At 59.6% G+C, this 56,203-nt stretch carries 55 protein-coding genes and 1 tRNA gene (2 of these 56 only partly in view); 40 read left to right on the top strand and 16 right to left on the bottom strand.

The features are described 5' to 3' along the window. The 8 genes from miaA to G547_RS0107685 all read left to right on the top strand — a co-directional run. A protein-coding gene (gene miaA / locus G547_RS0107720; protein WP_027329359.1) for a tRNA (adenosine(37)-N6)-dimethylallyltransferase MiaA crosses the window boundary here: on the top strand, positions 1–278 show its end. 715 nt of this gene lie to the left of the window's left edge; the window shows 278 of its 993 coding nt (coding positions 716–993); its start codon lies off the left edge, out of view; it ends in the stop codon at positions 276–278. A 111-nt stretch (positions 279–389) separates the two neighbouring features. Next, complete coding sequence (gene hfq, locus G547_RS0107715; protein ID WP_027329358.1) at positions 390–650, top strand: RNA chaperone Hfq; 261 nt, start codon at positions 390–392, stop codon at positions 648–650. A gap of 21 nt (positions 651–671) precedes the next feature. Then, positions 672–1,988 carry a ribosome rescue GTPase HflX gene (hflX, locus tag G547_RS0107710; protein ID WP_027329357.1) on the top strand — a complete coding sequence of 439 codons (1,317 nt, stop codon included), beginning with the start codon at positions 672–674 and terminating at the stop codon, positions 1,986–1,988. A gap of 112 nt (positions 1,989–2,100) precedes the next feature. Further along, positions 2,101–3,270, top strand: coding sequence for an FtsH protease activity modulator HflK (gene hflK, locus G547_RS0107705; RefSeq protein WP_027329356.1), 1,170 nt, complete (start codon positions 2,101–2,103; stop codon positions 3,268–3,270). After that, positions 3,270–4,148, top strand: a complete 879-nt coding sequence (gene hflC / locus G547_RS0107700; RefSeq protein ID WP_036187651.1) for a protease modulator HflC — start codon at positions 3,270–3,272, stop codon at positions 4,146–4,148. Before hflK (G547_RS0107705) ends, hflC (G547_RS0107700) begins: the two co-directional genes overlap by 1 nt. Positions 4,149–4,252: 104 nt before the next feature. Further along, a complete protein-coding gene (locus tag G547_RS0107695) occupies positions 4,253–4,438 on the top strand; it encodes a DUF2065 domain-containing protein (protein ID WP_027329354.1) in 186 nt (61 codons plus the stop codon). A 41-nt stretch (positions 4,439–4,479) separates the two neighbouring features. Next, the gene (locus tag G547_RS0107690; RefSeq protein WP_027329353.1) at positions 4,480–5,658 is read left to right on the top strand and encodes an ATP phosphoribosyltransferase regulatory subunit; all 1,179 of its coding nucleotides are present in this window, start codon (positions 4,480–4,482) and stop codon (positions 5,656–5,658) included. Positions 5,659–5,707: 49 nt separating this feature from the next. Further along, a complete protein-coding gene (locus tag G547_RS0107685) occupies positions 5,708–7,003 on the top strand; it encodes an adenylosuccinate synthase (RefSeq protein ID WP_027329352.1) in 1,296 nt (431 codons plus the stop codon). A 197-nt stretch (positions 7,004–7,200) separates the two neighbouring features. On the opposite strand, the gene smpB is transcribed toward G547_RS0107685, so the two are convergent. Continuing rightward, positions 7,201–7,683 (bottom strand): SsrA-binding protein SmpB, encoded by a 483-nt coding sequence (gene smpB / locus G547_RS0107680; RefSeq protein ID WP_027329351.1) that lies wholly within the window; start codon positions 7,681–7,683, stop codon positions 7,201–7,203. Between the two features lie 205 nt (positions 7,684–7,888). Between smpB and G547_RS0107675 the strand changes: the two genes are divergently transcribed. Genes G547_RS0107675 through G547_RS0107665 form a run of 3 tightly spaced genes read left to right on the top strand, consistent with a single transcriptional unit; the run spans position 7,889 to position 10,034 of the window. After that, positions 7,889–9,247 (top strand): sodium-dependent transporter, encoded by a 1,359-nt coding sequence (locus G547_RS0107675; protein WP_211224525.1) that lies wholly within the window; start codon positions 7,889–7,891, stop codon positions 9,245–9,247. A 19-nt stretch (positions 9,248–9,266) separates the two neighbouring features. After that, positions 9,267–9,701 (top strand): type II toxin-antitoxin system RatA family toxin, encoded by a 435-nt coding sequence (locus tag G547_RS0107670; RefSeq protein ID WP_027329349.1) that lies wholly within the window; start codon positions 9,267–9,269, stop codon positions 9,699–9,701. A gap of 9 nt (positions 9,702–9,710) precedes the next feature. Further along, entirely contained in the window at positions 9,711–10,034 is a 324-nt protein-coding gene (locus G547_RS0107665; RefSeq protein WP_027329348.1) for an RnfH family protein, read from the top strand. Positions 10,035–10,065: 31 nt separating this feature from the next. On the opposite strand, the gene G547_RS20585 is transcribed toward G547_RS0107665, so the two are convergent. Beyond that, entirely contained in the window at positions 10,066–10,521 is a 456-nt protein-coding gene (locus G547_RS20585) for an outer membrane protein assembly factor BamE (RefSeq protein ID WP_051235032.1), read from the bottom strand. Positions 10,522–10,598: 77 nt separating this feature from the next. Between G547_RS20585 and fur the strand changes: the two genes are divergently transcribed. Further along, positions 10,599–11,012 (top strand): ferric iron uptake transcriptional regulator, encoded by a 414-nt coding sequence (gene fur / locus G547_RS0107655; RefSeq protein ID WP_027329347.1) that lies wholly within the window; start codon positions 10,599–10,601, stop codon positions 11,010–11,012. A 50-nt stretch (positions 11,013–11,062) separates the two neighbouring features. Here the strand turns inward: fur and recN are convergent, their stop codons facing one another. Further along, on the bottom strand, positions 11,063–12,739 hold the full coding sequence (gene recN, locus G547_RS0107650; protein WP_027329346.1) for a DNA repair protein RecN: 1,677 nt from the start codon (positions 12,737–12,739) through the stop codon (positions 11,063–11,065). Positions 12,740–12,932: 193 nt separating this feature from the next. On the opposite strand from recN, the gene grpE reads away from it, so the two are divergent. The 6 genes from grpE to G547_RS20580 all read left to right on the top strand — a co-directional run bounded on the left by grpE (position 12,933) and on the right by G547_RS20580 (position 21,118). Beyond that, positions 12,933–13,520: a nucleotide exchange factor GrpE gene (grpE, locus tag G547_RS0107645; protein WP_027329345.1), complete on the top strand. Its 588-nt coding sequence runs from the start codon at positions 12,933–12,935 to the stop codon at positions 13,518–13,520. Positions 13,521–13,707: 187 nt separating this feature from the next. Next, the gene (gene dnaK / locus G547_RS0107640; RefSeq protein ID WP_027329344.1) at positions 13,708–15,639 is read left to right on the top strand and encodes a molecular chaperone DnaK; all 1,932 of its coding nucleotides are present in this window, start codon (positions 13,708–13,710) and stop codon (positions 15,637–15,639) included. Positions 15,640–15,745: 106 nt separating this feature from the next. Further along, positions 15,746–16,879 (top strand): molecular chaperone DnaJ, encoded by a 1,134-nt coding sequence (dnaJ, locus tag G547_RS0107635; RefSeq protein ID WP_027329343.1) that lies wholly within the window; start codon positions 15,746–15,748, stop codon positions 16,877–16,879. Between the two features lie 348 nt (positions 16,880–17,227). Next, positions 17,228–18,289: a sugar phosphate isomerase/epimerase family protein gene (locus G547_RS0107630; protein ID WP_027329342.1), complete on the top strand. Its 1,062-nt coding sequence runs from the start codon at positions 17,228–17,230 to the stop codon at positions 18,287–18,289. Beyond that, complete coding sequence (locus G547_RS0107625; RefSeq protein WP_036187646.1) at positions 18,289–19,440, top strand: Gfo/Idh/MocA family protein; 1,152 nt, start codon at positions 18,289–18,291, stop codon at positions 19,438–19,440. Before G547_RS0107630 ends, G547_RS0107625 begins: the two co-directional genes overlap by 1 nt. A gap of 100 nt (positions 19,441–19,540) precedes the next feature. Further along, the gene (locus G547_RS20580; RefSeq protein ID WP_051235030.1) at positions 19,541–21,118 is read left to right on the top strand and encodes an MFS transporter; all 1,578 of its coding nucleotides are present in this window, start codon (positions 19,541–19,543) and stop codon (positions 21,116–21,118) included. A gap of 108 nt (positions 21,119–21,226) precedes the next feature. Here the strand turns inward: G547_RS20580 and G547_RS20575 are convergent, their stop codons facing one another. The 5 genes from G547_RS20575 to G547_RS0107595 all read right to left on the bottom strand — a co-directional run bounded on the left by G547_RS20575 (position 21,227) and on the right by G547_RS0107595 (position 27,141). Beyond that, complete coding sequence (locus G547_RS20575; RefSeq protein ID WP_036187644.1) at positions 21,227–22,246, bottom strand: cupin-like domain-containing protein; 1,020 nt, start codon at positions 22,244–22,246, stop codon at positions 21,227–21,229. A 134-nt stretch (positions 22,247–22,380) separates the two neighbouring features. Then, positions 22,381–23,643: a cellulase family glycosylhydrolase gene (locus G547_RS0107610; protein ID WP_036187642.1), complete on the bottom strand. Its 1,263-nt coding sequence runs from the start codon at positions 23,641–23,643 to the stop codon at positions 22,381–22,383. A gap of 414 nt (positions 23,644–24,057) precedes the next feature. After that, on the bottom strand, positions 24,058–25,929 hold the full coding sequence (gene dxs, locus G547_RS0107605; RefSeq protein WP_027329339.1) for a 1-deoxy-D-xylulose-5-phosphate synthase: 1,872 nt from the start codon (positions 25,927–25,929) through the stop codon (positions 24,058–24,060). Positions 25,930–25,993: 64 nt separating this feature from the next. Beyond that, positions 25,994–26,884, bottom strand: coding sequence for a (2E,6E)-farnesyl diphosphate synthase (gene ispA, locus G547_RS0107600; RefSeq protein WP_027329338.1), 891 nt, complete (start codon positions 26,882–26,884; stop codon positions 25,994–25,996). Further along, positions 26,884–27,141 (bottom strand): exodeoxyribonuclease VII small subunit, encoded by a 258-nt coding sequence (locus G547_RS0107595; protein WP_027329337.1) that lies wholly within the window; start codon positions 27,139–27,141, stop codon positions 26,884–26,886. The genes ispA and G547_RS0107595 overlap by 1 nt, the downstream gene beginning before the upstream one ends. 185 nt (positions 27,142–27,326) lie before the next feature. On the opposite strand from G547_RS0107595, the gene pomA reads away from it, so the two are divergent. The 3 genes from pomA to G547_RS0107580 all read left to right on the top strand — a co-directional run bounded on the left by pomA (position 27,327) and on the right by G547_RS0107580 (position 30,182). Next, positions 27,327–28,094: a flagellar motor protein PomA gene (pomA, locus tag G547_RS0107590; RefSeq protein ID WP_027329336.1), complete on the top strand. Its 768-nt coding sequence runs from the start codon at positions 27,327–27,329 to the stop codon at positions 28,092–28,094. A gap of 10 nt (positions 28,095–28,104) precedes the next feature. After that, positions 28,105–29,088, top strand: a complete 984-nt coding sequence (locus G547_RS0107585; protein WP_027329335.1) for a MotB family protein — start codon at positions 28,105–28,107, stop codon at positions 29,086–29,088. Between the two features lie 515 nt (positions 29,089–29,603). Beyond that, complete coding sequence (locus tag G547_RS0107580; RefSeq protein ID WP_036187640.1) at positions 29,604–30,182, top strand: HNH endonuclease; 579 nt, start codon at positions 29,604–29,606, stop codon at positions 30,180–30,182. Between the two features lie 31 nt (positions 30,183–30,213). On the opposite strand, the gene G547_RS0107575 is transcribed toward G547_RS0107580, so the two are convergent. The 3 genes from G547_RS0107575 to cysE form a co-directional block, all read right to left on the bottom strand. After that, positions 30,214–30,570, bottom strand: coding sequence for a hypothetical protein (locus G547_RS0107575; protein ID WP_027329333.1), 357 nt, complete (start codon positions 30,568–30,570; stop codon positions 30,214–30,216). A 290-nt stretch (positions 30,571–30,860) separates the two neighbouring features. Further along, the gene (locus tag G547_RS0107570; RefSeq protein ID WP_027329332.1) at positions 30,861–31,385 is read right to left on the bottom strand and encodes a DUF411 domain-containing protein; all 525 of its coding nucleotides are present in this window, start codon (positions 31,383–31,385) and stop codon (positions 30,861–30,863) included. Between the two features lie 2 nt (positions 31,386–31,387). After that, a complete protein-coding gene (gene cysE, locus G547_RS0107565; protein ID WP_027329331.1) occupies positions 31,388–32,188 on the bottom strand; it encodes a serine O-acetyltransferase in 801 nt (266 codons plus the stop codon). A gap of 112 nt (positions 32,189–32,300) precedes the next feature. On the opposite strand from cysE, the gene G547_RS20570 reads away from it, so the two are divergent. Next, the gene (locus tag G547_RS20570; RefSeq protein WP_051235028.1) at positions 32,301–33,191 is read left to right on the top strand and encodes a cation diffusion facilitator family transporter; all 891 of its coding nucleotides are present in this window, start codon (positions 32,301–32,303) and stop codon (positions 33,189–33,191) included. 4 nt (positions 33,192–33,195) lie between these two features. Here the strand turns inward: G547_RS20570 and G547_RS0107555 are convergent, their stop codons facing one another. Both G547_RS0107555 and G547_RS0107550 read right to left on the bottom strand, forming a co-directional pair. Next, entirely contained in the window at positions 33,196–33,936 is a 741-nt protein-coding gene (locus G547_RS0107555) for a DUF599 domain-containing protein (RefSeq protein WP_027329330.1), read from the bottom strand. A 63-nt stretch (positions 33,937–33,999) separates the two neighbouring features. Further along, the gene (locus tag G547_RS0107550) at positions 34,000–35,427 is read right to left on the bottom strand and encodes a phospholipase D-like domain-containing protein (protein WP_036187637.1); all 1,428 of its coding nucleotides are present in this window, start codon (positions 35,425–35,427) and stop codon (positions 34,000–34,002) included. Positions 35,428–35,571: 144 nt separating this feature from the next. On the opposite strand from G547_RS0107550, the gene G547_RS22600 reads away from it, so the two are divergent. The 3 genes from G547_RS22600 (at position 35,572) to hflC (G547_RS0107535) (ending at position 38,335) form a co-directional block, all read left to right on the top strand. Next, positions 35,572–36,291 carry a glycerophosphodiester phosphodiesterase gene (locus tag G547_RS22600; protein WP_051235026.1) on the top strand — a complete coding sequence of 240 codons (720 nt, stop codon included), beginning with the start codon at positions 35,572–35,574 and terminating at the stop codon, positions 36,289–36,291. 95 nt (positions 36,292–36,386) lie between these two features. Further along, on the top strand, positions 36,387–37,400 hold the full coding sequence (gene hflK / locus G547_RS0107540) for an FtsH protease activity modulator HflK (protein ID WP_027329328.1): 1,014 nt from the start codon (positions 36,387–36,389) through the stop codon (positions 37,398–37,400). After that, positions 37,397–38,335, top strand: a complete 939-nt coding sequence (gene hflC, locus G547_RS0107535; protein ID WP_027329327.1) for a protease modulator HflC — start codon at positions 37,397–37,399, stop codon at positions 38,333–38,335. Before hflK (G547_RS0107540) ends, hflC (G547_RS0107535) begins: the two co-directional genes overlap by 4 nt. On the opposite strand, the gene G547_RS0107530 is transcribed toward hflC (G547_RS0107535), so the two are convergent. Beyond that, the gene (locus G547_RS0107530) at positions 38,336–39,328 is read right to left on the bottom strand and encodes a serine/threonine protein kinase (RefSeq protein ID WP_027329326.1); all 993 of its coding nucleotides are present in this window, start codon (positions 39,326–39,328) and stop codon (positions 38,336–38,338) included. A 30-nt stretch (positions 39,329–39,358) separates the two neighbouring features. Next, complete coding sequence (locus tag G547_RS0107525) at positions 39,359–40,108, bottom strand: ComF family protein (RefSeq protein WP_245573418.1); 750 nt, start codon at positions 40,106–40,108, stop codon at positions 39,359–39,361. Between the two features lie 176 nt (positions 40,109–40,284). Here G547_RS0107525 and bioB point away from each other — a divergent pair, with 176 nt between their 5' ends. The 7 genes from bioB (at position 40,285) to G547_RS0107490 (ending at position 46,673) form a co-directional block, all read left to right on the top strand. After that, entirely contained in the window at positions 40,285–41,346 is a 1,062-nt protein-coding gene (gene bioB / locus G547_RS0107520) for a biotin synthase BioB (protein ID WP_027329324.1), read from the top strand. Between the two features lie 4 nt (positions 41,347–41,350). Further along, positions 41,351–42,553 (top strand): 8-amino-7-oxononanoate synthase, encoded by a 1,203-nt coding sequence (bioF, locus tag G547_RS0107515; protein WP_036187634.1) that lies wholly within the window; start codon positions 41,351–41,353, stop codon positions 42,551–42,553. After that, positions 42,550–44,190, top strand: a complete 1,641-nt coding sequence (gene bioC, locus G547_RS23010; RefSeq protein ID WP_245573417.1) for a malonyl-ACP O-methyltransferase BioC — start codon at positions 42,550–42,552, stop codon at positions 44,188–44,190. Before bioF ends, bioC begins: the two co-directional genes overlap by 4 nt. Positions 44,191–44,203: 13 nt before the next feature. Beyond that, entirely contained in the window at positions 44,204–44,890 is a 687-nt protein-coding gene (gene bioD / locus G547_RS0107505) for a dethiobiotin synthase (protein ID WP_027329321.1), read from the top strand. A 178-nt stretch (positions 44,891–45,068) separates the two neighbouring features. Next, positions 45,069–45,314 (top strand): hypothetical protein, encoded by a 246-nt coding sequence (locus G547_RS0107500; RefSeq protein ID WP_027329320.1) that lies wholly within the window; start codon positions 45,069–45,071, stop codon positions 45,312–45,314. Positions 45,315–45,340: 26 nt separating this feature from the next. After that, complete coding sequence (locus G547_RS22590) at positions 45,341–46,375, top strand: putative metalloprotease CJM1_0395 family protein (RefSeq protein ID WP_051235024.1); 1,035 nt, start codon at positions 45,341–45,343, stop codon at positions 46,373–46,375. A gap of 115 nt (positions 46,376–46,490) precedes the next feature. After that, complete coding sequence (locus G547_RS0107490) at positions 46,491–46,673, top strand: DUF3094 family protein (protein WP_245573415.1); 183 nt, start codon at positions 46,491–46,493, stop codon at positions 46,671–46,673. A 61-nt stretch (positions 46,674–46,734) separates the two neighbouring features. Here the strand turns inward: G547_RS0107490 and G547_RS0107485 are convergent, their stop codons facing one another. After that, positions 46,735–47,142, bottom strand: a complete 408-nt coding sequence (locus G547_RS0107485) for a DUF4399 domain-containing protein (RefSeq protein WP_027329318.1) — start codon at positions 47,140–47,142, stop codon at positions 46,735–46,737. A gap of 214 nt (positions 47,143–47,356) precedes the next feature. Between G547_RS0107485 and G547_RS0107480 the strand changes: the two genes are divergently transcribed. The 8 genes from G547_RS0107480 to pnp all read left to right on the top strand — a co-directional run. Continuing rightward, positions 47,357–47,433, top strand: a tRNA-Met gene (locus G547_RS0107480). Between the two features lie 223 nt (positions 47,434–47,656). Continuing rightward, complete coding sequence (gene rimP / locus G547_RS0107475; RefSeq protein WP_027329317.1) at positions 47,657–48,118, top strand: ribosome maturation factor RimP; 462 nt, start codon at positions 47,657–47,659, stop codon at positions 48,116–48,118. Positions 48,119–48,185: 67 nt separating this feature from the next. Next, complete coding sequence (gene nusA / locus G547_RS0107470) at positions 48,186–49,664, top strand: transcription termination factor NusA (protein ID WP_027329316.1); 1,479 nt, start codon at positions 48,186–48,188, stop codon at positions 49,662–49,664. Positions 49,665–49,724: 60 nt separating this feature from the next. Next, positions 49,725–52,442: a translation initiation factor IF-2 gene (gene infB / locus G547_RS0107465; protein WP_027329315.1), complete on the top strand. Its 2,718-nt coding sequence runs from the start codon at positions 49,725–49,727 to the stop codon at positions 52,440–52,442. 96 nt (positions 52,443–52,538) lie between these two features. Beyond that, on the top strand, positions 52,539–52,955 hold the full coding sequence (rbfA, locus tag G547_RS0107460; RefSeq protein ID WP_027329314.1) for a 30S ribosome-binding factor RbfA: 417 nt from the start codon (positions 52,539–52,541) through the stop codon (positions 52,953–52,955). After that, positions 52,955–53,911: a tRNA pseudouridine(55) synthase TruB gene (truB, locus tag G547_RS0107455; RefSeq protein ID WP_027329313.1), complete on the top strand. Its 957-nt coding sequence runs from the start codon at positions 52,955–52,957 to the stop codon at positions 53,909–53,911. Before rbfA ends, truB begins: the two co-directional genes overlap by 1 nt. 157 nt (positions 53,912–54,068) lie before the next feature. Next, positions 54,069–54,338, top strand: a complete 270-nt coding sequence (gene rpsO, locus G547_RS0107450; RefSeq protein WP_027329312.1) for a 30S ribosomal protein S15 — start codon at positions 54,069–54,071, stop codon at positions 54,336–54,338. A gap of 251 nt (positions 54,339–54,589) precedes the next feature. After that, positions 54,590–56,203, top strand: partial view of a polyribonucleotide nucleotidyltransferase gene (pnp, locus tag G547_RS0107445; protein ID WP_027329311.1) — the 5' portion only. 516 nt of this gene lie beyond the right edge of the window; only the first 1,614 of its 2,130 coding nucleotides appear in the window; its start codon is at positions 54,590–54,592; its stop codon lies beyond the right edge, outside the window.

Here is a 56,203-nt window from a genome sequence, read left to right as displayed (position 1 = left end):
ATCTTCACCCGGCGCTTCCCGCGATACGGGCGGTGGGCTACCGGCAGGTTTGGGCCTATCTGGACGGGCTGGAAGGTAAAGGCCCCGCCATGAGTGAGGAAGAGCTGAGGGAGAAGGGAATTATCGCGACACGACAGCTGGCCAAGCGGCAGATCACCTGGCTGCGGGGCTGGCCCTTGCTCAGGTGGGTTCACACGCAAAGCGAATCAGGGGAAAACTTGAACTTGCAAGAAATTGTAAAGAATACCTTGAATTATATAGGTACTGAGACCATATAATAGCAGTGTGAGAATCCTAGTCAGTTTTTCATGTTCTTGTGGCCGCCCCCTTTGCCGAAACACGGGAAAGACTTAGGCGGGTAAATTTCTATCTCGATAAGGAGAATAACCATGTCAAAAGGGCATAGTTTACAAGACCCTTACCTGAACGTCCTGCGTAAAGAGCGGGTGCCTGTGTCCATTTATCTGGTCAACGGCATCAAGCTACAGGGTCAGGTTGAATCTTTTGATCAGTTTGTGGTTTTGTTGAAGAACACCGTCAGCCAGATGGTGTACAAGCATGCTATTTCCACGGTCGTACCGTCTCGTGCTGTTCGTGTGCCTCTGCTGAACCCAGCGGAAGGTGAGGGCGAGGAAACGCCGGCCGAGTAATTCTGCCGCTGAGGTAACTACTTGTTTTTTGATCGTCCCGATTCCGGTGAGCTGGCGGTGCTGGTTCACCTGGAACTCTCCCACGGCCAAGCGCCGGAAGATCCCCGAGAATTTGAAGAACTCGTCCTGTCGGCAGGCGGCGACCCCATTGCCCTTATTGGTGGGCAGCGGGCCGCACCCCATGCCAAGTACTTTGTCGGCACCGGCAAGCTCGAAGAGCTGCAGGCGGTGGTCAAGGAACACGAGGCGCAGCTGGTCATCTTCAACCACACTCTTTCCCCGAGCCAGGAGCGCAACCTTGAGCGTGCCCTTGAGTGCCGGGTGCTCGATCGCACCGGCCTGATTCTGGATATATTCGCTCAGCGTGCCCGCACCTTTGAGGGTAAGTTGCAGGTCGAGTTGGCCCAGCTTCGGCATATGTCGACCCGCCTCGTGCGGGGCTGGACGCACCTGGAGCGCCAGAAGGGTGGTATCGGCCTTCGTGGCCCGGGTGAAACCCAATTGGAAACAGACCGCCGCCTGTTGCGCGGTCGTATTACCGCCATTGAGAAACGGCTGTCCAAAGTCCGCACTCAGCGCGATCAGGGCCGGCGGTCCCGTCAACGGGCGGATATCCCCACGGTCTCCCTGGTGGGTTACACCAACGCCGGCAAGTCCACGCTTTTCAACCGGATCACCGACGCCGACGTCTACGTGGAAAACCAGCTGTTTGCCACCCTGGACCCGACCATGAGGCGGCTCGAAGTGCCCGATGTAGGGGCATTGATCCTCGCCGATACGGTGGGGTTCATCAGTCATCTTCCCCACAAATTGGTTCAGGCCTTCCGGGCGACCCTGGAGGAGGCGAGCAACTCCAGCCTGTTGCTACATGTCATTGACGCCGCCGCCGAGGAGCGTATTCACAATATTGACCAGGTGGACGAAGTGTTGGGTGAGATTGGCGCCTCTGAGCTACCCCAGTTGCGGGTATTCAACAAGATTGATCTTCTCGGGATGGAACCCCGTATCGAACGGGACGACCATGGTAAGCCCGTGGCAGTCTGGCTCTCCGCCCAGACCGGAGAGGGCATTGAGCTGCTCATGGAGGCCATTTCAGGTGCTCTCGGGCGGGAAATGGTGGCCGGGCGCCTTCGCCTGAAGCCCGAACAGGGGCGTTTGCGTGCCCGCCTTTATCAGCAACAGGCGGTGGCGGAAGAGGCTAACCGCGATGATGGCACCACCGAGTTACAGGTGCGTATGCCCAAGGCCGACCTGATGCGGATTTTGAGCGCCGAGGATCTGACCTACGACCAGCTCGATTGGATCGATAGCGGGCGCTCTGGTCGAATTGCCTGTTAGAGCGGGCACGGCTTTTGATAGAATCCCTCAACTAGCGGCCGGATTGGGCTGCGACGATTTCTGATGCCGGGCTCTCGGCCCGGCTTTTCACTTTTATTGACGGAGACAGAATATGGCCTGGAATGAACCGGGAGGCGGGGGCAAGGACCCCTGGGGCGGCGGCAGTGGCGGTCCGCCCGACTTGGATGAGGCCTGGAAAAAATTCCGGGATCGCCTGAACGGTCTCTTCGGCGGCTCCGGCAGCGGTGGCGACAATAACGGTGGTGGTGGCTTTGGCAGTGCTCTCCCGCTGATCGGTATCGTATTGGTGGTGGCGGCGGCTATTTACTTTGTGCTGGGCTTCTATGTCGTGGACGCCAAAGAACGGGCTGTTGTGCTACGGCTGGGTGCCTTTCAGGGTATTAAGGATGCCGGCCTCCAGTGGGATCCGCCGTTGTTGTCCGACGTTTTCTTGGTCAATGTTACCGAAGAGCGGCAGTACGCCACACAGGGCCTTATGTTGACTGAAGACGAAAGCATCGTCGAGCTGCCGATTACAGTGCAGTACAACGTCGGCGATGTCCGTGATTTCGTGCTTAACGTCAAGAACCCTGAAGTGAGCTTGAGGCACGCGGCTGACAGCGCTCTGCGTCATGTGGTGGGGTCGAGTGAACTTCAGCAGGTTTTGTCCGGTGGGCGAGCTGAGATTGCACGGCAAGTAAAGGATCGACTGCAAAATTATCTGGATAGCTACATGGCGGGGATTGTCGTGCGCGATGTCAACATTCAGGAGGGGCGCCCCCCCGAAGAGGTTCGGGACGCGTTTGATGATGTGATTAAAGCCAAGGAGGATCAGGAACGGCTCAAGAGCGAAGCCCAGGCTTATGCCAATGGCGTTATCCCGCAGGCGCGAGGTGAGGCTCAGCGGATGATGGAAGAGGCTCAGGGTTATCGCGATCAGGTTATCGCGCGGGCTCAGGGTCAGTCGCGTCGCTTCGAGCTGCTGCTGGAAGAGTATGAACAGGCCCCGAAAGTGACTCGTGAGCGCCTGTATATTGAAGCTGTGGAAGAAGTGTTGACCGAGTCGAGTAAAGTCATGGTGGATGTCGAAGGCGGCAATAACATGATGTATTTGCCCCTGGATCGTCTGATGAAACAGTCTTCCGGTGGCAGCGGCTCGCGGAGTGGGGCCACGAGTGTTCAAATGCCCGCCCCATCGCCCGAGGAGCTGAGGCAGTCTGCTGAGCGTCTACGCGACACGTCCAGGGGCAATTCTGGCGCGCCAATGAGGGAGACTCGCTGATGTCATCAAATAAAGTTCTGGTCTGGATTATCGCGGCGAGTGTCGCCGCTCTGGTAGTTTTCAACACTTTTTACATCGTTAAAGAATATGAGCGGGCGGTGGTATTGCGGTTTGGGGCGCTGGTAGAGACCGATGTGCCTCCCGGCCTGCATGTAAAAATTCCCTTCGCTGATAAAGTGCGCACCTTTGACGGCCGAACCCTGACGACCGACGCCCGGCCGGAAAGCTTCTACACGGTCGAAAACAAGCGGTTGATCGTAGACTCCTACGCGAAGTGGCGAATCCAGGATGTCGCCAAGTACTACAAAGCGACCGGTGGTCAGGAAATCGTGGCGGACAATCGGCTCTCTACCCGAATTGCGGATGGACTGCGCAACCAGGTGGGTCGTCGTACCCTGCACGAAGTGGTTTCCGGGGAACGTGACGCCTTGATGAGTGAAATCACCTCTGATCTCAATAGCGCCGTGCAGGAGTCGCTGGGGGTCGAAGTGATTGATGTTCGCGTTAAGCGTATTGATCTGCCGGACGATGTCAGTGAGTCGGTGTTTGACCGCATGGCCGCCGAGCGGGAAGAAGAGGCTCGTGAGTACCGGGCTACCGGGCGTGAGCAGGCCGAAGTCATTCGAGCCAGTGCGGATCGGGAGGTCACGGTGATTCTTGCCAACGCCTACCGCGATGCCGAGAAGGTCCGAGGTGAGGGGGATGCCAAAGCGACCAATATTTATGCCCAGGTCTTCAGTCGCAACCCTGAGTTCTATACGTTTCTGCGCAGTCTGGAAGCGTACCGGAGCGCCTTCGGGCAGCAGGATGACCTGTTGGTGGTGGACCCGAGCAGCGATTTCTTTCGTTACTTGAAAAACTCCGAGGGCCGAAAATAACCAGAGAGCGGGCACCATTTGCCCGTAAAAAGTGCTAAAATCCTGCCGCCGGGCGCGACTAGCGCCCGGTTTTTTGTGTCCGGATTGGTTAATGAGAGGCCGCCATGTGGGACGATCTCGCGCGCGCCTTCTGCCTGATGCTGGTCATCGAAGGCATTATTCCGTTTTTATACCCTCAGCGCTGGCGCCAACTGGTGGCGAGCCTGGCGCTGGTGAATGACCGCCGGCTGCGGATGATGGGGCTGGTGAGTATGCTGATTGGCGCGGGCCTGTTGCTCGTCCTGCGCTGACTGGCCCAATGCGCTGAATCCAACAACTGTTCGAGTCTGTTATGACCTATGCTGACCGCTGGCTTCTGCCCGACGGTGTTGAGGAAATTCTGCCCGCCGAGGCGGAAGCCGTAGAACGAATGCGTCGTCGCCTTGTGGATCTGTACCAGACCTGGGGCTACGACCTGGTCATTCCGCCCCTGCTGGAATTTACCGATTCCCTGCTCATCGGTCTGGGGCGCGACGTCGACCTGTTGACCTTCAAAGTCACCGACCAGCTCACCGGTCGTACCCTGGGCATCCGGGCCGACATCACGCCCCAGACCGCCCGAATGGACGCCCACAGTCTGGATCGGCAGGGAGCCAACCGGCTCTGCTATGCTGGCCACGTGGTGCACGCCCGCCCCAAAAACCCCCTCGCGACCCGCACACCGATTCAGGCCGGGGTGGAATTTTATGGCGAGCCCGGCAGCCGCGCGGATACCGAAGTGGTGTCGCTGCTGCTCGAATCGCTCAAGCTGGCCGGGTTGTGCAAGCAGCATATCGACCTGGGTCATGTGGGTATCTACCGGGCTCTGGCCGAAGCCGCCGAGCTGAGTCAGGAGCAGGAAGACAGTTTCTTCGACTTGTTGCAACGCAAGGCGGTAACGGAAATTCGCGCCTGGGTCCGGGTCAACCTCAAAGATTCACCGCTGGCGCCGGTCTTCCTCGAGCTGCCCTCACTGGCGGGGGATCGATCCGTGCTTACGCGGGCCCGGGAGTGTTTCGCTCACTGTCCCGCCGATGTGCGTGAGGCCATTGATCAGCTTGAGCAGGTGGCTGCGGTGATCGAGGCACGCTACCCCGACGCCGAACTCTATTTTGATCTGGGCGAGCTGCGCGGCTATCACTATCTGACAGGTCTGGTGTTTGCCGCTTTCGCGCCGGGTTACGGCAACCCCATCGCCAGCGGCGGTCGTTACGATCATATCGGCGAGGTATTTGGTCGCTCTCGTCCTGCGACGGGCTTCGCCGTGGATATTACCGCGTTGAACAAGTTGGGTCTGATCAAAGCCACACCCGCTTCGGCGGTCTGGGCCTCTGAGAGCGGCTCTGCCGATCAGTGGCAGGCTATTCAGGCCCTGCGAGCCAGTGGGGAGAGGGTAGTCTGCGGCGCGCAGTCCGAGCCGCCTCAGGAGGCGGGCTGCGACCGCCAACTGGTTCTGAAGGATGGACAGTATCGGGTCATTCCTCTGGCCTGAACCGGCCGGGGAGCACATTTCATCAAGTTACAAAACGAGTTGCACAAACATGGGTAAGAACGTCGTAATTCTGGGCACCCAGTGGGGTGACGAGGGCAAGGGTAAAATCGTCGACCTGCTGACCGACCAGGTGTCGCTGGTGGCCCGCTTCCAGGGTGGCCACAATGCGGGCCACACTCTGGTGATCGACGGTAAGAAAACGGTCTTGCACCTGATTCCCTCCGGTGTTTTGCGCGCCGGTGTCACCTGCCTGATCGGCAACGGGGTGGTGCTCTCCCCCGAGGCCCTGTTCAAAGAGATCGCCGAGCTGGAAGCCAAGGATGTTCCGGTACGCGAGCGCCTGCGCCTGTCCCCGGCCTGCCCGTTGATCCTCCCGTACCATATCGCGCTGGATCAGGCCCGGGAAACGGCCCGTGGCAACGCCAAAATCGGCACCACCGGCCGCGGTATCGGACCGGCCTACGAAGACAAAGTAGCCCGCCGCGGATTGCGCCTGGGCGACCTGCTGCATATGGACCGCTTTGCGATCAAGCTCAAAGAGGTGATGGAGTATCACAACTTCATGCTGAAGCAGTATTACGGCGTCGATGCGGTGGATTACCAGCAGGTGCTCGATACCTGCAAAGCCTGGGCGGAAGAGCTGCGCCCGATGATTGCCGATGTGACCGCGCTGCTGCACGATGCTCGTGAGCGCGGTGAAGGCATTCTGTTCGAGGGGGCTCAGGGCTCGCTGCTGGATATTGATCACGGCACCTACCCGTTTGTGACTTCCTCCAACACCACTGCTGGCGGCACGGCCACCGGTTCCGGTTTCGGCCCCATGTATCTCGATTACGTGCTGGGTATTACCAAGGCTTACACCACCCGCGTGGGCTCAGGTCCATTCCCGACCGAGTTGGACTGCAATGTCGGCCAATACTTGGGGGAGAAGGGTCATGAGTTCGGCGCGACCACCGGCCGTAAGCGTCGCTGCGGCTGGTTTGATGCGGTGGCGCTGCACCATGTGAACCGCATCAACAGTGTCACGGGTCTGTGTCTGACCAAGCTGGACGTGCTCGACGGACTGGAGACGGTCAACATCTGTGTGGATTATCAGGATGAAGATGGCCGTTCAGTTGGTATTCCGTTCGATGCGGAAGGTTGGGATGCCATCAAACCGGTGTATGAAACGTTGCCGGGCTGGAAAGAGTCCACAGTCGGTGCCAAATCTCTGGATGAGCTGCCGGAAAACGCCCGCGCCTATATCCGCCGCCTGGAAGAGATCCTGAAAACCCCGGTCGACATCATCTCCACCGGTCCGGATCGCATCGAAACCATCGTCCTGCGGCATCCGTTTTCGGCTTAATTGCTTGGGGGGTTGCCACTGAAGGGGGGATTTACCTCGGAGGACTCGGTGTCAGGCAGCTTCTTTCGGAACCCTCACTTCAGGGATGAAGTGAGGGAGCTCCAGGGATGGATTTATCGCGTTTCCGAAAGAAGCTGCCTGATATCGAGGCCGGACTCTCTGGAGGGGGCACTTCATGGAGAGCGCGTTGAGAAAGCCTACTTATTCTGCTCCTTCATGATCGCCCGCTTCTGGCGATTCCAATCGCGCGCCTTCTCCGTCTCGCGCTTATCATGCTCCTGCTTACCCTTACCCAGCGCGACCTTGCACTTTACCAAGTGCTTCTTCCAATACAGCGTCGTTGCCACCACCGTATAACCCTTCTGCTCCGCCGCCTGCTGGAACTTCGCAATCTCCTTACGCTTCATCAACAGCTTGCGCGTGCGCGTCGGATCCGTCACATAATGCGTGGACACCGTCGGCAGCGGGGTAATGTGCGCTCCCAGCAACCAAGCCTCGCCATTTTTAAACAGCACATACGAATCCGTCAGCTGCACCTTGCCCTGGCGCAGGCTCTTTACCTCCCAACCTTGCAGCGAAAGACCCGCCTCCAGATCATCCTGCAGGGCGAAATCAAACTTCGCCTTCTTGTTCTGAGCGATCGTATTGCTGTTGGATTTGTTGCCCTTCTTCTTGCTCATGAAAATGATCAACCTTGCTCGGCGCGTGAGTGTGCGGCAGGCATTATAAAGGCTCGAAGGGCTTCCTGTCTGCCCGGGTGAGAGGAGGAACCCTGCACAATCAGTGCAATTGCCGTTACAATGCCGCTTTTGTGCCTGCTATTTGTGCTCCTTGGCAACCTTCAGGGAGCAGGGCATGCAAACGCCGGAAACGCGGAGTCTTGCCGTGGAACGCATAAAACAACACGCCATCTGGGGGCACAAAGGGACCTTTGTGCTGGCCGCCACCGGTTCGGCGGTGGGGCTCGGCAACATCTGGAAGTTTCCCTACATCACCGGCGAAAACGGTGGGGGCGCTTTTGTGCTCATGTATCTGGTCTTTATCGCCCTGATCGGCGTGCCGGTGATGATTGCGGAAGTGCTTATCGGGCGCCACGGTCGCGCCAACCCGGTGGGCGCCGTCAGCAAGATGGCACGCCAGAGCCGGGTCTCTCCGCTCTGGAGCGCCATCGGTTGGAGTGGCGTGATTGCCGCCTTTCTGATTCTGTCGTTCTACAGCGTCGTGGCGGGCTGGGCGCTCGACTATATGAGTACCGCTATACAGGGCGGTTTCACCGGTTGGAATGGAGACTCCGCCAGCACCGCCTTCGATGAGCTGCTGGCCGACCCATTGCGGTTGATGTTGTGGCAGACCCTTTTTATCGGCATGACCGTTCTGGTGGTGGTGTTTGGTGTGACGAAAGGCCTGGAGACCGCTGTCCGGGTATTGATGCCGCTTCTGTTTCTGCTGCTGCTAATGCTCTTGGTCTATGCCGCTGTCGCCGGCGATTTTATGCGCGGCCTGCAGTTCATGTTCAGCTTCAATCCGGCGGACCTTTCCTGGAAGGCCGCCTCCGTGGCATTGGGGCACGCCTTCTTTACGTTGAGCCTCGCCATGGGGGCAATCATGGCGTATGGCTCCTATATGCCCGGTAAAACCTCGATTGGCAAAATGGTCCTGACCGTCGCGGCGCTGGATACGTTGGTGGCACTGGTGGCTGGCTTGGCCATGTTTCCTATCGTGTTTGCCACCCCCGGTATTTCGCCCGGGGAGGGACCAGGGCTGATGTTTATCAGTCTGCCAGTGGCGTTTGGCAATATGCCCGCCGGCGTCCTGTTCGGGGCGGCCTTTTTCATCCTGGTGACACTGGCGGCCTGGAGTTCGACGATTTCCCTGTTGGAGCCCTGTGTCGCCTATGTGACCGAGCGTTTCGGCGTGGGGCGGGTTAAGGCCAATATGGTGATTGCCGCCCTCGCCTGGCTGCTGGGGATTGGCTCGGTCCTATCGTTTAACCGTTGGGCCGAGTTCAGTGGCCTGTTCGGCATGAATATTTTTGATTTCCTGGATTTCTTTACGCAGCGGGTGATGTTGCCGCTCGGCGGGTTGCTGATGGCCCTGTTCGTGGGCTGGGTCGCCAAGCGCGAGCTGCTTCGTCACGAGCTGCGCCAGGAAAGTGACGGCCAGTTCAGGCTGTGGTTGGCGCTGTTGAAATATGTGTGTCCACCGGCGCTGCTGGTGATCCTCCTGGCCGGCATCCTGGCTTAAACCTACGGGGAGAGTGTTCTTGACTCATCGTGTAAAACGAAGCGCTCTGGTTCAATACAGCGCGCAACAAATGTTTGATCTGGTGAACGATATTGAGGCCTATCCTCAGTACATGAGCGACTGTGTCAGCGCCGAGGTCCTGCGCCGTGGCGAGGGCTGGCTGGAAGCCAAGCTTGAGTTGCAGAAGGCCGGCATCCGCCAGAGCTTTGTCACCCGCAATGAATTGCGCCCCCCCGGCGAAATGACATTGAGCCTGGTGGACGGCCCGTTTTCCCGGCTGGAGGGCAAATGGAGTTTTGACTCCATCGCAGACGGCTGTAGAGTGACGCTCGAGCTTGAGTTCGCCATGCAGAACCGCTTGTTAAGCATGGCGGCAGGGAAATTTTTTGAAGCGGCGGCGAGCCAACAGGTAGATGCCCTGTGCGATCGTGCTCGCCAGGTTTACGGTACGTGAGGGTGACAGATGTCAGACGGTGATTTGATAACGGTGGAAGTGGCCTTCGCGTTGCCGGACAAGCAGAGGATCATCGAAGTGCTGGTGGAGCCGGGCACCACGGCGTTTCAGGCGGCCGAGCGTTCCGGAATCATCAAGGTCTTTCCAGAAATTGATCTGGAATCGGCCAAGATGGGGATTTTTGGGCAGACGCTCGGGACCAAAGGTCTGAAACCACCGAAGGAGCACGAGCTGCAGCCTGGGGACCGGGTGGAGATCTATCGCCCGCTGATCGCCGATCCGAAAGAAGCGAGGCGCAAGCGGGCTCAGAAGAAAAAGGAAGACGACAGCTAAGGCGGCCCGGTTTTTGGCCGCCTGGCGGCGGCTAGCGGTCCGTGTTGCTGGGAAGCGGGGTCTCTTCGTTGCCCTCGACCGGTGTGTTGCTCGGTATGGGCAGGGGGTCCCCTTCGATGTTGGTGGGGACCAGGGGCGCTTCCTCTTCTTCCGTTTTCTGGGGCAGGCTGTCCTCGTAGCGGGTCATGACGTCGTCTTCAAAATAGACCGTCAAGTGACGCTCGCGCAGGGTGTTATCGCCGCGGCGCAGGGTGTAGTGGTAGTCCCAGCGGTCCTGATTGAACTCATCTTCCAGCAATGGGGTGCCGAGAACAAAGCGGACCTGGCGTTTGGTCATGCCGGTTTCGAGTTGTTCGAGCATCTCCTCGGTGATGATATGCCCCTGCTGTACATAGATTTTATGGACACCGGGGAACTGGAAATAGGAGCAACCCGTCAGGCTGGCAAATAAAACGGCGACCAGTGAGAGTTTGCTGGCTATTTTCATACTAGGGCTTCCACTTGGCAAAATGAACGGGGATAATACCCGATTGACATGAACACTGAGAAGGGTTTGGGGGTTAAATGGCCGAAGAGAACCAGGAACTGCGCAAAGTGGGGCTGAAAGTCACACTGCCTCGCGTCAAGATCTTGCAAATGCTGGAATCGTCTGACAACCACCATATGAGCGCCGAGGACGTTTACAAGGCGCTGATGGAGGCGGGTGACGATGTCGGCTTGGCCACGGTGTATCGGGTTCTGACGCAATTTGAAAGTGCCGGTCTGGTGGAGCGCCACAACTTTGATGGCGGTCACTCGGTGTTTGAGATCGCTCGTGGGGATCACCACGACCACATGGTCTGTGTAGACTCAGGTGAAGTGGTCGAGTTCCACAACGAGGAAATTGAGCGCCTGCAGCGGCAGATCGCCGAAGAACACGGTTATGAGCTCATGGATCATAACCTCGTTCTTTACGTGAAACCGAAAAAGAACCTTTAAAGCCGCTTCTGGTCGGAGAAGGCGCTTCTGCGCCTTCTCCGCGTCCTGCCTCAGGCGTCGCCTGCCGCCACCATCTCGCGGGCATGCGCCAGGGATTGTTCCGTTACCGTCATCCCGCCCAGCATCCGGGCAATTTCCTCGATTTTCGCTTCCCCGTCGAGCGCCACCAGGGTGGACTGGGCCGATTTCTTGCTGGCGGTCTTGGACACCTGCAGATGCTGGTGCCCCTTGCTGGCTACCTGTGCCAGGTGAGTGACGCAGAGGACCTGGCCTCCCTGGCCCAGTTGGCGGAGCAACCGACCGACCACATCGCCGGTGGCGCCACCGATGCCGACATCCACTTCGTCGAACACCAGAGTAGGCGTGGCTGATGTGCGGGCGGTGACCACCTGAATCGCCAGACTGACCCGGGAAAGTTCGCCCCCGGAGGCCACCTTGTTCAGTGAGCGCGCCGTCTGGCCCGGGTTGGTACTGATAATAAATTCGATCTCTTCCAGGCCGTGAGGCCCCGGTTTGCCTTCCGATGACTTCAGGCTGACTTCCAGGCGGGCGTTGGGCATGGCCAGGTCAGTCAGCTGTTGGTTGACGGCCTTGGCCAGCTTGGTGCTGGCGCTCTGGCGCGCCTTCGACAGTGTCGTGGCCACTTTCCGGTATGCGGCTTCGGCGGCTTGCGCCTGGCGCTCCAACTCCTCCAGGTGCTCATCCCCACCCTGAAGCTGACCCAGTTCCCGACTCAGCTCCTCAAACAGGCTGGTCAATTGTTCCGGCCCGATTCGATGCTTGCGCGCTACCTCGTAAATGGCGCTCAGACGCTCCTCTACCTCCCGCAGGCGCTCGGGGTCCAGATTGAACTGATCAATGTGGCGGTCCACCTCACGCTGGGCCTCGTCCACCTGAATCTGGGCGCTGTTGAGCAACTGCTCCGCCTCCTGCAGTGCACCGGATTTTTCCGGCATATCGCGCAGCAGGTGCAGCGCCCGGTGGAGCATTACGCTCAGGCCCTGATCGTCATCGGCACAGAGCGCGGCCAGTTCATGGCTTGAGCGCAAAATCTCCTCGGCGTTGGCCAGGCTGCGCTGCTCGGCTTCCAGCTCGTCCAGTTCGCCCTCGGCGAGGTTCAGTTGTTCCAGTTCTTCCACCTGGTAGCTCAGTAGTTGGAAGCGGGCGCTCATCTCCTCGGCGTTGTCGCGCAGTTGCTCAAAAGCGCTGCGCCGCTCCTGCCAGAGGCGGAAGGCCTGGCGGACCTGGGCCGCCAGTTCGCTCTGACCGGCATACTCGTCCAGCAACTGGCGATGGGTGTCCTTGCGCAACAGAGACTGGTGCTCGTGCTGGCTGTGAATGTCGATCAACATCTCGCCCAATTGCCGCAACTGCTGCAATGTGACCGGCCGGCCATTGATAAACGCTTTGGAGCGCCCCTCGGCGGTGACGACTCGGCGCAGCAGGCAGTCGCCGGGCATCTCTTCATCCAGAAGCTCGTGCTCTTCCAGCCACTGGCGGGCATTGTCGATGTGACGGATGTCGAAGCTGGCGTGAATATCGGCCCGTTTGGCGCCGGCCCGGACCCGTTGGCCGTCCGCCCGGTCACCCAGGGTCTGGGCCAGAGCGTCCAGCACAATGGACTTGCCCGCGCCGGTTTCGCCGGTGATCGCGGTCATGCCCGGCTTTATGTCCAGGTCGAGTTGGTCGACCAGCGTGAAATTGCGGATGCTGAGGTGCGTGAGCATAAAGACCCTCACAAAGCGAGAGAATAGTCTGTGTTTTTATACAGTAAAAACGCGGGTTCGGCTAGGGTCTGGGCTGGAAATTTTGCGAGGTCGCCAATGCGGCCCTTGAATCCCCTGTCGACAGCCCCATATAGGAGCCACATTCTTATTCTGCAGCCTCGGGCTGCCACAGTAAACGACAACGGAGATCAGCGTGGCTAACGAAGACAAGCGCGAAGCACAAGAGCCGGTTGGGGATGCTGCCGAGGCGCAGGCAGCCGATACCGAGGTGCCTGAAGGCCAAGAGCAGGCCGGCGGTGAAGAGACAGTTGAAAGCCTCAAGGCGACGATTGAGTCCTTGAACGCCGCGATGGACGCGGCCAAGGAGCAGGTCCTTCGTTCCCAGGCGGAGGCCCAGAACGCCCGTATCCGAGCCGAAAAAGATGTGGAAAAAGCCCACAAGTTCGGCCAGGAAAAACTCCTTCAGGACCTGCTGCCGGTGGTGGACAACCTGGAGCGGGCTCTGGCGTCAATGGACCGTGACAACGCGGACTTCAAGTCCGTGATTGAAGGGATTGAGTTGACCCACAAATCGTTTGTGGACGCTCTGGCCAAGTACAACGTGGAATCGGTCGATCCGGCGGGCGAGCCGTTTGATCCGGAGCTCCACCAGGCCATGACCATGGTGCCCAACCCTGATGTGGAGCCCAATACCGTGATTGAGGTGTTCCAGAAAGGCTACACCCTGAACGGCCGTCTCGTGCGGCCCGCGATGGTGGTCGTCTCAAAAGGGGCGGAGTAAGGCTTCAATGGTGTGGCGCGCCCTTGAAAACGCCGCAGACGCACCAATAAAGACAGTAACTCAGATTGCAAATTGCAAAGCCGGTTCCGGAGAGCGGACCAGAGTTCGGAGAGGGACCGGTAAAACACACGACAGGCGATGGCCTTCAGGGCTCGCCAACGGAAAGAACACTTAGGAGACGTTTCATATGAGTAAGATTATTGGTATTGACCTGGGGACCACCAACTCCTGTGTATCCATCATGGAGGGCGGTAAGTCCAAGGTCATCGAAAATTCCGAAGGCGATCGCACCACCCCGTCGATTGTGGCCTTTACCAACGACGGTGAGATCCTGGTCGGCCAGAGCGCCAAACGCCAGGCGGTCACCAACCCGCACAACACCCTGTATGCGGTGAAGCGTCTGATCGGCCGTAAGTTCAAAGACGATGTCGTGCAGAAAGACATCAAAATGGTGCCCTACAAAATTGTCGAGGCAGACAACGGGGATGCCTGGGTCGAAGTAAAAGGCGAGAAAAAGGCACCGCCCCAGATTTCCGCCGAAGTTCTGAAGAAAATGAAGAAAACCGCCGAAGACTATCTCGGCGAAGAGGTCAAGGAAGCGGTCATTACCGTTCCGGCCTACTTTAACGACTCCCAGCGCCAGGCCACCAAAGACGCGGGCAAAATTGCCGGTCTTGATGTGAAACGCATCATCAACGAGCCGACCGCCGCTGCTCTGGCTTATGGTATGGACCAGAAGAAAGGTGACCGCACCATCGCCGTGTACGACCTCGGTGGCGGTACCTTCGATATTTCCATCATTGAGATTGCCGATGTCGATGGCGAGCACCAGTTCGAAGTGCTTTCCACCAACGGTGATACGTTCCTCGGCGGTGAGGACTTTGACCTGCGCCTGATTGATTATCTGGCGGCCGAGTTCAAGAAAGAGCAGGGCATCGATCTGCACAACGATCCGCTGGCCTTGCAACGCCTGAAAGAAGCGGCCGAAAAAGCCAAGATCGAACTGTCTTCCAGTCAGCAGACCGAGGTCAACCTGCCGTACATTACGGCCGATAACACCGGGCCCAAGCACTTGGTGGTCAAGCTGACTCGCGCCAAACTTGAGTCTCTGGTGGAAGAGCTGGTCAACCGCTCTCTGGAGCCGGTCAAAACCGCCATTGCCGACGCCGACGTATCAGTTAACGACATCAGCGATGTGATTCTGGTGGGTGGTCAAACCCGCATGCCCATGGTTCAGAAAGCGGTAGCCGACTTCTTCGGGAAGGATCCGCGCAAAGACGTGAACCCGGATGAAGCGGTTGCCGTGGGTGCTGCCATTCAGGGCGCCGTTCTCGCTGGCGATGTGAAGGACGTGCTGCTGCTGGACGTAACGCCGCTGACCCTGGGTATCGAAACCATGGGTGGTGTGGCAACGCCGCTGATCGAGAAGAACACCACCGTGCCGACCAAGAAGTCGCAGGTGTTCTCTACCGCGGAAGACAACCAGAACGCCGTGACCATTCACGTGGTTCAGGGCGAGCGCAAACAAGCGTCGCAGAACAAGTCTCTGGGTCGTTTTGATCTGGCCGACATTCCGCCCGCACCGCGCGGTATGCCGCAGATCGAAGTGACGTTCGATATTGACGCCAACGGTATCCTGAACGTCGGTGCGAAAGACAAGGGAACCGGCAAAGAGCAGTCGATCGTGATCAAGGCTTCTTCCGGTCTATCCGAGGATGAGATCGAGCAGATGGTCAAGGATGCGGAAGCCAATTCGGAAGCGGACAAGAAGTTCGCCGAGACCGTCAACGCCCGCAACTCTCTGGAAGGCCTGATCCACGCCACCCAGAAAACGGTGAAGGACGCCGGCGACAAGGCGACCGAAGAAGAGAAATCGGCGATCGAGGCCGCCATCAAAGAGGCCGAGGAGGCGGTTCAGAGCGAAGACAAAGACGCGATGGAAGCGGCCACCAGCAAGTTGACCGAAGCCTCCAGTTCACTGGCTCAGAAGCTCTATGCCGAGCAGCAGGGCCAGGGTGGCGGTGAAGCTGGCGCTGACGCCCAGCAGGGTGAAGCCAAAGGCGAAGACGGTGCCGTTGACGCCGAGTTTGAAGAAGTGAAGGACGACGAGAAAAAGTAAGTCCTGCGCGGGTTCAAACTGGCCCTGAAAATGAGACGGTATCAACAAATGCGGGCTTGCCCGCATTTGTTGTATCAGTGGTAATTGACAAAAAAGCGACTGAAGCATGGCAAAACGCGACTACTACGAAGTGCTGGGCGTCTCTAAAGACGTGTCCGCCGCCGAACTGAAGAAGGCCTATCGTCGAGTGGCGATGAAACATCACCCGGACCGCAATCCCGGCGATAAGGCTTCGGAAGACAAGTTCAAAGAGGCGAGTGAAGCCTACGAAGTGCTCTCCGATGCGCAGAAGCGCGCAGCCTACGACCAGTTCGGCCACGCCGGCGTGGATCAGAGCGGCGGTATGGGCGGAGGCGCTGCGGGAGCGGGCGGCTTCGGCAGCTTCAGTGATATTTTTGGAGATGTTTTCGGCGATATCTTTGGCGGAGGCGGCGGCCGGCGCGGCGGCCCCAGCCGGGGTGCGGACCTTCGCTACAACCTGGAGTTGAGCCTGGAAGATGCCGTTAGAGGTACCAGCGTGCAGATCAAGGTTCCGACGCTGGTGGCTTGTGATACCTGTGATGGCAGTGGTGCGAAAAAAGGCAGCTCTCCGAAGACCTGTACCACCTGTGGCGGTATGGGACAGGTGCGGATGCAGCAAGGGTTCTTCTCGGTTCAGCAGGCCTGCCCTACTTGTCGGGGCAAAGGTACCATCATCACCGATCCCTGTGGCAGCTGTCATGGCCAGGGTCGCAAAGAGCAGACCAAGAAGTTGTCGGTGAAAGTGCCGGCCGGTGTGGATACCGGGGACCGCATCCGGTTGTCTGGTGAAGGTGAAGCCGGTGCCGAAGGCGGTCCCGCTGGAGACCTTTACGTGGAGGTTCACGTTAAACGTCACGAGATCTTCGAGCGTGACGGCGCTGATCTTTTCTGTGAAGTCCCCGTCGACTTCGTCGATGCTGCTCTCGGCGGCGAGCTCGAAGTGCCCACCCTTGATGGGCGAGTCAAACTGAAAGTGCCTGCTGAAACCCAGACCGGCAAGCTTTTCCGCCTGCGTGGCAAGGGCGTCACACCGGTTCGCGGCGGCCCGCGCGGTGACCTGATGTGCCGGGTTGTGGTGGAAACGCCCGTGGACCTGACTCACAAGCAGAAAGACCTTCTGAAAGAGTTTCAGTCCACGATGAAGGGAGGCAAAAACTCGCCTCGCCAGAGCAGCTGGTTTGATGGCATGAAAAACTTTTTTGGGGATATGAAGATCTGACTCTATAGGTCTTCAGCCAGAAGAGTGGAGACTGAGCCCCGGCACCAGAGCGGTGTCGGGGCTTTTCTATATAAAAATACTTTTCCCTTTGAATTTTTCGGTTTATAGTGGTCGAATCGACTTCAAGCCGCTCAATAAATCATATATATCTTTACCAATATAAACGCCCAGCGGTAGAGATATGGCGTGGCTAATGCCATAATCGGTTCACCCGGTTGGCCGTCGATTCGCCTGTGTTGACGGCAAAACCAATCGCAAACGGCAATGTGGGTGCCGAGCTGGCCGCTCGGTCTGAAGCACACTCTCGGCACCTGGTTAATAAACCCACCAGACAGATGGGAGACAATAATGAAGACGATGAAAGGGCCCGCGCTATTCCTGGCCCAGTTCGCCGGTGATGAAGCACCCTTCAACAGCCTTGAGAACGTATCCAAGTGGGCCGGCGGCCTGGGCTTCAGAGGCATCCAGATTCCCTCTTGGGACAAGCGCCTGTTCGACCTGGAAAAAGCGGCGGAAAGCCTCGATTACTGCCAGGAAGTGAAAGACACGCTTGCACGCTACGGACTGGAGCTTACCGACCTGTCGACCCACCTGCAGGGTCAGCTGGTGGCGGTGCATCCGGTCTATGATGAAATGTTCGACGGTTTTGCCCCGCCAGAGCTGCATGGCAAGCCCGACGAACGGCAGAAGTGGGCAGTGAATCAACTGATGCTGGCGGCCAAGGCCAGTAAAAACCTGGGTCTGACCACCCATGGGACCTTTTCTGGCGCTCTCTTGTGGCCCTTTATGTACCCTTGGCCCCAGCGCCCAGCAGGCCTGGTGGACACGGGGTTCAAAGAGCTGGCCAAGCGCTGGTTACCGATCCTGGATGCGTTCGATGAGGCGGGCGTGGACCTGTGCTACGAAATCCATCCCGGTGAGGACCTGCATGATGGTGCCACTTTCGAGCGCTTTTTGAAGGAAGTGGACAATCACCCTCGCGCCAATATTCTTTACGACCCCAGCCACCTGGTCCTGCAGAATCTCGACTATATCGGCTTTCTCGAGCGCTATATCGATCGCATCAAGATGTTCCACGTCAAAGACGCCGAGTTTAATCCCAGCGCTAGACAAGGTGTTTACGGCGGTTACGAAGGCTGGGTCGAGCGCGCCGGTCGCTTCCGCTCTCTGGGCGATGGCCAGACCGACTTCAAGCGTATCTTCTCTATTCTGACCGCCAATGGTTTCGACGGCTGGGCTGTGATCGAGTGGGAGTGCGCCCTGAAACACCCCGAGGCAGGGGCGGAAGAAGGTGTGAAATTTGTCAACGACCATATCATCCGGGTCACCGAGAAGGCCTTTGACGATTTCGCCGGTGGTGATGCCGATGAAGCGAGCAATCGCCGTATTCTGGGCTTGGGAGGTAAATGATGGCTGATGCACGAGTTCGCCTGGGAATGGTGGGTGGTGGCCAAGGTGCCTTCATCGGCGGTGTTCATCGTATCGCCGCGCGCATCGATGACCGCTACGAGCTGGTCGCGGGCGCCCTGAGTTCCAAGCCGGATGTGGCCAAGGCTTCCGCCGACGAGCTGCACATCGCACCGGACCGCTCCTACGCGTCCTACGAGGAAATGTTTGAAGCTGAAGCCAAGCGCGATGATGGTATTGAGGCGGTCGCCATTGTGACCCCCAACCATATGCACTTTCCGGTCGCCAAGGCTGCACTGGAAGCCGGCATCAATGTCATTTGCGACAAGCCGGTGACCCGCACTCTGGAAGAAGCACTCGAGCTTGAGCAGATTGTGGCCAAGAGCGATGCCTTTTTTGCATTGACCCACAACTACAGCGCTTACCCGCTGGTCCGTTACGCGCGGGAAATGGTCGAGCGGGGCGACTTGGGCAACATCCGCCTGATTCAGGTGGAGTACCCTCAGGAATGGCTGACCCAGGCGCCGGATGCCGACAACAAGCAGGCCGCCTGGCGCACTGATCCGAAGCGCTCGGGTAAAGCCGGTTGTCTCGGCGACATCGGTACCCACGCATTCCAGTTGGCCGCCTTTATTTCGCAGTTGGAGCTGGACTCGGTCAGCGCCGACCTGACGGCTTTCGTCCCCGGCCGCGAGGTTGATGACAATGTGCACGCCATGATGCGCTTCAAGGGTGGGGCCAAGGGTATGCTCTGGACCAGCCAGGTTGCGCCGGGTTGTGAAAACGGTCTGAAAATTCGGATTTTCGGGGACAAGGCCGGTCTCACCTGGGCTCAGGAAACCCCGAACGAACTGTGGCTGACGCCCCTGGCCGGCCATCATCAGCGCATCACCCGACGCGATGACAACCTCGACAGCGACATCGCCGTGCGCGGTATTCGCATTCCGTTCGGTCATCCGGAGGGTTATCTGGAAGCGTTTGCCACCTTGTACACCGATGTGGCCGACGTGCTGGTGGCCAAGCGCAAAGGCGAGCAGCACCCGATCGCGTCCTGGATCCCCGGCATTGAAACCGGCGTGCTCGGTATGCGCTTTATTCAGGCCGTACTGGACTCCTCCGAGGCCGATGGTCGCTGGACCCCGTTAAAATCCTGAGTACCACTGCTAGTAAGAAGGGGCGGCTATCCGCCCCGTTTGGTCTTGCCTTGCGGGCCTAAGTCCGCAAGGTGCGATAAAAATAATGAGGACGTGTTTTATGAGTACAGCCACCCTCGATGCCAATGGCATCAATCGTAAAAAGCTGTTTGCGGGCGCTTGTATGGCACTTTTGCCAACAGCGTTTTCATTCGCCCTTGTCAGTAACATTTTGATCCAATTGAAAACCGAGTTTATTCTGACCAACGCCAATGTGGGTTATATCGGCGGTGCCGCATTGTGGGGAATGGCGCTGTCGCTGTTGTTGCTTGGCCCGTTTCTCGAAAAGTTTGGTTTGAAAGCCTCTGCTATTGGAGCGTTTGTTTTTCACCTTCTGGGTGTCACCCTGTTTCTGGCCGCTGCACCACTGGCGGGCGACCCCTCCGGTTTCTGGGTGTTGTTTGCTGGCGCCATCGGTATGGGCATTGGTAACGGTCTGATTGAAGTGACGGGTAACCCGCTGACCGCGACGCTTTTCCCGGACAATAAAACCACCAAATTGAATCATTTCCATGCGTTCTTCCCCGGCGGCATGGTGTTGGGTGGTTTGCTGGGTTGGGGTATGGCGCAGGTCGGTGGTGGCCTCGGTCACTGGACCACCCAGATCGGGATTATTTACATTCCGATTGTGATTTATGGCTACATGCTGCTTTCGGAAAAGTTCCCCAAAACAGAGCTCTCCGAAGCGGGCATCTCCATGGGGGAGATGTTCAAGTACACCTTCACCCATCCGCTGGTTCTCCTGTTGATTTTCATCATGATGATCACCGTTTCTCTGGAGCTGGGGCCCATGCGCTGGATTCCCTCGGTTCTGGAATCTGCAGGCTTGCATGGCATGCTGGTGTTTGTCTGGATCACCGGTTTGATGGCGGTGCTTCGATTGTTTGCCGGCCCGGTGGTTGAGCGTCTGGCACCCACGGGTATGCTCTTCTGCGCGTCGATTCTGACGGCGTTGGGGTTGTTCATGTTCGCTACTTTCGAAACCGGAACCTTCAAATTGATGTTGGCTGCCACCGTGTTTGCGTTCGGTGTGGCGTTCTTTTTCCCCACCATGGTGGGCTTTATGAGCGAGCGCTTTCCGAGAGCCGGCTCCCTGGGCATCGTCTTGATGATCGGTGCAGGCATGGCCGCCTCCGGCTATCTGCAAGGGTTGATGGGCGGCATTGCCGACACCCACCTGCCCGAGGCGATGGACGAGCAAAGAGTGGTCCGCGTGATGGAAGAAGTCGAACAGCGCTACCCGGCATACGTCGCGCAGGCGGAAGCTGTCTCGGATGATCCCAGTGCGCTGGCCGATCTTGGCTATCGAGCCGCCGATGCGGCCAATGTGCTGGAGCACAACGAACGCGCCCTTGAGTATTACCGTGAGCATAATGCGTTGAACGGCCCGCTGACCGGTAACGCCCTGCGCGCGATTGTGGATGGTGGCTTGCCTCAAGAGGCCGAGTTGGCCTCGGAAGCCGGCGCGATCATTGGGCCTGCAGACAACTATGGCGGACGCATGGCATTCCGTTGGGTGATGCCCATTGCCTTGATCGTGGCGCTGTTTTTCGCGATCATGTACTGGCGTGACCGTCAGCAGGGGGGCTACCGTGCCGTCCGTCTGGACTCGGGTAAGCCCGGAGCCGGCGGCGCCTAGGCCAGTGGCATGAGATAAAATCTTGCTTGAACTGAAAAGAGGGCCTTAGGGCCCTCTTTTCAGTTCAATACTTGATTCGATTTTACCGTTTTATAGGAAGGGCCCGGCTCAAGGCTTTAGGGCGCCACGCAAAAAATGCTTCAGATAAGCTGCCAGCTCCGGTGTCATGGTACCCAAAGCACGCTTCTGCTCTTCGGTCATATGGGCGGCGGGATCCTCCTCGCTGAACAGATAGTGATCAAAAAACACCTGCCAGGCTTTGCGCTTCTCCAGTGGTAGATGGCGGATGGTCAACAGCCCGTGCACCAGCGCTTCAAACGGTGAGCCCGTATTGGGCACACCATACTCCCACCAGTAGTTGATCAGAACATTGAACGTGTCCAATGACTCCACCTGATGCCACCATAGCGATGGAATATACAGTGCATCCCCGGGGCCTAGTTCGGCTACCTGCGCGGTCTCCATGGCCTCGGCGAATTTTGGATAGCGCTCCAGGTCCGGTTGGTAGGGGTCAACCAGGCTGATGGGTTGGCCGGCCGGGGTCAGATCAATGGGGCCCACGTAGAGGTTTCGCACCTGCTCGGGTGGGAAGAGAGTGAACCGTCGATGGCCTGCCACGACGCAGGCTATGTTGTCCGAGACGTCGTAATGGGGCGGTATGGTCGTTCGATTGCCAATCCAGATGTTGGGGGGCACCCGTTCATCTACCAGATCCAAAGGGTTGTCACGCTCCAGGCCGGGGAGGGTCGTTGGAATGGCGGTCGCGCCGATGTAAAAGGCTGGGGCCGGGGCTTCGGTCTCCATGGAAGCCAAGCGGCCCATGGCCGCGGCAAAGTGATCCTTGCGCCGGGCGAAGTTGAAGCCCTGAAGGTCCTCGGTATAAAAGAAGCGCCCCCCAATCTCTGGTGAGCCCAGAAACAATTCAATGGGTTGGCCCTGACTAAAACCGACCAGATAGTCACGTAGCTGATCGCGAGAGTTGGCCCCGTGTTTTACCGCAGGCCAGCCCGCCACGTATTGTCGCAAAATGGCGGGTTCAAAGCGGGGGGCGATCTCGACCTGAAAATATTCAGGGGTGACATCGTGCCACTCTCGGACCGGGCGAGGTTTCAAGCTTGGGGAGGGCATAAACGCGCACTATTTCTCTTTGAACGGAAGTGGCTTTATACCTTATCAGAGAAGCCAGAGTCCAACAGCCCGCGAGGGCCGTTGGACAAAACGGCCGGGGGAGCGGCCAGTTGACCGCTCCCGGAGCAATAGCGCTACTGGTTGTTACAGGTGGTTTGACCGATGCAGCTCTGGTCGTTCTCCCAGCCCCAGCCTTCGCTCTGGTTTTGGCACACCGGATAGGAGGTGCCGTACCAGTTGCAAGTGGAGGAGCCGCCGGAGCTGCCGTCGGGCATTACACAGCTCTGGCCGTTTTCCCAACCCCAGCCACCGCCGGTGTCGGAGCTGGAGTCGCAGCAATAGGGGTAGCCGTTGGAGGCGGTCCCGCAGCTGTTGCCATCGGAGCTGCTGGAGCTGCCGGAAGAACCGCCTGAGCTGTTGCCAAAAATGCTCGCCTGACTGGCGGTATTGGCAATGCCATTGGTACCGTAGAACAGCTGGTTACCCCAACCGGTCAAGCTGCCACCATTGAAGTTGCTGACGATATCCAGAGACGACAGCTCGGAGCTGTTACCGGACCAGGACCAGCCCAGATACCCGTAGCCGTATTGTTCCGCCCGGGCCATGATAGCGTCGGCGGCAACGTAAGAGCCGTAATGATCGGCGGCAAATTCGCCTACAACCAGGGCGAGCCCCTGATTATTGAAAGACGACAGGTAGCTATTCACCGCACTGTCACTGTCGTACACCTCGTACATATGCACGCTGAAAATGACATCACCCTGAGGGTCGCTATTGATGACCTGCTGGGCGTTGTTGCGCATTATACCTTCCCAATCCTGTCCCCAGTTGGCGGCGTCGACCATCAGAGTGTGGTTTAACCCGGCATTGCGCAGCCGGCTAATGGCTTGTGTATGAGCATTGATCCAGGTACTGGCCGATGGGCCGTTGCCAAAGGGCTCATTGGCGATATTGATGATCACGTAATCTTCCTGGCCGTGAAGGGCATTCTGAATGTCGAGCCAATAATCGACGGCGCTGGAAACGGTGCCAGCGTTGCCTGACTCGCCGTAGCCGGTGGTGTCATGCACTTCGAGCACCGTGATCAAACCTTCGGCCTTGGCCCGGCTGATGATGTTGGCCACTTCCGATTCGGAGGTGCGGGTCCACTGGTCGCCGTTGCTCAGCACCACCCGGACGCTGTTGGCCCCGAGCGCGGCAATATCCTGTAGGGCTTGATCGGTCTGGCCCGTGAACCAGGCGTGGGGCACGTTAACCCCGCGCATTTTAAAGGTATTGCCGTTGCCATCGAGCACCTGGGTGCCGGAGACAGACATATCGGCGTGGGCGCCGGGGAGCCCCCAAAGGCTCAGCGTCATGAGTGCGATGGAAGCCGCGTTGCGAAGTAATGATTTCATAGAAAATGTCCTCGTTATTGTGGCCCCAAGGGCCTTTATAATAGGTGCGGTATTGATTGTTTTGGTAACCGGTTACAATAAAAAGATATGGTTCCGAACGAAAGCGGGCACAGCACGCAATAGTGCTACATCGTGCGTGTACCGCTAACTGACTGGTATACAGGGAGTTTCCTTAGATGAGCTCCACCCTGGGAGCTCGCAAGACGTCAGAGACGATTGGGAGTCAATGAATCCTTTTCGGCCAGTTCGCTATTATTTGTAACCGATTACAAAAAGGTTACCGGTTTGTCGGTGGTGGGGCAAGCAAGGGGTTAGCTTATTAGTGAATAGAAGCTTTGGGTTTTCATTAGCATTCCGAATGTTGAATAGTGTGCCGGTTAGCGTGAAGCGGGGTCTAGACGGGGCGCCCGCGCTTTAAAGTGTGCGCAGACGCTGGGAAATGGCCGCCTCGATTCCGGCGACATCCAACCCCTGATTGGCGAGTTGCTGCTTGGGAGTGTCGTGCTCGACGAACTCGTCGCGAAAACCCAGAGGCAGCCAAGCGGTGGTCACACCCTTGAGGGCCAGGTACTCGCTCACCGCCGAACCGGCGCCACCGGCGATGGCGTTTTCCTCCAGGGTGACCAGCAGGTCGTGGCTGGCGGTCATTTTGTCGATCAGCGCCGTGTCCAATGGTTTGACAAAGCGCATATCGCAAACGCTGGCATCGAGGGTTTCCGCCACTTCCAGCGCCGAGCGTAAAGAGGCGCCAAAGTTGAGAATGGCCACGGTCTTGCCTTGGCGGCATTCGCGCCCGCGGCCCAGGGGAAGAACGGTCATTTCCGGCTCGATGGTCACGCCGGGCCCGGTGCCCCTCGGGTAGCGCACCGCTGCTGGCCCTTCGTGGCACCAGGCGGTGTAGAGCAACTGACGGCACTCGTTTTCATCGCTGGGAGCGGCAATCACCATATTCGGAATGCAGCGCAGGTAGGTCAGGTCGAAGGCGCCGCCATGGGTGGGGCCGTCTTCGCCCACCAGTCCGGCCCGATCAATGGCAAAAGTGACATCCAGGTTCTGCAGAGCCACATCGTGAATCAATTGGTCGTAGGCCCGTTGCAGAAAGGTGGAGTAGATCGCTACCACCGGTTTTTGCCCCTCACAGGCCAGGCCCGCCGCGAGTGTAACCGCGTGCTGTTCAGCGATGGCCACGTCGTAGAAACGCTCCGGGAATTTCTGAGCGAAATCCACCATGCCTGAGCCCTCACGCATGGCTGGCGTGATGCCCACGATGCGCTCATCCAACGCCGCCACGTCACACAACCAGTCACCGAAGACCTTCTGATACTTGAGTCCCCCGGGCTTTTTGGGAGCGGGCTTGGGTTCGAGCTTGTTCAGCGCATGATAGCCTACGGGGTCTTCCTCGGCGGGGCCAAAACCTTTGCCCTTGCGAGTGATGATATGCAGCAGTTTGGGGCCTTTGACCTCCCGCAGATTGCGCAGGTAGCGCACCAGGCTGCCCAGGTCGTGGCCGTCGATGGGGCCTATGTAGTTGAAGCCCATTTCTTCGAACAGGGTGCCTGGGGACATGAAGCCCTTGAAGTGCTCCTCGGTGCGACGGGCGAATTCCCAAGCCGAGGGAATTTTGGTCAATACCTGCTTACTGCCCTCGCGCAGGGAGTTGTAAAACTTGCTGCCCCAGACTTTGGACAGGTAGGTTGCCAGACCGCCGACATTGGGCGAGATCGACATGTTGTTGTCGTTCAGAATAACCAGCAGGTCAGTGTCAGTGTGGGCGATGTGGTTGAGCGCCTCGAAAGCCATGCCCGCGGTCATGGCGCCGTCGCCGATGATGGCGGCGCATTTGCGTTCGCTCTCGGTCATGGCGCTGGCAATCGCCATGCCCTGGGCGGCACTCAGAGAAGTGCTGGAGTGCCCGACACCGAAGGTATCGTATTCGCTCTCCCCCCGTTTGGGGAAGCCGGCGAGGCCGCCGCCCTGGCGAATGGAGCCCATTCGATGGCGCCGGCCGGTCAGGATCTTGTGGGGGTAGGTCTGGTGGCCGACGTCCCATACCAGTCGGTCTTCCGGCGTGTGGTAAATGTAGTGCAGGGCGATGGTCAACTCGACGACGCCAAGCCCCGCGCCGAAATGCCCGCCGCTTTGGCCCACGGTATACAGAAGATAGGCGCGCAACTCATCTGCCAGGGGTGCCAGATCCTTTTCGCTCAACTCGCGCAGGTCGGCGGGGGTATCGATCCGGTCCAGCAGGGGAGTGTCGGGACGGCTTGTGGGGATTTCGTCAAACATGGGTCACGTCGTTATTGGAAAGGGGCCATTGTAGGGGGCTGAGTGGTGTCTGCCTAGCGTTCTGTCAGTGGTCTCGCTCGACAATGTAGCGGGCCAGCTCGCGCAGGGCGTCCGCGCCGGAACCAAAGCCTCCCAGAGCGTCCAGGCTTTGCTCCAGCAGTTCCCGGCCTTTGGCGCGCGCGTCCTCCAGACCCAGCAGGGACACATAGGTGGGCTTATGGCGGGAGACGTCGGCCCCCTGACGTTTGCCAAGGGTGCCGGTCTCGGCGGTCACATCAAGGATGTCGTCCTGCACCTGAAAGGCCAGCCCGATCGCTTCGGCGTACTCGATCAGGTTGGCCAACTGGGTTTCCGAGGCATTACTGGCACGGGCCCCCATGGTCACGCTGGCCCGGATCAGTGCGCCGGTTTTATGCCGGTGCATGCGCTCAAGCTCCTCAAGCGTGAGCTGACGATCCACGGCGCCCAGGTCGATGGCCTGGCCCAACACCATGCCAGTGGCACCCGAGGCTCGAGCCAGGTCGGAGATCAGCGCGACGCGCTGACCGGCGGCCAAGTCGTCACAGCCGGCCAGCAGCTCGAAGGCCAGGGTCTGCAGGGCATCGCCCGCCAGAATGGCGGTGGCCTCGTCATAGGCGATATGGCAGGTCGGGTGACCGCGGCGCAAGTCGTCATCGTCCATCGCCGGCAGGTCGTCGTGGACCAGGCTGTAAGCGTGAAGGCACTCCACCGACACCGCGACACAGTCGAGCGCCCGGTCCGGCTCGCGATTCAGAGCCGCGCCTGTGGCATAAACCAGAATTGGGCGGATGCGCTTGCCGCCACTGCCGAGGCTGTAGGCCATTGCGTCAGCCAGCGCCGGCCGCTGCGCGTCCGGCCGAGGCAGATAGTGGCTCAACAGTGGTTCAAAGCGCGACCGCCAAGGGCGCGCATAGCGATCGAATTCCGGGCTCATTAAGCGGGGTTCTCGCTATCCTCGGCGTTTTCCGCCATGGGCTGGAGAGTGATTTGACCCTGCTGCTCCATGAGCGTCTGCACCTGCTGCTCGGCGGCGCTGAGCCGCTCCTGGCAGTCCCGAGTGAGCTGGATACCGCGTTCGAACGCTTTCAGGGACTCTTCCAACGAGAGTTCGCCCTGTTCCATCTGGTTCACCAGCGCTTCCAGATCGCTGAGAGACTGTTCAAAGTCCACGGACTTCTTCTTCGTGGGCATGGCACACCTGTCAGTTGGGCCAGGCGGTCGGTGAAGTTTTCCATTCTCCGGCCGATAAAACCCTGGCGGGCTGTCTGTTTGGGGAAAGAACGCAATTATAAACGGACTGCTGCTAAGATGCAGGTTTATCCGTGTGTTTAACGCGGCAGCGGTTCGCCGTCTCATTACAGTGTGAGGAGTCACTCGTGGATTTAGCAACCCTCGTCGGTATTATCGGCGCGCTTGGCCTGATCATCGCCTCAATGGTCATGTCCGGGGATATTGGCATATTCATCAACGCCCCTTCGTTGTTGATTGTGGTTGGGGGCACGCTGTTTGCGGCCATGGCCAAATTCAGCCTGGGACAGTTTTTTAGCGCGACCAAGGTGGCGGGCAAGAGTTTCGTGTTCAAGCTTGAAGACCCGGCGGAGCTGATTGATGAGATTGTGGAACTGGCCGATGCTGCCCGCAAGGGGGGGCTGCTGTCGTTGGAAGGCAAAGAAGTCAGCAGTGATTTCCTGCAGAAAGGCATTCAGTTACTGGTGGACGGACACGATCCTGAGGTGGTCAAGGCCATGATGTCCAAAGACCGCTATCTGGCAGAGGAGCGCCATTCCCGCGGGGCCGCGATTTTCTCGGCCATGGGGGATGTGGCGCCGGCCATGGGGATGATCGGAACGTTGATCGGCCTGGTCGCCATGCTCTCCAATATGGAAGACCCCAAAGCGATTGGCCCGGCCATGGCGATTGCCTTGCTGACGACTCTTTACGGCACACTTCTGGCCAACGTGGTGTTTCTGCCCATCGCCGATAAGTTGCGGCTGCGGGCCGAGGAGGAAGTACTGGTGAAGAGCCTGATCATCGACGCGTTGCTGGCGATTCAGAGTGGTCAGAATCCGCGGGTGATTGACGCTATGCTGCGCACCTACCTGCCGGGTAAAAAACGCGACGTGACCGACCCCGGTGCGGCCTAGGAGGTAAGCGATGGACGATGAAGCGCCGCGCAAGAAAAAAGGGTCGGTTGGGCTTCCGGCCTGGATGGCGACCTTTGCCGACCTGATGGCATTGTTGCTGTGTTTCTTTGTGTTGCTCCTGTCTTTCTCGGAGATGGATGCCATGAAATTCAAGCGCCTGGCTGGGTCATTGGCGCAGGCTTTTGGGGTGCAGGCGGAGCTGCAGGTCAACGAGGTGCCCAAAGGAACCAGCGTGATCGCCCGGGAGTTCAGCCCCGGCAAACCGGAACCGACCCCCATCAACGAGATCTTCCAGAGCACCGAGGATCAGACCCAGATGAGCCTTGAAGTCTACTGTGCCGAGGAGTTTGACATCCAGCAGGGAGACCCCGAATACGATGATTCGGCGCGCCAGCAGCTGCAGCAAAGGCTGGAGGAGCTGGTAAAGGAAACCGAACAGGACGCCATGGCCCTCGCCCGTCGGTTACAACCTCAGATTTCAGCAGGCCAGATTGAGATCGAAACCCAGGGGCGCCAGATCATCATCCGCATCCGGGAGCAGGGCTCCTTCCGGTCCGGCTCGGCCGAGCTGGCGGAAGACTATTACGATGTCCTGGATGAGATCCAGGCGGTGTTGATGCTCCAGTCAGGGGGCATCAAGGTCCAGGGGCACACGGATGATATTCCCATCAACTCCCCCCGGTTTCGCTCCAACTGGGAGCTGTCGGCCGCGCGCGCGGTGTCGGTTGCTCACCGTCTGATGGAGGGGGACTACATTGACGAGGATCGCTTTCAGGTGACCGGTTTCGCCGATACCCGGCCCCTGGCCCCCAATGACAGCGCCGCCAACCGCGCCCGTAACCGCCGGGTAGAGGTGGTGATTCAGCAGGGGCTGGACGACGAACTGGACGAACAGGAGCAAGAGCTGCTGGAAGAGGAGGGGGGGAATATTCTGCGCGATATGGATATCACCCCGGAATATATGTTCGACTTGGAGCCGGAGGAGATCTTTTGATTTGTGAGATATCTCGCACAAACAATTCCGCCATTCGCCACTAGAGTACGCTCGGACCGAGCGGCATAATAGCTGGCAATGGACACAGGCACCGGACGCAAGGCATGGAACTGAACGGAAGCGCGCCAACCCGGCCCGGGACGGGCCCCATCCTGTAAGCGAATGACCCCCGCGATAACCCCCTATCGCGGGGGTTTCTTTTTTGTACAGGGATGTACTTACTGAAAATTGCTCCTGCATTTCCAGCACTTCCCCCATCCCTGGGGGGCGTATGCTGGGAAGCACAAGGATGTGCGAGAGCAGTATCGGTGCTGATGCCTCCCAAGCCCTTGGCCCTCCGCGCAATGTCGGTAATTTTCTGATCTAAACAACTAGAACTTTTGACATAATCGCGTCATAGTTAGGGTACAGAGTATCGGTACGTCGTCTACGCCGGTACGCGACCGGACGCTGGCGGTTTCAGACCGCGGTTAGTCGGCTTTCGTGAGCGCACCGAGCGGTCACTGGAGGTGTCGATGGAAGCACGTATTCTACGGCTCAATATTGCCGGTCAGCCTATTGAGTGGCTGAACTGGAAAGACGCGGTCTGTCTGTACGCACGGGACCTGGTTCGCTGGACCCATGGTGGCCACGTCCGACGGGTCTATGGAGGCCATTCCCGGATCACGGGCTTGCGAACCCAGATCGACCTACCGGCGATCATCGCCTGTGGCGGCAACCGACTGGCCCGAATGCGACTGGTTCCGCCGCTCACCAACGCGGCCCTGTTTGCCCGCGATCATCACCAGTGCCTCTACTGCGGTCGGTTGTTCGGACCGGATAACCTCTCGCGTGATCATGTGCATCCCATCAGTCGGGGCGGGCGAGACCGCTGGAACAACGTGGTCACCGCGTGCAAACGCTGCAATCAACACAAGGGAAACCAGCTGCTGTCCGAGCTCGGCATGGAGTTGCTGGCCCTGCCGTTCTGCCCGAACACAGCCGAATACCTGGCGTTGATCAATAGTGACCGTATTCGGGGCGATCAAATGGACTTTTTGCGGCCGCAGTTCTCCCGTCGTCGGGACTGGGCGGAAATGGCTTTGATGGTCTGACACCCTTAAAGGCTGGGCGGCCTCCCGGCCGTCAATCGATCACCTGCCCCCGATAGACCCGCTTTGGCCGGGGATTTTCTCCGTCTCTTTTCGGTGGTGCCTCCTCCAGCGTGACCTGTCCACGATACACTTTGGTGACCTGCCTGGGCCGTTTGGCGATCGCCTCATCGTGCTCGACGTCCGCCAGGGCGTGGTCCCAGGGGTCTCCCGCCAACTGCAGCAGTTCCTTTATCAGGGTTTGGCAGATAACGTCCTTACTGTTGCGGTGGTGCAGGACCAGTTCGTCCAGCAGTTCCGGGTTGGCCAGCTTCACGGCGGGCTTCATATCAGCGGGTACCCGCCGGCGAATTTCAAACACCAGTTCAATCATTGGCTTGGTGTACTGCATTCCAGTCTCCGGGCTAGAGAAGCGAAGGGCTCTGGAGTATTGCAAAAAGCCGGCCATTGACGCGGTGGATGAGAGTCGGGCTGATATTGGAGGTGGGAAGAGCTCCGGTCCGGGTCGAGGTAAAGCCTCCCGGGACACGCCATGAATACGTCCCTGTAGGCTCGCAACCGCGAATCCCGCGCTCTACGGTCCCGGGAGGCTTTACCTCGACCCGGACCTCAGTGCCACACGATCAAGCGTGGGGGAAGGTTAAAAGCAATCAGGGTTGCACCATCTTGGTGCTAAATGGCTCAATACTGCTCGCTTGGGCTCTCTATCCGCGCATAGACCTCGCTGCCGCCATCTTCTTTGAGGAGAAGGACGTCATAGGGCTCAAACCGCTCGCCCATTTCCATGCCGGGGCTGCCCACGGGCATCCGGGGCACGGCGAGTCCGAGGGCGTTTTCGGGCGGGTTGTCCAAAAAGCGCCGAACCAGCTTGGCCGGTACATGGCCCTCAAACACATAGCCCGCCTCGGAGACTCCCGTATGGCAGGAGCTGTACTCGGGCTTGATGCCTAGCTGCATCTTGATGGCCCGCATCTGCTGGGGGTGCTCGATGCTGGCATCGAAACCGGCCCCTTCGACATGGGTGATCCAGTCGGCGCAGCAACCGCAGGTCGGGCTTTTGTAGACCGTCAGGGTTGTCGCCTCGGGCGCATTTGCCGGTTCCGAGCTGGATTGGCTCGGTTCCGCCGCTGTGTCGGCCGTTTCACCGCAGGCCCCTAACGTCAGCAGCAGTGCCAGGGCGAAGCTCAAGTGAAGTGCTCGGGTCATAATCAATCCTCCAGGCGGTGATCCATGCTGCGCGAAGGCTGGGGGCAGCGGGTGTCACCGATGATTTTGGCGGGGACGCCCGCCGCGATTTTTCGGGGGGGCACCGATTTCAGCACGACACTGCCGGCGCCCACGGTGGCGCAGGCGCCGATCTCGATATTGCCCAGGATCTTGGCGCCCGCACCGATCAGCACGCCTTTGCGCACTTTGGGGTGACGGTCGCCACTTTCCTTGCCGGTGCCGCCGAGGGTGACCGACTGCATGATCGATACGTTGTCGTCCACCACGGCGGTCTCGCCGATGACGATGCCGGTGGCGTGATCAAACATGATGCCCTTGCCGATGCGGGCCGCCGGATGGATGTCCACCGCGAACACCACGGAAATCCGGTTTTGCAGGAACAGTGCCAGAGACTCGCGTTTGTGCTGCCATAACCAGTGTGCCACCCGGTAGGCCTGTAGGGCGTGAAAGCCTTTAAAATAGAGAAAAGGCGTGCTGGATGAGTCGCAGGCCGAGTCCCGTTCGTTGATCGCCAGCAGGTCGGCGCGGACGGCTTCGCCGATGGACGGGTCATCGCTCAGTGCTTTTTCAATCACCTCCCGCATCAGCATCGCCGGCATGGCGGGGCTGTCGAGCTTGTTGGCCAGGTGAAAGCTCAGTGCCGCTTCCAGCGTGTCATGGTTGAGAATGGTCGTGTGCAGAAAGCTGGCCAGCACCGGTTCGGTTTCGGCCTGGGCGCGGGTCTGCTGGCGGATCTCCTCCCAAACGGGGTCGCTGGTGACGGGGGCGAGCTGGGCGGTCATGGGCTTATCCTATACAGTCGTGGGCCTCTCTGCGGCCATTATTGGGCCACTGGCTCAGGATTTCCACCCCTGCTGAGTTACACTGGGCGTTTATTCACACCGGGAACGACGAATGACCAATCGACGAGCACAGCAGATCCTCTGGCTGTCCCTGGCGGCCGCCTTGGTGACGATGGCCCTGAAAACCCTCGCCTGGGATCTGACCGACTCAGTGGGTTACCTGTCCGATGCGATGGAGTCCATCGTCAACCTGCTGGGGGCGGCCTTTGCGCTGGCCATGTTCACCTACGCTCGCCGCCCCGCCGATGAAGGCCACCCCTTCGGCCACGGCAAAGCCGAATATTTTGCCGCCGCCTTTGAGGGCGGGATGATCGTCATTGCCGCGGTCGCGATCATGATCGCGGCGGTGGAGCGGATGTTCAATCCGGAAACCCTGCAATCGCTCAATATCGGCACCGCGCTTGCCGTGCTCGCCAGCGTGATCAACCTGGTGGTGGCTCGCCTGCTGCTGAGCGTGGGCCGAAAGCTGCGCTCGCCGGCACTGGAAGGTGACGGCAAACACCTGATGACCGACGTCTGGACTACCGCGGGTGTCGTTTTGGGGGTGGCACTGGCTCAGTGGACGGAACAGCTGTGGTTGGACCCTCTGGTGGCAATCGGGGTGGCCATCCATATTGTCAAAGAGGGGGGTAGCCTATTGTTCAAATCCGCCAATGGTTTGATGGACCGCGCCCTGAACCCGGAAAAAGTCGCTCGTTTGGAACGCCTGCTGCAAGACACCGCGCCGGATACCTGTGCCTTTCACCGGCTGCGCACTCGCGCGGCGGGCGCGCAGCAGTTTGCCGAAGTGGATCTGCAGGTGCCGGGGGACTGGAGCGTGGACCAGGCTCATGACCTGGCCGACCTGGCGGAGCGTCAGTTGGCGGGCATTGGCGTCACCGCTACGGTTCACATCGAACCCTTGGGCGCCCACGGGATCAATGCTCGCCAGGGCGGTCGTTGAGCGACTATCCGCCGGGGCCTTCATCGCTGCGCGAGTCTGAGACGGAAGTGCGCACCTCATTGACCAGCGTCTGCAACGGTCGGGAGTGGAACTCTCTTCGATAGAGAACCACCACCACCAACGTGGTGGCGACGATAAATAGCCAGGTGTTGAACAGCCAGGGCAATACGGAGAGCGAAAAGTAGTAGGCCCGCAGTCCGTAATTATAGCTGTGGCCGGCCTGGTCAATGATCTTGGCGGCGCTGGAGGCGAATTGCGTCCGCTCTTCTTCGGTGACGGTCGCGTCGGTGGCCAAAGGCGCCGCGCCCAGCAAGATGGAGCTGAAGCCGTATTGGCGCACCGCCCAGGTGAGCGTAAAAAAGGCGTATACGTAGATCGATAACAGCAACAGGATTTTGAATTGCAGCTGGCGGGAGGTCATCTCTTTATTGAAGAACGGCAGTCCGGTCAGTGTGGCGTGAACCTGCTCCACCGACGCCAACACGGTAATCAGACCGGCGATCACAAATATCGATGTGGAGGCGAGAAACGTCGTCTGCCGCTCCAGGCCCGCAATCAGCGCCGTATCGCCGATGCGGTTTTCCCGCCGCAGCATGGCGTGCATCCAACGCTTGCGGTAGATCTGCAGAACGGAGGACAGGCTGTAGGACACGCGCGCCTGATGGCGGGCGAAGCTGGCGTAACCGACCCAGATGGCAAAGAACCAGAGGACGGCGGCCAGGTTTAACCAGTTGTGAGCACTCATTGTTGGGGTGGCTCCAAAAGCGGGACCTTGCCCGTCAGACGATACCTGTCGTTGAATGATACGTTAAAGATAGCTTGAAAACAGCCAGAAAAATGCATCCCGCAGCCGCTGCCAGAAAGGCCGGCGGTCCAGCTCCTCAAGAGTCAGAGCGCGACTCTTGCGCTGCGCCTCGTCCAGGTAACGGTGCAGCTCGGACGCCAGCGTTTTGTCGAACCACTCCACGCCCAGCTCGAAGTTAAGGCGCAGGCTGCGGGCGTCGAGGTTGGCGGAGCCGGTCATGGCGTAGTCGTCATCCACCAGAATCAGCTTGGTGTGGGCGAACGGGGCGCTTTTCAGGCGAACGTCCATTTCCCAGAGCAATAGCTCCCACAGCATATTGCGGGTCGCCCAGTCCACGAAGCGCAGGTTACTCCGCTCCGGCAGAATCACTTCCACCTTGACGCCGCGCAGCACGGCCGCCTGCAGTGCCGCGATCATTTCATGATTGGGCAAGAAATAGGGGACCATGATCCGGATGCGCTCGCGGGCGGCGGTAAACACACCGATCAACGTCATCGACAGATGGTTGAGGTTATCGTGAGGGCCGTCGTCAATCAGTCGGCAAAAGCTTTCTCCGGCAGGGGGGCAGGGTAACTCATCCAGAGCCGGAGAGTGGCCGGTCACCAGTTCCCAGTCGTGACAAAAGAGTCGGCTGAGCTCGGCCACCAGAGGGCCTTCGGCAAGAAAATGGACATCTTCGGTCGGGTCGGGGTTGTGCTTATCGGACACCATATGTCGAGCGTCGATATTGATGCCTCCGAAAAAGCCGAACTGTTGGTCAACAACGGCAATCTTGCGGTGGTTGCGCAGGTTTATGTCCAGCGAGGGCGGGATCAATGAGGGCGGGGTAAACAGGGCCACCTCAATCTCGGCTCTGCGCAGTTGTCGGACAGCAACACGCCAGGAGTAGCAGGTGCCAATGCCGTCGAGCAGGACGTAGACGGCCACGCCGCGTGCCTTGGCCTCGCTCAGCGCCCGGATAACCTCTTCGGCAACGCCTTTATAACCAAACAGGTAACTCGAGAGCAGAATCCAGTGTCGGGCGCCCTTGATAGCCTCCAGCAGCGCCGGGAAGAAAGCCTCCCCATTGATAAGCGGTCGCACCCGGTTGCCGGGCAATAGTGGCGACCCGGTCGCTCGCCCCCCCACTCTGGCGAGTTCGGGGTGGGGCAATTGCTTGGTCATGCCGTCCAGTGTCTGGGGCAGGGGTGGGCTGCTCCGGTCGTAGCCGAAAAACATCACCGGCAAATGGTGTCCTGCAAACAGTTGCGCTTTGGTGCGCAGCCGATTGATACCGAAGAGGAAATAAAGTAGCGGGCCGGCGACCGGGAAAACCAGAATAACGCCAATCCAGCCCAGAGCCGCGCGATGATCCCGTTTGTAGATCAGGGCGTGCACAGCGGCCACAGGCATGACGACCAAGTGAAATAGCGCGACAATCCAATAGAACATAAACCGTCCGTTTGGCTGATGAATCAGTCTCTGGGGGCAATGCTACCGCATTGGGCCCACAAAGAAATGACAGCGGAGTATCATACGGGTGACCGACCCGTCAGGTGCCGGTCACCACTTTGCCGATTGAACAGGATCACCACTATGCCCGATCCGATCTGGATCAGCCATCGAGGGCTGTGCGAAAGCGCCACGGAAAACACCGCCAACGCCTTTCGAGCGGCGCTCGAGGCGGGCTTCACCCACCTGGAAACCGATCTGCGGGTCACTGCCGATAATCACCTGGTGCTGGCGCACGATGAGACGCTCACCCGAGTGGCGGGGGTCCCGCTCAAGGTGACCGAAGCGACCCGAAAAGAACTGGAGGGGGTGAGGCTGCAAGGCGGCGAGCCGCTGCTGTTTTTCGACCAGTGGCTGGAGGAGTTTGGCGGCTATCACTGGATTCTGGATATCAAGCCGGAGCAGGGTCGCCGGACGCTGGAGGCGCTACTCGAACACTGGCAAGGGGACGCCCGTTCCCTGCTGAACGAACGGGCCCGGTTTCTGTTCTGGGACAATGCCCATCAGAAACTGTTGTTGGACCATCAGCCGGAAATTGAGTGCATGGCGCCCATGCCGGAATGTCGTCGCGCCGGGTTGGCATGCGTGACAGGCGCGACGCCACTGGCCGGTATCCGCGCCGGTGCGACCTATTCCCTGCCGCCCCGCTTGGGCGGGGTGCGCCTGTTGAAGCCGCAAGTGGTCGACCGTTATAAGCGTCGCGATGGTCGTGTGTTGGCGTTCTTGCCTGAAACCGAACAGGAAGCGGATTGGGCGTTGCGGGCCGGGGTGGATGAGGTGCTCACCAATTACCGGCCGCTATGAGCGGGGCTAAGCAAGACTCTTGCCCCGGCTTCTGTTAAGGTCTTCGCTCGGCGGGCCTGGCCTGATCGGGGCCGCCTATGACCATGGAGCACACAATGAATAATTCGCAACGAAATTTGAAGGACGACTTTGCCGAGCTTACCAAGCATTTCCCTCGTCCTAAAGGACTCGGTCTGGGGCTGCTGATTCCCCTCGTCCTCCTCCTTCTCTGGGGTGGTTTTACCAGCTTCTATACGGTTCAGCCCGAAGAGCAGGCCGTGGTGAAGCGGTTCGGTGCCGTAGTGAACATTACCGACCCCGGGCTGCACTTCAAAATCCCTTTTGGCGTCGACACAGTCGAGCGCGTGGCGTCGGCACGGGTACTGAAGCAGGAGTTTGGCTTTCGCACGGTCGGGCAGCGGGGCAACGAAGCCAGTCGCTACTCCCAGGCAGACTTCTCCGATGAATCCCTCATGCTCACGGGCGATCTGAATGTGATCGACGTCGAGTGGGTGGTGCAGTATCAGATCCAGGACCCGATCAAATACCTGTACCAACAGCGTGAACCTGACACCACTTTGCGGGACATTTCCGAGTCCGTTATGCGCCGCGTGGTGGGCAACCGTCTCGGCTCGGATGTGCTGACTGTCGCCCGGGTGGAAATCGCCCAGAAAGTGAGGGAAGAAGTCCAGCAGGTAATGAACAGCTACGACTCAGGCCTGCACATTATTACCGTTGAACTTCAGGACGTGGTGCCGCCCCAAGCGGTGCGGCCTGCCTTCAACGAAGTGAACGAGGCACGCCAGGAGCGCGAACGGATGATCAACGAGGCCACCAAAAAGGCCAACCAGCAAATTCCCCGCGCCGAAGGTGAAGCCTTGCAGCAGATTGCCGAGGCGGAGGGTTACGCCACCGAGCGGGTGAACCGCGCCTACGGGGAAACCGCCCGCTTCAACGCCATGATGGAAGAGTACACCAACGTGCCGGAAGTGACCCGTTCGCGGCTTTACCTCGAAGCCATGGGTAAACTGTTACCAAAGGTCGGCCAGGTGCTGATGGTCCAGGAAGATCAGGTGGGTCCTTTGCCCCTGATGAACATTCGTGATTCACGCCAGGAGGCCAAACAATGAAAACCGGAATATTGGGTGTAATTCTGGCGATCGCGCTGATCGTCGGTTTTTCCTCCGCCTTTGTGGTGGACGAGGCCGAGCAGGCCATTATCGTTCAGTTCGGTGATCCTCAGGGCGATGTGATCAGTGAACCGGGTCTGCACTGGAAGCTGCCGTTTATCCAGGAAGTGCGTCGTTTCGACCGTCGTCTGCTGATCTGGGACGGGGATGTGACCCAGATACCGACCCTGGGACGGGAGTTCATCCAGGTGGATACCACCGCCCGCTGGCGTATTACCGATCCGCTGGAGTTCTTGCGCAGCGTCCGGGATGAGCGCGGTGGCCGGAACCGGCTGGACGACATTATCGACTCAGTGGTGCGCGATATCGTCTCCGGGACCGAGCTCGAGGAGATCGTGCGTTCGAAAGACTGGAATGTCGACGTGGAAGATCTGGATGAAGTCGAGCAGGACCGGGACGATGTGGTGTTGACCAAGCAGCCCAAGCTGGGCCGGGAAAAACTGGAAGCGGAGATTCTCAAAAGCGCCGCCAAAATGACCCCGAGCCTGGGCATTGAGCTCATGGATGTGCGGATCAAACGCCTGAACTATATCGATTCAGTGCGCCGCCAAGTGGAGAATCGCATGATCTCCGAGCGCCAGGCCATTGCCGAGCGTTTCCGCGCCGAAGGTCAGGGCCGCAGTCTGGAGATTCTCGGGGAAATGGAGAAAAAGTTGCGCGAGATCCGCTCAGAAGCGGCCCGCACCGCCGAGGAAATTCGGGGTAAGGCCGACGCCGATGCCATCCGTATTTACGGTGAAGCCTTCGGCGCGGACCCGGAGTTTTACGCCTTCCTGCGTACCCTCGAAACTTACGAAGCGCTGGGCGACAACGCCACGCTGATGATTCGTGCAGACTCCGATTTCTTCCGCTACCTGGAAAGCAAAGAGCGCTGATCAGAACAGCGCGAGCGGCGGCTCGTTGAGAGCCGCCAGCTGCTCGCGCAGCTCCAGGATATGTTCACCCCAGTACCGTTCGGTATTGAACCACGGAAAGCTTCTCGGAAAAGCCGGGTCGTGCCAGCGGCGCGCGAGCCAGGCACTGTAATTCATGATGCGCAACGTGCGCAGCGCCTCGATCAAATTCAGCTCACCGAAGTTGAAATCGCAGAATTCCTGATAGCCCTCCACGATTTCCGACAGCTGAAGCGTCTGTTGCTCCCGCTCGCCGGATAACAGCATCCACAGATCCTGAACCGCGGGCCCGTTGCGGGCATCGTCGAAGTCCACGAAGTGTGGGGCATCGCCGCGCCAGAGGATATTGCCGGGGTGGCAGTCCCCGTGCAAACGGATGGGGGTGTACTCGGTTTCGGCAAACACCTGCTCGAGCCGACGAATCAGATCCGCCCCCAGGGTTTCGTAGGATTCGCGCAACCCACCCGGCAGAAAGTCATGACTCAACAGGAACTCGTAACTGTCGACGGCGAAGCTTTGGATATCCAGGGTGGGGCGCTCGACAAAGGCGCGCGTGCGGCCCAGGGCGTGAATCCGCCCGAGTACCCGGCCCAGGGTCAGCAGCGCGTCGAAGTCGTCCAGATTGGGGGCGTGGCCGCCCTGACGGCGGTAGAGCGCGAAGCGAAAGCCCTGGTACTCCCGCAGCGTTTTGCCTTCGGCATCGGGCAGCGGCGGAACGACCGACACTTCCAAATCCAGAAGATGCTGGGTGAAGTCATGCTCTTCCTGAATCTGCGCGTCGGACCAACGCTCGGGTCGATAAAATTTTGCGATGAGCGGTGGGCCGTCTTCCATGCCCACCTGGTAGACCCGGTTCTCGTAACTGTTCAGCGCGAGGATGCGCAGGTCACTGAGATAACCGGAGCTCTCGACCGCATCCAGAACCAGATCCGGTGAGAGCGCTTCGTAAGGATGTGTGCTCGGTATATCACTCATGGATGCCCTCCCAAACACGCATTGTAACGGTTATGGGAGAGCCTTTGTGAGTTCTGCCTCAGGCGTGCGCGCAATCGCCCAGACTTCCACAGAGGCCGCTCCCGCGTTTTTGAGTAGGCGGCTCAGGGCTCGCACGGTGCTTGTGGTGGTCACCACGTCGTCCACCAGTGCGACGCGTTTTTCAGACAAGGTGCCGGGAGCATTCGGGCGCAATTCAAACGCGTCCCGCAGGTTGTGAATGCGTGCCGTCCGGGTCAGGCCCTGTTGAGCCCGGGTGCGATGGCGTCGGCGACAGAGTCGGCTACGTACCGGCACAGACAGGGCGCGGCCGAGGTCCTTGGCCAGCAGTTCCGTCTGGTTGAACCCACGCTGGAAGCGGCGTGACCAGTGCATGGGCACCGGAACCAGCAGGTCCGGCCAGTCGGTCTCGTCCGTGTCTTGCCGCTCGGCCTGTAGATGCTCGATCAACAGCTCGCTGAGGGCGCGACCGGCGGTAAGCTGGCGCTGGTATTTGAAGGCGTGGATCAGGTGGTCCAACGGGAACTCGTAACTGCAGGCCAGTCGGCAGCGCTCGAAGGGCGGCGGCTCTTGCAGGCAATGGCCGCAGTAGTGGCTGTCCGTGTTCAGCGGCAAGGCACACAGGCTGCAGCGGTGCCGGTAACGGGTCAGGTACGGCAATTGAAAGCGACAGCCCGGACACAGGCGCTCGGTGCTGGGCAGATCACACAGCAGGCAGGGCTGGGGAGTTGAGGGAAATTGCGCCAAGAGTCCATTCCACATGGTGTGGGTCCTTCCTTGAGTAACTGTAAGCCAATGATGATCGAGCCGGCGCCCAAAGTCCATACCTGCGCCGACAACGGCGGCTGTAAACCAAAATGCCTTCTTTCGGTTGACAGCCTCCGCCGGCCCGCTAGTATAGAGGGCTTTTGGAACACTATCAGATTCGGGACCGAACCATGAACGCCATTGCCCAACCGCCGATTCGCCACGACTGGACCCGGGACGAGATTCTCGCCCTGTTTGATCTGCCGTTCAGTGACCTGATGTTTCAGGCCCAGACGGTCCATCGCACGCATTTCGACCCGAATCAGGTGCAGGTGAGCACCCTCTGCTCCATCAAGACCGGTGCCTGCCCCGAGGATTGTAAATACTGCCCCCAGAGCGCCCGCTACGACACCGGGCTGGAGCGCGAGCGCCTGATGGCGGTGGAGAAAGTGCTGGAAGAGGCGAAAGCGGCAAAGGCCGGCGGTGCCAGTCGCTTCTGTATGGGCGCGGCCTGGCGCAGCCCCAAGAACCGGGATCTCAACTACGTCACCGATATGGTCAAGGGCGTCAAGGCCCTGGGCCTGGAAACCTGCATGACCCTGGGCATGCTGGACGAGCAACAGGCCAAAACTCTGGCCGACGCCGGATTGGACTACTACAACCACAACCTGGATACTTCACCCGAATACTACGGCGAGGTGATCACCACCCGCACCTATCAGGATCGCCTGGAGACCCTGGATAACGTCCGCCGGGCCGGCATGAAAGTCTGTTGTGGCGGTATTGTCGGCATGGGCGAGGAACAGACCGACCGCGCCGGGTTGTTGCAGCAGTTGTCCAACATGCCGGATCACCCCGAATCCGTTCCCATTAACATGCTGGTGCGTGTGGCCGGTACGCCTTTTGCCGAAGAAGCTGAACTGGACCCCTTCGAATTCGTTCGCACCATCGCCGTGGCCCGCATCCTGATGCCCAAATCCCACGTGCGGCTCTCTGCCGGGCGGGAGGACATGAACGACCAGATGCAGGCACTTGCCTTCCTGGCCGGTGCCAACTCGATTTTCTACGGCGAAAAGCTTCTGACCACCGCCAACCCGGAAGCCAACAAAGACATGCAGCTGTTCAAGCGCTTGGGCATCAAACCCGAAGAGCGTGAAGTGCATGTGGACGACGCCGAGCAGGACGAAGTTGAGCTCGCCGGCGTGGTGGAAGAGGTCCGCAACGACCGCTACTTCTACAACGCCGCCAAGTAAGTTCATGGCCGGAGCTTCTCTCGACGCGGCACTGCGGCCCGCTCTGGAGGAGCGCCGGGCGCGCTCGCTCTATCGTCATCGGCGCACGATCGAGTCCCCCCAGGGCACTGAGGTCGTGGTGGACGGGCGTTCTTACATTGGTTTTTGCAGCAACGACTACCTCGGCCTGGCCAATCATCCGCAGGTCCGCTCCGCACTCAAAGCCGGGGTGGACGCGTTCGGCGCCGGAAGCGGCGCGTCTCATCTGGTGTGCGGCCATTCCCGCGAACACCATGCCCTGGAAGAAGAGCTGGCGGATTTTTGCGGACGCGAGCGCGCCCTGCTGTTTTCCACCGGCTATATGGCCAACCTGGGCACGGTGACTGCGCTGGTGGGGCAGGGAGATGGCATTTATGAAGACCGTCTCAATCACGCCTCCCTCCTTGATGCCGGACTGCTCAGCGGCGCCCGTTTTCAACGTTTTCCCCATAACGACACCGATAACCTCGACCGCCGGCTGGAACGGGCCGAGCAGCGCCGCAAGCTGGTCGTGGTGGACGGGGTCTTCAGTATGGATGGGGACTGCGCACCGCTGGCCACTCTGGCCGAGGTGGCCCACCGACATGACGGCTGGTTGATGGTCGACGATGCCCACGGCTTTGGCTGTCTTGGCGAACACGGCCGGGGGACGCTCGAAGCTCAAGGTGTGGAAAGCGCCGATGTGCCGGTCTACATGGGCACCCTGGGCAAGGCCCTGGGCACCGCCGGGGCGTTCGTGGCCGGCAGTGAGACCCTGATCGAAACCCTCATCCAGTTTGCCCGCCCCTACATCTACACCACCGCCTTGCCTCCGGCGGTGGCGGCCGCCACCCGCGCCAGCCTGCGTCTGGTGCAAGAGGAGGGCTGGCGACGGCAATCCCTCCAGGCCCGGGTCGCCCAATTCCGCAAAGGCGCCCGAGCGCTGGGGTTGACGCTGATGGACTCCCACACGGCCGTGCAGCCGCTACTGATCGGTGATGAGCGCCGGGCGCTGGCTCTGGCCTCGGCCCTGGAGGCGCGCGGTTATTGGGTCGTCGCGATTCGCCCGCCCACGGTGCCGGCCGGAAGCGCTCGCCTGAGGGTGACACTCAGCGCCGCTCATACCGAGGCCCAGGTCGATGGCCTGCTGGCCGCCCTGGGGGAGAGTCTGGCTTCGGTGGCGGGTCCGGAAAATTTGGAGAAACCGTGAACGAATCCATGATTCCCATCACGGCCCCCCGGGCGCAAAACGCGCCCCTGGCGGCCCATTACTACCCGGCGTTGAGTGCGACCGGGGAAGAGCCCATCGTGCTCCTGCACGGCTGGGGCTTCGACAGTCGCAGTTGGGAGCCGTTGCTGCCCCTGCTGCGGCAATTCAGTGATGTGATCGCCCTGGACTTGCCCGGTTTTGGGGACACCCCTGGGGATGGCGAATTTGAACAGGAGGCGGTCCTCGAACAGGTGCTGCAAAGCCTTCCCTCCCGGGTGACTCTGGTGGGCTGGTCCCTGGGAGGTATGCTGGCGGTGGCCCTGGCGGCCCGCTATCCAGAACGGGTGACACGCCTGGTAACTATTGCGAGCAATTTGCGCTTTGTCGCCGATCAACAATGGCCTCATGCCATGGCCGCGTCCGTGAACCGACGCTTCAACGAGGAATTCGAGCGCTCCGCTGAAAAAGGATTGAGGCGGTTTGTTGGTTTGGTGGCACACGGCGATGAACGGGAGCGGGAGCTGCGCGCGGCACTGGGGGCGCTTGAGCCCTGGCATCAGGCAACCGGCCGCTGGAGCGACGCCCTGCGGTGTCTGGCGGGGCTGGACAATACCGAGCACCTGGCCCGTCTACGCCAGCCCGGGCTGCACCTGTTTGGCGAGCACGACGCACTGGTTCCGCTGGCGGCGGCCGGGCCGATCCCGGCGCTCAACCAGCGCCAGCGCGTGTCGGTGGTCGCGGGCGCGGGGCATGCCCCTCACTGGAGCCGGCCCGAGCGGGTGGGGGAAAGTATCCTGCACTTTTTACGGCTGACCACCGGTCAATTGGACAAACGCCGGGTGGCGAACTCTTTCAGCCGCGCGGCGGGGAGCTACGACAGCGTAGCCCGCCTGCAGCGGTCGGTCGGGGAAACCCTGCTCAACCAGCTTGGCGGGCTGGCCCCGGAGCGGGTCGAGCGGATGCTGGATCTGGGGTGTGGTACCGGCTACTTCGCCGAACGGCTGGCCCACCGGCTGCCGAACGCCCAACTGATCGGGCTGGATATCGCTGAGGGAATGTTGAGCTTCGCCCGTCAGGAACGTTCTGTGCCCGCCGTGTGGCTATGTGCCGACGCGGAGGAGCTGCCCCTGGCGGACTCGAGTGTGGATCTGGTGTTTTCCAGCCTGTCGGTGCAGTGGTGCGAACATCTGCCCAGCCTCTTTGGCGAGCTCTGGCGCGTGCTCAGGCCCGGCGGTCAGCTGGTGTTTTCCACCCTGGGGCCCAGAACCTTATGGGAACTGAAGAGCGCCTGGCAGGCGGTCGATGGGTATGTGCACGTCAACCGCTTCTCCGCGGAGACGAGTGTGACCGGAGCCTTGGAGGGCGCGGGTTTTTCGGGGGTGGTTCGCGAGAGTGAAGAGCGCGTACTGAGGTACGACTCTCTGACGGAGCTGACCCGTGAGCTCAAAGCCCTCGGGGCGCACAACGTGAACCGCGGCCAGCCCGAAGGTTTGACCGGACGTCAGAAAATGACCGCCCTCAAGGCCGCCTATGAGGCATTTCGGGGCGAAGACGGGCGTCTGCCCGCGAGTTACGAAGTTTTCTATATCCGCGCTGCGAAGCCGGCTCTCCCGGCGCCCGAAGCGCCATCAATTTGAGAATAGTAGAGTTATGCCACGATCCGCTTTCTTCGTGACCGGTACTGACACCGGTGTGGGCAAAACCGCGATTGCCACCGGGCTGCTCCATGCGGCGGGCAGCGCCGGACTCAGCACTGCCGCCCTTAAGCCGGTGGCGGCGGGTTGTGAGCCGACGCCGGACGGCCTGCGCAATGAGGATGCCCTGGCCCTCCAGGCGGTGATCAATCGCCCCCTGGCCTACGAACAGATCAACCCGGTAGCCCTGGAACCGGCAATCGCGCCCCATATCGCGGCGTTGGAAGCGCGCCGCCCCCTCTCCGCCGATCGCCTGGCCGGCTATTGTCGGGGGGTGCTGGGTCAGGCGGACTTTACGTTGGTCGAAGGTGCCGGCGGTTGGCGGGTACCGCTCAACCCCGCTGAGACTCTGGCCGACCTCGCCCGCACGCTTGGGTTGCCGGTGATTCTGGTGATTGGAGTGCGCCTCGGCTGTATCAATCACGCCCTGTTGACCGCTGAAGCGATCGCCCGGGATGGCTTGCCTCTTGCGGGGTGGGTGGCGAATATTATCGATCCGGATATGCCCCGTCTGGGCGAAAATATTGATGCCCTGGGGCAGCGCCTGCGTGCGCCGTGCCTTGGCTGCGTGCCTTTTCTGGAGAATCCAGCGCCTGGTGCCCTTGCCGAGTATCTGTCGTTGGAGCCGCTAAAACTCTCCTGATATTCCGCCTCGTTCTATAAGCTCCCGTTTTAATCCTAAAAGCTCTGAAGGTTTGCCGGTTCTGACTGTTTTTTGAGCAGGTATCCGGCTAAACTATGGTGACGAAAGGTCCATGGGGCATCCACGCCTTGTGGCCATGCAGCCGTCCCCCTCGGACAACACACAGTGGGAGTGAATAATGGAAATAGGTGCAGCGGTTAACCAGGCGCTCATCGGCATGCAGCGCAGTCAGTCAGAAATGACCAGCTCGGCGCAACAGATTGCCGAAGCCTCGGCCGCGCCGGCCACCCAGCCCGCGTCGAGCCTCCAGATTGTCGAGCCGTTGTTGAATATCGAAGCGCAACAGCAGGTGTTCGACAGTTCGGCTCGTGTGCTTGAGGCCGCCGACGAGAATGTCGGGCGGCTGATTGACACCATGGCGTAAGCCATGATTCTGCGGAGCCAAGCGCAATGATGCCCATTCCTTCCAATTATGCCAATGCCGTAGCGCCCTACGCGCCTCTCGGCCGTGCGCCCGTTGGTCAGGAAATGGAAGATCTGCGTGCCAGCACCCTGAAGCCACTCGAGGAGTCGGCGGAATCTGCTCGCGGCGAGAACTGGCGCTCTCCCGATCAGCGTCCCGGAGAAGCGGAAGAACAGGCCAGGCTGGCGAAAGGTCGTGCTGATGCCGCTGGGCGCGACACCGGAGAGGGTGCCGAGCCGACGCGGAGCGATGACGATGTCATTATCTCCAGTGGCGGCCGGGCGGCGTTCGCCTCCGAAGCGGCCGCAGCGCCGACACAGACGAATGAGCGGCCCTTGGTATCCGCTCAGCAGGCGCGAGGCTCCGAGGCGCAGACCGTTGAAGACCGCGCGCGCGCCGAGAACGATATTCGGGCCAGCCTGGAGCGCCAGCAAGAGTTGGAGACCCAGAAAGAAGTGCGCGAACTCTCGGAGCGGGACCGTGAGGTTCGCCAGCATGAACAGGCCCACGCTGCCCTCGGCGGGCGTTATGCCGGGGCCCCGCAATACGAATACGAGCGCGGCCCGGATGGGGTCTCGTATGCGGTATCGGGCGAAGTGCCTATCGATACCAGCGCTGTGCCCAATGACCCCCAGGCAACCATCGAGAAGGCGCAACAGATTCGCCGCGCCGCGTATGCGCCAGCGGAGCCCTCCGATACCGATCGCCGTGTGGCAGCGCAAGCGGCCCAGATGGAGGCGGAGGCTCGGGCGGAGCTGAGGCGGCAGCAGGTGGAAGACGTTCGGGCCGAGGCCGAGAACTCATCGGAGGAAGCGGGCTCCGAAAACCGGATTCAATCTGAGACGACGGGCGAGAATCCTTCCGGGCGCGAAGAGCGCGAACGGGAGGCTCGCGATGATAGTCGCCAGGTGTTGGCCGACGAGACCCGGCGTCGCAATATTGATACCTATGTGCAGCTGGTCGAGCTGTCCGCATTGGTGGACAGTCGACAGCCGGGGGACCGTCTGGATCAACGTGTGTAGTCACATTTGCCGGCACTCATACCCCTGACATCCGCCCGGCAATCCCTTTATACTTCTTCCTCCCTGAATGTCGATCGCGAGCCAGGTTCGCGGCGTGCCTTGTTGGAGGCCTCTCGTGCAAAAACCCAAACTTTCCCCGGAAGATCAGGCCCGAGTCGATGCCGTCGTTCATCGTGGGGTCAATAGTGTGGAGCGCAAGCCCTTTCGCCCCTGGCTGCTGCTGGGCGTGATTCTGGTGGTCCTGACCGTCCTCAGTGGCATCAGTTACCTGATTGCCTGGACACAAGGCGTGGTTTAACGCGAAAGGAAGTTGGAATAGAGGGGGCCGGCCCGGGGTGGGCCGGCTGAACCATCGGGTGTTATTCCTCGACGGTAATGGTGACTTTTTTCGACATGACCGGGGGCGTATGGGGGCGGTGCATATGGTCACCCAGCAACAGTTGCAGGGTGTGCTTTCCGGGCTCCAACTCAACGGTTGTCTCGGTCTGGCCACCGCCGAAGTGCACGTGCTGGTCATCGGCCGGAATGGGTTTGTCCAGGGCCGGCAGCTTGTCCAGGTCGATCAGGAGGTGATGGTGACCGGTGCCCTCCCGCTCCACACCGGCGGGAGCCACGCCGGCGCCCTGAAGTCCGAACTTGATGGTGACGGGGCTGGTAACCGTTTCGCCGTCAGCGGGAGAGATGATATAGGCGTTCTGTGCCTGGGCGCTCAGGGCGAAAAGGCCCAGAAAAAAGGTGGCGGCCAGTGTACGCAGTGGGTGTGTCATGAAAAACCTCCGTGCATTAATGGAATTGACATCAATCCCGATCATTATAGGGTGGCTCCACTCGAGTCGATACCCGAACGGGCCGGTTAAAGTGTAAAGAAAGATAATCGGGCAAGTCCCTGGAAATAAACTGAAATCGGGGTTGACCCACCTGGGGGCTGCCCCTATAATGCGCCACCTCAGACGGGCAGAGACATGCTCTCTGAGTTGAAGTTGCGGGGTGGAGCAGTCTGGTAGCTCGTCGGGCTCATAACCCGAAGGTCGTTGGTTCAAATCCAGCCCCCGCTACCACTTTTCGGAAAGTTGATGAGGGACCTTTTTGAACGGTTTTCAGCTTTCCCAGTCGGCCTTTAAAGAAGCCGGCGCTCGAATAAGCCCCTGTTATGGGGCTTTTTTGTATTTGAAAAAAGGGGTGTTCCCCTGCCACAGAGGCCTGTGGCCGCAGTTTCAAAAAATGGGCCTCTGGCCCATTTTTTGTTTGGGCGGCACCCCGCCACACAGGTGATTTGTTTTCATGGCGTCCAAACAAGAACAGCTGCATGCGCTGATCGCGCCCGTTGTCGCGGCAATGGATTGCGAGCTCTGGGGACTGGATTTTCTCACCCAGGGCCGCTACTCCACCTTGCGTATTTATATCGATCGCCAGGGCGAAGAAGGTGTCATGCTTGAGGACTGCGAACGCGTCAGTCGTCAGGTGAGCAGTGTGCTGGATGTGGAAGACCCCATCAGCAATCGCTACACCCTGGAAGTGTCATCGCCGGGAATGGATCGCCCGTTGTTTACGCCCGAACATTACGGTCGCTACATCGGTGAGGTGATTGCACTGAAAACCCGCGCGCCCATTGCTGGGCGGAGAAAATTTAAAGGCCAGTTGAAGGCTGTAGAAGGGGACTCGGTGGTAATGATAGTGGACGGTGCAGAGCACGTTCTGTCATTCGGGTCGATTGAAAAAGCGAATTTGGTCCCACGCTTCTAGTCGTCTGTGTTGTCGGGCCATTAGAAGCCCTGCGGTGTCAGGTGAAGGAGTTTAACGAGGCAAGCTCATGAACAAAGAAATTTTGTTGGTCGCCGATGCGGTGTCAAATGAAAAAGGTGTGGGAAAAGAGATTATTTTCCAGGCCATCGAATCCGCGCTGGCCACGGCCACCAAAAAGCGGTTTGACGAAGATTCCAATATCGACGTTCAGATTGACCGCGCCACCGGCGACTACGAAACCTTCCGTACCTGGGAAGTGGTTTCCGATGACGTTTTGGCTGAGCTCGGTACCCAACTGACCACCGAAGAAGCGGCGGAAAAAGATCCCGATCTTCAGGTGGGTGACGTCTATCGAGAGAAGATCGAGAACGTCGAATTTGGCCGCATCGCCGCCCAGACCGCCAAACAGGTCATCGTACAGAAAGTCCGCGAAGCCGAGCGGGCCCAGATGGTTGAAGAGTATCGCGACCAGGTGGGTGAGCTGGTTAGCGGTACCGTGAAAAAAGTCACGCGCGATAGTATCATTGTGGATCTCGGCAACAACGCCGAAGGTCTGTTGCCACGCGATCAGCTGGTGGGGCGGGAAATTTTCCGCGTCGGTGATCGGGTACGTGCCCTGCTGCAGGAAGTGCGCAGCGAAGTTCGTGGCCCCCAATTGTTCCTGAGCCGCTCCTGCCCGGAAATGCTGATCGAGCTGTTCAAAATTGAGGTTCCGGAAATCGCCGAGGAAGTCATCGAGATCAAAGGCGCGGCGCGCGATCCGGGCCTGCGGGCTAAAATCGCGGTCAACACCAATGACGGACGGATCGATCCGGTCGGTGCCTGCGTTGGGATGCGCGGTTCGCGCGTCCAGGCGGTCTCCAACGAACTCGGCAATGAGCGGGTGGACATTGTTCTTTGGGACGATAACCCGGCCCAGTTTGTGATCAACGCCATGTCGCCGGCCGAAATCGAATCCATTGTGGTGGATGAAGATGCCGGTTCAATGGACCTGGCCGTCAGCGAAGACAACCTGGCCATGGCCATCGGCCGCGGCGGGCAGAACGTTCGCCTGGCCTGCGAGCTGACCGGCTGGGACATCAACGTGATGAGCCTGGAAGAGTGGCAGTCCAAGCAGGAAGAGGAATCCGGCAGCTATATCGAGCTGTTCATGAACGCGCTGGATGTGGATGAAGACATCGCTGGCGTGCTGGTCGAGGAAGGCTTTACCTCGCTGGAAGAAGTGGCTTATGTACCGCTGGACGAAATGCTGGCCATCGAAGGGTTCGATGAAGACATCGCCGAAGAATTGAGAGCGCGCGCCAAAGACGCGCTGCTGACCCAGGCCCTGGCCTCGGAAGAACAAGGCGACTCGGAGCCGGCGGAAGACCTGCTGAATATGGAGGGCATGGATGAGGCCCTGGCCAAGACCCTTGCGGGGCGCGGCATCGTCACCATGGAAGATCTGGCCGAGCAGGCGATTGATGATCTGCTGGAGATCGAAGGCATGGACGAAGAGCGCGCGGCGGCGCTGATTATGAAAGCGCGCGAGCCCTGGTTTGCCTGATTCCTGAAGCGGTTATTCAGGTCGAGCATCGCGGGCAACGAACAACACTGAGGAAACATAATGGCAGAAGTAACAGTTAGCGAACTCGCCAAATCTGTGGGCGCACCGGTCGAGCGTTTGCTCAAGCAAATGCAAGAGGCTGGTCTGAGCCAGAAAACCGAAGACGCGCTGGTGTCTGACGAGGAGAAGCAAACTCTGCTGACTTACCTCAAAACCAGCCACGGCGAGTCCTCGGATGGGCCCCGGAAAATTACGCTCAAGCGCAAAACCACGACTACCCTGAAAACGGGCAGTGGCTCCGCGCGCAAAACCGTTAACGTGGAAGTGCGTAAGAAGCGCACTTACGTGAAGCGTGATCCTCAGGAAGCTCAGGCGGAAGCTGAGGCCGAAGCGCAACGGGTGGCGGAAGAAACCGCGGCTGCGGAAGCGGCGCGCATCGAAGCGGAACAGAAGGCGGCCGAAGAAGCGCAAAAGGCTCAGGCCGAAGCCGAAGCCTCGAAAGCTGAAGCGGAAAAAGCCGAAAAGGCATCGACGGAAACCGACGCCGAGAACAAGACCGAAGAGGCGGCAAAAGAGTCGGAGGCCGAACCCGCGCCGTCTCGCCCCTCTTTTATCGACGATGCGGAAGAGATTCGTCTGCGCGCGCAGGAACGTCGTAAGGCCGAAGAAGCACAGCGCGAAGCCGAACTGAAGGCGCAGGAAGAAGTCCGCAAGGCCCAGGAAGCGGCCCGTGCGGAGCGCGCCGCCGCCGTGGTGGATGCGCCGACAGGGGACAAAGACGATCCCAAACAAGGCAAAAAGAAAGATCGCCACGTCAAGGAGTTTGACGACGACGAGGGCTCCAAGCACCGTAAACGCGCCGGCAAGGGCAAGCGCGGTATGGGCCCGAAGAAAAACTCCAAGGCAGATTTGTACGCCATGGTGGCCGAGGAAACCGAGTCCCAAGAGGTCTTGGCGCGTCGTCGCAGTGTGCGTGCGGCCCACAAAGCTTCCAACAAACATGCCTTTAAGAAACCGACAGGTCAGATTATTAAAGACGTAGATATTCCCGAGATCATCACCGTCGCCGATCTGGCGCAGCGAATGAGCGTCAAAGCGGGCGATGTGATCAAGCGACTGATGAAGATGGGCGTGATGGCGACCATCAACCAGCCACTGGATCAGGAAACCTCACAGCTTTTGGTAGAAGAATACGGTCACAACCCGGTTCTGAAAAGCGAGGACGAAATCGAGCACAAGCTCGAAGAAGAGCTGGAGATCCAGGGCGAAGGCCAACCACGGGCGCCAGTGGTTACCGTTATGGGCCACGTCGACCACGGGAAGACCTCTCTGCTTGACTACATCCGGAAAACCAAAGTGGCCTCCGGCGAAGCCGGTGGTATTACCCAGCACATCGGTGCCTATCGGGTGCATACCGCCCACGGCGATATCGCGTTTCTGGATACCCCGGGCCACGCCGCGTTTACCGCCATGCGTGCACGCGGCGCCCAGTGCACCGACGTGGTGATTCTGGTGGTGGCCGCCGACGACGGCGTTATGCCACAGACCGAAGAGGCCATTCAGCACTCCAAGGCCGCCGGTGTGCCCATCGTTGTCGCGATTAACAAATGCGACAAAGAGAACGCAGACCCGGATCGGGTAAAAAATGAATTGGCCGCGAAAGATGTCATTCCGGAAGACTGGGGCGGTGATACCCAGTTCATTGAAGTCTCCGCTCATACCGGTGACGGCGTCGAAGCGTTGCTCGAAGCCGTGTCGCTGCAGGCGGAAATTCTGGAGCTCAGGGCGGTGGCCGATGCTCCCGCCCAGGGCGTAGTGGTTGAATCCAGCGTCGAGAAAGGCCGCGGCGTGGTGGCGACCCTGTTGGTGCAGCAGGGTACGCTGAAACACGGCGACCTGGTGCTTGCCGGGCAGAGCTACGGTCGTGTCCGCGCGATGACCAACGAACTGGGTCAGCAGGTCAAAGAGGTTGGCCCATCCTCGCCGGTGGAGATTCTGGGTCTGGACAACGCGCCCAGTGCCGGCGATGACTTTGCCGTGCTTGAAGACGAACGCAAGGCTCGCGATGTGGCTGAGTTCCGCGTCGAAAAAGAGCGCAAGGAGAAGCTTCAGCGCCAACAGGCCGCCAAGCTGGAAAACATGTTTGCAAACATGGAGTCCGATCAGACCAAAGTGCTTCCGGTCGTGGTCAAGGCCGACGTGCGCGGTTCTCTGGAAGCCCTGCAATCTTCACTGGCTGAAATTGGCAACGAAGAGGTCGAAGTCAACATCGTTTCGTCCGGCGTTGGCGGCATTACCGAGAATGACGTCAACCTGGCGGTGACCTCCGGTGCCATCGTGTTCGGCTTCAATGTCCGGGCATCCGCCGCCACCCGCCGCCTGGCCGAGGCCGAAGGTGTGGAAATTCGCTACTACAGCATCATCTACCAACTGCTGGATGATGTGAAAGGCGCCCTCAGCGGTATGCTGGAGCCCGAGCGGGTGGAAACCATCGTCGGTATTGCCGATGTACGCGAAGTGTTCAGTTCGCCCAAGTTCGGCCAGGTAGCCGGCTGTATGGTGACCGAAGGCACGGTCTACCGGAACAAGCCCATTCGCGTGTTGCGTGACAATGTTGTGATCTTTGAAGGTGAGCTGGAATCCCTGCGTCGCTACAAAGATGACGTCAACGAAGTGCGCAATGGCATGGAATGCGGTATTGGTGTGAAGAACTACGACGTAAAAGTCGGCGACCAGATCGAAGTTTACGAAGTGAAGGAAGTCGCTCGCAACCTCTGATCCGGGACCGATTCCAGGCAGCAGCCCCGGTGACCAATGGTCGCCGGGGCGCTCTTGTCTTAATACGCCGCTAAAATTGAGTGAGGTGAGTGGGCGATGCCCAGAGAATTTACGCGCGCGGACCGGGTGTCCGACGCCATCCAGCGACTCCTGGCAAAACTGATTCCGCAGGAAGTGCGCGACCCCCGTATCGGAATGGTCAACATCAACGATGTGACCGTTACCCGGGACATGGCCTTTGCCAAGGTCTACGTGACCTTCGTCGGCAGCGAGAGTGACGAGCAGGGCCTTGAAGGCGCCAAGCGCCTGAATGGCGCCGCGGGTTTTTTACGCACCTTGCTGGCCAAGGAAATGAATATGCGCACGGTGCCCCGGTTGCAGTTTCTCTACGATAAAACCGCGATCCGCGGCCAGGAACTGTCCAGCCTGATTGACCGCGCCGTGGCCGATGACCGGGCCCGGCACCGTCGGGAGGAAGCCGACGGGCAGAATGACTCCGACGGGGAGGATTGATGGGGCGTCGTCGCAAAGGTCGCCTGGTTGACGGCGTCCTTTTACTGAACAAAGCGGCAGGCATGAGCTCTAATCACGCACTGCAACGGGCCAAACGCCTGTTTTTTGCTGCCAAAGCCGGCCATACCGGCAGTCTGGATCCTTTGGCTACGGGTCTGCTGCCACTGTGTTTTGGTGAGGCCACCAAGTTTTCCCAGTTTCTTCTGGATGCCGAAAAAGGCTACCAAAGCACCTTCAAGCTGGGTGTGGTGACCAGCACCGGTGATGCCGAGGGCGAAGTGCTGCACGAGGCGGATGCCTCCGGCATTACCCGGGAGCAGGTGGTTGAGGCTCTGGCGCGGTTCGTGGGCGACATTGAACAGGTTCCGCCCATGTATTCCGCTCTGAAGCTGAACGGCCAACCCCTGTACAAGCTGGCACGAGAAGGAAAGGAAGTCGAGCGCCGGCCCCGGCCAGTCACCATTTTCAAACTCGAACTGCTGGATTTTCGCCCGGGGCCGAAGGCCGAAGTGGATGTCGAAGTTTTCTGTTCCAAGGGCACTTACGTCCGTACCCTGGCCGAGGACGTCGGTCAGGCTCTGGATTGTGGGGCCCGAGTGGAGCGCCTGCACCGCACCCGCAGTGGTCCGTTTGACGTGGCGAACGCCATCAGCCTAGACGAGCTGGAAGAGGAAAGAGGTGACGGATTGGCGGAGCACTTGGACCATCACCTGCTGCCGCCCGATACCCCGGTGGCGGAATTACCGGCCCTGACCCTGCCCGCCGACAGCGGCTACTACTTCCGCCAGGGCAACCCGGTGATGGACCCCCAGGTCTATCGCCTGGGCGATGAAGGTGATATGGTGCGGGTCTTTGTCGCAGGCGGCGAGAGCCCGCAGTTCCTGGGCCTGGGCGAGCTTGATGATGAGGGCCGCGTGGCACCCAAGCGCATTGTGGCCGCGGCTGTGGCGAGCTGACCGAGCGATAATGTGAAACGACGCTAGCGCGTCCCGACCCTGTTCGCCAGCTTCGGCTGGCAAACCCCGAGGCCTTGCTCTCGGGCACACAACCCACCTGTAAATATGCGCGGGTGCGGCTGCTTTCATTAATGGCATATTCAAAGAGGAAATGACTATGGCACTGAGTGCTGCAGAAAAAGCTGACGTGGTAAAAGAGCACCAACAGGCTGAAGGTGATACCGGTTCTCCGGAAGTTCAGGTAGCGTTGTTGACCGCCAACATCAACAAGCTCCAGGAGCACTTCTCGGATCACAAACAGGATCACCACTCGCGCCGTGGCCTTATCCGGATGGTGAACCAGCGCCGTAAGCTGCTGGATTATCTGAAAGGTAAGAACACCAAGCGTTATGCTGACTTGATTCAGAAACTGGGTCTGCGTCGGTAGAAGTTCAGTGCCCGCCTATCGGCGGGCACTCTTTTTTCCGCCCTCCAGCTTCCGGGCTGGTGGGCTGTAACCGGCTCTGATGAATGTATCCGAGGAGCCATCCGCGGTCGGCGTGATTGTCGCCCGCAAGCGATCTGCAAGATAGCCAGAACCCTTCTGATGTCGCGCATGAGTAGTGAGCGCTGAACGGTTCCGCGTCTTGGCAGTCAATGACTGAATGAAATGAACGTGAAGAACAGAAGGATAGAAGAGTGAATCCGATTATCAAGAAATTCCAATACGGTGGCGAAACCGTAACCCTGGAGACCGGCCGTGTCGCCCGTCAGGCGACTGGTGCGGTTATGGTGACCATGGGTGATACCTCGGTGCTGTGTACCGTGGTCGGCGCCAAAGAAGCCAAACCCGGTCAGCCGTTTTTCCCGCTGTCCGTGCACTACCAGGAACGCGCCTACGCCGCCGGCAAGATTCCCGGTGGCTTCTTCAAACGCGAAGGCCGCCCCTCCGAGAAAGAAACCCTCACCTCCCGTCTGATCGATCGCCCGATCCGTCCGCTGTTTCCCAAAGGCTACATGAACGAAGTGCAGGTCGTCTGTACCGTTATGTCCACCTGTAAGGAAGTGGATCCGGATATCCCGGCGATGATCGGTACCTCCGCCTGTCTGGCGGTGTCGGGCATTCCGTTTGACGGCCCGATCGGCGCGGCTCGCGTGGGCTACAGCCAGGACCAGGGTTACCTGCTCAACCCCAACTACGCGGCGCTGAAAGGCTCCGAGTTGGACATGGTGGTCGCCGGTACCAAAGAGGCCGTGCTGATGGTGGAGTCCGAAGCCCAGGAGCTGCCGGAAGACATCATGCTGGGTGCGGTTCTGTACGCCCACCAGGAAATGCAGGTCGTGATCCAGGCTTGTGAAGAACTGGCTCGCGACGGCGGCAAGCCCCGCTGGGAGTGGACGCCGGTTGAGCAGAACGCCGAGCTCAAGGCCAAAGTCGAGCAGGGCTTTGCCGGTGCCATCGGTGAAGCCTACCGGATTACCGACAAGGCCGAGCGCTACAACAAGCTGACCGAGCTGCGCGCCCAGGCCGTAGAGCAGTTGGCTGACGAAGAAGCCGGTATCGAAGCGGGTGAAATCGAGAGCCTGTTCGCCAGCATCGAAAAGAACCTGGTGCGCTCGCGCATCATCGCCGGTGAGCCCCGCATCGACGGGCGCGACAACACCACCGTTCGTCCGATCGACGTGGAAGTGGGCGTTCTGCCCAAGGCCCACGGTTCCGCCCTGTTCACCCGCGGTGAGACCCAGGCTCTGGTCGTGGCGACCCTCGGCAACGCGCGTGACTCCCAGATCATTGACGCTCTGGAAGGCGAACGCAAAGACCCGTTCATGCTGCACTACAACTTCCCCCCTTACTCAGTGGGTGAGTGCGGTCGCATGGGCGCGACCGGTCGTCGTGAAATCGGTCACGGTCGTCTGGCCCGTCGCGGCGTGGGTGCAGTGTTGCCCAAAGAAGACAGCTTCCCCTACACCATGCGGGTGGTGAGCGAAATTACCGAATCCAACGGTTCCAGCTCCATGGCTTCCGTATGTGGTGCCAGCCTGGCGCTGATGGACGCGGGTGTTCCCATGAAGTCGCCGGTTGCCGGTATCGCCATGGGTCTGGTGAAAGACGACACGGGTTTCGCGGTTCTGACCGACATCCTGGGCGATGAAGATCACCTGGGTGACATGGACTTTAAAGTTGCCGGTACCACCAGCGGTGTGACCGCGCTGCAGATGGACATCAAAATCCAGGGCATCACCGAGCAGATCATGGAACTGGCACTGGAGCAGGCTCTGAACGCGCGTCTGCACATTCTGGGCGAAATGAAC

It is taken from the genome of Marinimicrobium agarilyticum DSM 16975 (assembly GCF_000423345.1).
GTDB lineage: Bacteria > Pseudomonadota > Gammaproteobacteria > Pseudomonadales > Cellvibrionaceae > Marinimicrobium > Marinimicrobium agarilyticum.
Note: the sequence above shows the minus strand (reverse complement) of the source record. Positions and strands in the feature narration are given on the sequence as shown.

Bases quoted from the DNA above. Each gene is read 5' to 3' on its own strand.
- hfq (WP_027329358.1), top strand. From the start codon at position 390: ATGTCAAAAGGGCATAGTTTACAAGACCCTTACCTGAACGTCCTGCGT.
- hflK (WP_027329356.1), top strand. From the start codon at position 2,101: ATGGCCTGGAATGAACCGGGAGGCGGGGGCAAGGACCCCTGGGGCGGC.
- hflC (WP_036187651.1), top strand. From the start codon at position 3,270: ATGTCATCAAATAAAGTTCTGGTCTGGATTATCGCGGCGAGTGTCGCC.
- G547_RS0107695 (WP_027329354.1), top strand. From the start codon at position 4,253: ATGTGGGACGATCTCGCGCGCGCCTTCTGCCTGATGCTGGTCATCGAA.
- G547_RS0107690 (WP_027329353.1), top strand. From the start codon at position 4,480: ATGACCTATGCTGACCGCTGGCTTCTGCCCGACGGTGTTGAGGAAATT.
- G547_RS0107685 (WP_027329352.1), top strand. From the start codon at position 5,708: ATGGGTAAGAACGTCGTAATTCTGGGCACCCAGTGGGGTGACGAGGGC.
- smpB (WP_027329351.1), bottom strand. From the start codon at position 7,683: ATGAGCAAGAAGAAGGGCAACAAATCCAACAGCAATACGATCGCTCAG.
- G547_RS0107665 (WP_027329348.1), top strand. From the start codon at position 9,711: ATGTCAGACGGTGATTTGATAACGGTGGAAGTGGCCTTCGCGTTGCCG.
- G547_RS20585 (WP_051235032.1), bottom strand. From the start codon at position 10,521: ATGAAAATAGCCAGCAAACTCTCACTGGTCGCCGTTTTATTTGCCAGC.
- fur (WP_027329347.1), top strand. From the start codon at position 10,599: ATGGCCGAAGAGAACCAGGAACTGCGCAAAGTGGGGCTGAAAGTCACA.
- recN (WP_027329346.1), bottom strand. From the start codon at position 12,739: ATGCTCACGCACCTCAGCATCCGCAATTTCACGCTGGTCGACCAACTC.
- dnaK (WP_027329344.1), top strand. From the start codon at position 13,708: ATGAGTAAGATTATTGGTATTGACCTGGGGACCACCAACTCCTGTGTA.
- dnaJ (WP_027329343.1), top strand. From the start codon at position 15,746: ATGGCAAAACGCGACTACTACGAAGTGCTGGGCGTCTCTAAAGACGTG.
- G547_RS0107630 (WP_027329342.1), top strand. From the start codon at position 17,228: ATGAAGACGATGAAAGGGCCCGCGCTATTCCTGGCCCAGTTCGCCGGT.
- G547_RS0107625 (WP_036187646.1), top strand. From the start codon at position 18,289: ATGGCTGATGCACGAGTTCGCCTGGGAATGGTGGGTGGTGGCCAAGGT.
- G547_RS20580 (WP_051235030.1), top strand. From the start codon at position 19,541: ATGAGTACAGCCACCCTCGATGCCAATGGCATCAATCGTAAAAAGCTG.
- G547_RS20575 (WP_036187644.1), bottom strand. From the start codon at position 22,246: ATGCCCTCCCCAAGCTTGAAACCTCGCCCGGTCCGAGAGTGGCACGAT.
- G547_RS0107610 (WP_036187642.1), bottom strand. From the start codon at position 23,643: ATGAAATCATTACTTCGCAACGCGGCTTCCATCGCACTCATGACGCTG.
- dxs (WP_027329339.1), bottom strand. From the start codon at position 25,929: ATGTTTGACGAAATCCCCACAAGCCGTCCCGACACTCCCCTGCTGGAC.
- ispA (WP_027329338.1), bottom strand. From the start codon at position 26,884: ATGAGCCCGGAATTCGATCGCTATGCGCGCCCTTGGCGGTCGCGCTTT.
- G547_RS0107595 (WP_027329337.1), bottom strand. From the start codon at position 27,141: ATGCCCACGAAGAAGAAGTCCGTGGACTTTGAACAGTCTCTCAGCGAT.
- G547_RS0107585 (WP_027329335.1), top strand. From the start codon at position 28,105: ATGGACGATGAAGCGCCGCGCAAGAAAAAAGGGTCGGTTGGGCTTCCG.
- G547_RS0107580 (WP_036187640.1), top strand. From the start codon at position 29,604: ATGGAAGCACGTATTCTACGGCTCAATATTGCCGGTCAGCCTATTGAG.
- G547_RS0107575 (WP_027329333.1), bottom strand. From the start codon at position 30,570: ATGCAGTACACCAAGCCAATGATTGAACTGGTGTTTGAAATTCGCCGG.
- G547_RS0107570 (WP_027329332.1), bottom strand. From the start codon at position 31,385: ATGACCCGAGCACTTCACTTGAGCTTCGCCCTGGCACTGCTGCTGACG.
- cysE (WP_027329331.1), bottom strand. From the start codon at position 32,188: ATGACCGCCCAGCTCGCCCCCGTCACCAGCGACCCCGTTTGGGAGGAG.
- G547_RS20570 (WP_051235028.1), top strand. From the start codon at position 32,301: ATGACCAATCGACGAGCACAGCAGATCCTCTGGCTGTCCCTGGCGGCC.
- G547_RS0107555 (WP_027329330.1), bottom strand. From the start codon at position 33,936: ATGAGTGCTCACAACTGGTTAAACCTGGCCGCCGTCCTCTGGTTCTTT.
- G547_RS0107550 (WP_036187637.1), bottom strand. From the start codon at position 35,427: ATGTTCTATTGGATTGTCGCGCTATTTCACTTGGTCGTCATGCCTGTG.
- G547_RS22600 (WP_051235026.1), top strand. From the start codon at position 35,572: ATGCCCGATCCGATCTGGATCAGCCATCGAGGGCTGTGCGAAAGCGCC.
- hflK (WP_027329328.1), top strand. From the start codon at position 36,387: ATGAATAATTCGCAACGAAATTTGAAGGACGACTTTGCCGAGCTTACC.
- hflC (WP_027329327.1), top strand. From the start codon at position 37,397: ATGAAAACCGGAATATTGGGTGTAATTCTGGCGATCGCGCTGATCGTC.
- G547_RS0107530 (WP_027329326.1), bottom strand. From the start codon at position 39,328: ATGAGTGATATACCGAGCACACATCCTTACGAAGCGCTCTCACCGGAT.
- G547_RS0107525 (WP_245573418.1), bottom strand. From the start codon at position 40,108: ATGTGGAATGGACTCTTGGCGCAATTTCCCTCAACTCCCCAGCCCTGC.
- bioB (WP_027329324.1), top strand. From the start codon at position 40,285: ATGAACGCCATTGCCCAACCGCCGATTCGCCACGACTGGACCCGGGAC.
- bioF (WP_036187634.1), top strand. From the start codon at position 41,351: ATGGCCGGAGCTTCTCTCGACGCGGCACTGCGGCCCGCTCTGGAGGAG.
- bioD (WP_027329321.1), top strand. From the start codon at position 44,204: ATGCCACGATCCGCTTTCTTCGTGACCGGTACTGACACCGGTGTGGGC.
- G547_RS0107500 (WP_027329320.1), top strand. From the start codon at position 45,069: ATGGAAATAGGTGCAGCGGTTAACCAGGCGCTCATCGGCATGCAGCGC.
- G547_RS22590 (WP_051235024.1), top strand. From the start codon at position 45,341: ATGATGCCCATTCCTTCCAATTATGCCAATGCCGTAGCGCCCTACGCG.
- G547_RS0107485 (WP_027329318.1), bottom strand. From the start codon at position 47,142: ATGACACACCCACTGCGTACACTGGCCGCCACCTTTTTTCTGGGCCTT.
- rimP (WP_027329317.1), top strand. From the start codon at position 47,657: ATGGCGTCCAAACAAGAACAGCTGCATGCGCTGATCGCGCCCGTTGTC.
- nusA (WP_027329316.1), top strand. From the start codon at position 48,186: ATGAACAAAGAAATTTTGTTGGTCGCCGATGCGGTGTCAAATGAAAAA.
- infB (WP_027329315.1), top strand. From the start codon at position 49,725: ATGGCAGAAGTAACAGTTAGCGAACTCGCCAAATCTGTGGGCGCACCG.
- rbfA (WP_027329314.1), top strand. From the start codon at position 52,539: ATGCCCAGAGAATTTACGCGCGCGGACCGGGTGTCCGACGCCATCCAG.
- truB (WP_027329313.1), top strand. From the start codon at position 52,955: ATGGGGCGTCGTCGCAAAGGTCGCCTGGTTGACGGCGTCCTTTTACTG.
- rpsO (WP_027329312.1), top strand. From the start codon at position 54,069: ATGGCACTGAGTGCTGCAGAAAAAGCTGACGTGGTAAAAGAGCACCAA.